Source organism: Methylobacterium organophilum, from assembly GCF_022179465.1.
GTDB lineage: Bacteria > Pseudomonadota > Alphaproteobacteria > Rhizobiales > Beijerinckiaceae > Methylobacterium > Methylobacterium organophilum.
The window spans coordinates 1-57,671 of sequence record NZ_BPQV01000008.1 but is presented as its reverse complement, the minus strand read 5'-3'; the positions used below and the strand labels follow the sequence as shown (position 1 = coordinate 57,671).

Here is a 57,671-nt window from a genome sequence, read left to right as displayed (position 1 = left end):
GCGCGAGGGAACCGCACCGCGCCTCGAACTTCGCCCTTCCGGCCTCCCACCCCTCAAAACCCCGCCCAGTCGCCAACCGGAACCGACTGTGCTAGGCGCGGCGGCGGCGTGAGCGCTCTGTGCCGGGCCGGGGATGGTCCGGCGGAACGGGGCCGCCGCGAATGACAGGTTTTGGAGCCGGGCCCGGCGCAACGCAGGCGGGCAGGGCTCCACGAGGGATCGGCGCCGGAGCGGCGCCCGAGGGACGATGGCCGAGAACAACGAGTTCTTCCGCGAGGTCGACGAGGATTATCGCCGCGACCAGATCGCCAAGGTCTGGAAGCGCTACAGCGGGCTGTTCATCGCCCTCGCCGTGCTCCTCGTCGCGGGCGTGGGCGGCTGGCGCTACTGGGAGCATGTCCAGCGCACGCGGGCGGAGGCTGCCTCCGAGCAGTTCGACAAGGCGGCCAAGCTCGCCCAGGGCGGCAACAGCGCCGAGGCCGGCAAGGCCTTCGCCGCGCTGGAGACGGAGGGGCCGAAGGGTTACGCCGTGCTCGCCCGCTTCCGCGCCGCCGCCGAGACCTCGAAGACCGATGCCGCCGGTGCCGCTGCGGCCTACGACAAGCTCGCCACCGATCCTGCGGTGGGCGACGGCCTGCAGGAGCTCGCCCGGCTGCGCGCCGCCCTGCTGCGGCTCGATGCGGCCGATCCGGCCCCGGCGCTGGCGAGCCTGCAGGGGCTCGCCGCCCCCACCGGCATCTTCCGCCACACCGCCCGCGAGATGCTGGGGCTGACCGCCCTGCGCAAGGGCGACTATGACGGCGCGGCCAAGTGGTTCGGGCAGATCGCCGAGGACGGCGAGACCCCGCAGGGCCTGCGCCAGCGCATCGAGGTCTACGAGGCCCTGGTGGCCGGCGGCCCGGTCACGCTCACCGCGGCCCAGCCCGAGGCCGCGGCGCCCCCGCCGATCACGCGGTAGGGGTCTTCCGCCACCGCCATCCCGTTCCATCGGGCGAAGGGCATTCCCCTTCGCCCGTTGATGCTTTTAAACCTGCTCTCTCCGGCGGCCCTTCGCGGGCGCCGGACGCCTCTTGACCGGAACTGACCCCATGGATCTGCCGACCGTCGCGATCGTCGGCCGCCCGAATGTCGGCAAGTCGACCCTGTTCAACCGCCTCGTCGGCCGCAAGCTCGCCCTGGTCGACGACCGGCCCGGCGTGACCCGGGACCGCCGCGAGGGCGACGTCGCCTTCGGCGGCCTCAAGTTCCGGGTGATCGACACCGCCGGCCTGGAGGAGGCGGATGCCGATTCGCTCACCGGCCGCATGCGCGCCCAGACCGAGGCGGCGATCCTCGAGGCGGATGTCGTCCTGTTCGTGATCGACGCCCGGGCCGGCCTGCTCCCCGCCGACCAGCCCTTCGCCGAACTGGTGCGCCGGGCCGGCTGCCCGGTGATCCTGATCGCCAACAAGGCGGAGGGCGGGGCCGGCATGGCCGGCGCCTACGAATCCTTCGCCCTCGGCCTCGGCGACCCGATCCCCTTCTCCGCCGAGCATGGCGAGGGCCTGGGCGAGTTGCACGACGCCCTGCGGGAGGCCCTGCCCGAGCCCGACGCGGAGGACGAGGATGCGGAGGAGGGCCCCGGCGGGCGCAGCCTGCGCGTCGCCATCGTCGGCCGGCCCAATGCCGGCAAGTCGACGCTGATCAACCGCATGCTCGGCGAGGACCGGCTTCTGGTCGGCCCGGAGGCGGGCATCACCCGCGATTCCATCTCCCTCGACTGGATCTGGCGCGGCCGCAAGATCAAGCTGCACGACACCGCCGGCATGCGCCGCCGCGCCCGCATCGACGACAAGCTGGAAAAGCTCGCGGTCTCGGACGGCCTGCGCGCCGTGCGCTTCGCCGAGGTGGTGGTGGTGCTCCTCGACGCGACCATTCCTTTCGAGAAGCAGGACCTCACCATCGTCGATCTCGTCGAGAGCGAGGGCCGCGCCCTGGTGATCGGCCTCAACAAGTGGGACCTCGTCGCCGACCAGCCCGGCCTCCTCAAGACCCTGCGGGAGGATTGCACCCGCCTGCTGCCGCAGGTGCGCGGCGTCGCCGTGGTGCCGCTCTCGGGGCTCGCCGGCGAGGGCATCGACCGGCTGATGCAGGCCGTGGTCGGGGCTTCCGAGGTGTGGGAGAAGCGCATGCCCACCGCCAAGATCAACGCCTGGCTCACCGATGCCGTGCAGCGCAACCCGCCGCCCGCCGTCTCGGGCCGGCGCATCAAGATCCGCTACGCGACCCAGGTGAAGAGCCGGCCGCCGCATTTCGCCCTGTTCGGCAACCAGCTCGACGCCTTGCCGAAATCCTACACCCGCTACCTCGTCAACGGCCTGCGCGAGACCTTCGACCTGCCCGGCACGCCGATCCGCCTGTCCCTGCGCACCACCAAGAACCCGTTCGACAAGGGCTAGGGCCCCACCCGCCGCAGCACGAAGGTGGTGCCGACATCCGGGTCGCGCCGCCAGGTGCCGTCCGGGGTCCGGACCAGGGCCAGGGCGTGGCCGCGGCGGGCCTTGAGCGTGAGGTGGCCGTCGGCGAAGTGCCAGGAGACCGGGTCGAAGGTCTTGATGCCGCGGTCCCGGCATTCGGGCATCAGCCGGGCCGGAGACGGATCGGCGCCGGGCTCCAGGGAGAGCCGGCAGGTGTCGCTCTCGGCGAAGCGGTCGAGGGCGTAGATCCCCGGGGTGAAGCCGGCCCGGGCCGGTGCCGGGGCGGGCGGTGCGGCGGCTTCGGCCGGCCTCAGGGCGTCGGCGGGCAGAACCGGCGCCGCGCCGGGGATGGTGCGGCTCGCCCCCGCCTCCGCTTCCGCCGGGGCCTGCGGTTCGCCCGCGGCCGGCTTCGGCGCCATCAGCGCGATCTGGAGGGGCACGAAATGGTAGCGGGTGCCGTCCTCGGCGCTGGCCGTGAGGCTGCGCTCGTCCGCGCTCTTCGAGAAGATCAGGAGCGGGCGCACATTGCTGTCGACGAGGCGGATCTTGCCGTCGCCGATCAGCCAGCCCGCCACCTTGCCGAGCAGGGGCAGCGCCCGCCGGCAGCCGGCAGGGAAGCGCACGGCGCGCCCGTTCGGCCCGCTTTCCAGGGAGAGGGTGAGCATGCAGCGCCGGCTGCCGCCCTCGTTGGCGAGGTCCCAGGTGCCTTCCGCCTCGCTCAAGGAATCGGGCAGCGTCCGCCCGAGGGCCGGGGCCTCGCCCTCCGGCAGGGCCATCCCGGTCCCCGGGGGCTCCTGCCCGCGGGCGGGGGCGGCGCTCAGCCAGGCGGCGCAGGCGAGGGCGCAGGCGGTGGCGGGGATCTTCATCGTGGCGTCCAGGGCGTCTCGGGCACGGGGGTGAGCGGCCCCTTGCCGTCGAACCAGGCGATCAGGTTGTCGACCTGAAGCCGCCCCATCGCCCGGCGCGTATGGACCGAGCCGGAGCCGACATGGGGCAGCAGCACCACATTCTCCAGCCCCAGCAGCGCCTCCGGCACATGCGGCTCCCCGGCGAAGACGTCGAGCCCGGCGGCGTGGATCGTGCCCGCCTGGAGCGCGGCGATCAGGGCCGGCTCGTCGACGAGGCTGCCGCGGGCCACGTTGACGACGATGCCCTCCGGCCCGAGCGCGGCCAGCACGGCGGCATCGACCAGCCCCCGGGTCTCCGGCCCGCCCGGGGCCACGATCATCAGGGTGTCGACGGCCTCGGCCATCCCGATCAGGCTGTCGTGATAGGCGTAGGGGATCTCCGGCCGCTTCCGGCGCCCGTGATAGGCGATCGCCACCCCGAAGCCCTCCAGCCGCTTGGCGATGGCGAGCCCGATCCGCCCGAGCCCGAGGATGCCGACCCGGCGCTCCCGCAGGGTCGCGGTCAGCGGATAGGATTTTTGGAGCCAGCGCCCGGCCCGCAGGTAGCGGTCGGCCTGGGGGATCTGGCGCACGGTGGCGAGCAGCAGCCCGAGGGCGAGGTCGGCCACCTCGTCGGAGAGCACGTCCGGCGTGTGGGTGACGATCACCCCGCGCCGGGCGGCCTCGGCCACGTCGATGGTCTCGTAGCCGACTCCGAAGCTCGACACGATCTCGAGCCGCGGCAGCCGGTCGAGCAGGGCGGCGTCGATCGGCGCATGCGCCGCCACCGCCATCCCGCGGATGTTCGGCCCGACCTCCCGCAGGAAGGCGTCCCGGTCCGCTGCCGCGTGCAGGGCGTGCAGCCGGAAGCGCGCCGCGAGCGCCTCCATCACGCTCGGCTGCAACGTCTTCAGGAGCAGGATCTCGGGTGTCTCTCGGCGCTCGCCCACGGCAACCGGGCTCCCTCACGGCCACGCAACCCCCCGGCCTTAGCGCCGCGCCCGGGGAGGGGCAATCGAGCGGAAGCGCCGGGGGCGCCTCCCACCGGCCGGCCTTCACGCCATCGCCCTATGGCACGGCGGCCGCGCGCGCCTTTCCTCGCCCTCGGGCGAGGGGAACCGCGCGAAGCGGGGTGGAGGGGGCGCAGCGCGGGCGATGCCGGACACCGCGCTGCCCTCTCCGTCCGCTTCGCGGCCATCTCTCCCAGGGGGGAGAGGAAAGATCCGCCGCAGACCGTGCCGATCGAGCCGGCACGCGATGAGAGGGGTGAACACGAGCGCCGCGGGCGGGGAGAAGGGGCCCCGGCGCGCCCCGCGCCGATCCCGGATCCCTGAAAACCCCCGCTCGACGCCGCCCCCCGGATCTGAAACCCTCCACCCCCCGGCGATCCCGCCGGCGGCCGCCTTTGGCCCGCACCCCACCGGCGAGAGGAAGACCCCGCATGCCTGTCCGGCCGAGCCTGATCGCGGCCTTGGGGCTGATGCCGGCCCTTGGGCTGATGCCGGCCTTGGCGGGGCCGGCTGCCGCGCAGACGCAGTTCGACCTGAACCAGCAGGCCGGCCAACGCTTCGCGAAGGCGGATGCGGCCCTCAACCGCACCTATGGCCGTCTCCTCGAAACACTCTCGCCGGCCGGCCAGGACGCGCTCCGCCAGGCCCAGCGCAGCTGGATCGCCTTCCGCGACCAGGAATGCACCTTCGAGACCTTCGGCACCCGCGACGGCTCCATCCACCCGATGGTGCTGGCCGAGTGCAAGACCCGCCTCACCGAGGCCCGCACCCGCCAACTCCAGGGCCAGCTGGATTGCCCGGAGGGGGATATGAGCTGTGGGGGGCAGTGAGGGGGAGCCAGCGGTGCGTCTAAAACCAACGCCTAACAGAGTGTTGTGCCGAGGCGGCATTTATATTATACGATCGATGTAAATAATAGTTTATTTTTTAAAAGATTTATATTGTATAATACAATCATTCAGTATTTAAGCGCTTTGATTTTATGAAAATCTGAATCTTTTCTCTAAATATCCATCAAATTTGAAGAATATCTTGCAATGTAAAAATTTGATGCAGATCAAATGAAAGTCTCATTGCTAACATAAGCGGACAATCGGACCGCTGCTGACCGAAATCTGGATAGGATCGGAACCAGACGTTTGATCATCACCGAATGAAGGTCTGGATCGCGCGACTTAGCGGACAGTGCGGTTATAGAAGCGCACGCCTGTCCGCGTTTTCAGAAATCCATCGAAGCCGAGAGCAGGAAGGTCCGTGGGGTGCCCTGGCTCAGGATGCCACGGCCGGTCGAGGCCCAATAGTTGTTGCCCGTCACGTTGACCACGTTCGCCCGCAGGGTCAGCGGCCGGTCCTGGAACGTGGTGGCATAGCGCAGCCCGACATCGAGCGTCGCCCAGTCGGGGATCTTCTGGTTATTGGCGAGGTCGTAGTACTGGGCGGCTGTGTAGATCACCCGTCCCGTCAGGGTCAGACCCGGGATGAGGCCCGGCGGCAGGTCGTACTCGCCGTAGAGGTTCACCTGCGCATCCGGCACGCCGACCGCGACCCGGCCGACATTGCGCGGATCCTGCGCCCGCACTTGCACGCCGTCGAGCAGGGTGACGCCGCCGAGCACGCGGATGCCGGGGAGCGGCTCGCCGAACACGGTCAGCTCGACGCCGCTGTTGCGTTGGCGCCCGTCGACCGAGAAGATCGCCGTGGTCGGGTTGAGGAAGCCGAAGGGTTGCTCGATCTCGAAGGCAGCGAAGCCGACGCCGACCGTGCCGAAATCGTATTTGGCGCCGACCTCCGTCTGACGGGACACTGCGGCGGGGAAGGCCTCGTTGGCGTTTCTCGCGGAAATCGGCGGAGCCGGTGAGGTCAGTCCCTCGATGTAGTTGGCGTAGAGCGAGAGCCGCTCCACCGGCTTCACCACGAGGCCGACACCCGGCGAGAACGCGCCGCTCTCGCTCGCTCCGGTGCGGAAGCCGGTGGTCTGATTGTAGGAATTCACGTCCAGGCTCTGCCAGCGCCCGCCGATCGTGAGCAGGATCCTGTCGTCGAGGATCGACAGGGTGTCGGCGATGGCGATGCTGCGGTTGATCCGGCTCGACGTGCGCGGCGTCGCGTTCGACAGGCCGATGGTCGAGCGCGGGGCCACGTAGACCGGATTATAGAGGTTCGACACGATGGTCGCGCCGACATTCTGCGCGGCCGGCTGGGCGAGATCCTGCCAGAAGCCGACGGCGGCGAGGCCGAAGCTGTGCTTGATCGGGCCGGTCTCGACCGTGCCGCGCAGGCCCGCCTCCGCCGTCTGGTTGACGATGTAGAACGGCAGGTAGCCGATCGGGTCGCGGTAATCGCCGCGCGTGTTGAAGATCGTCAGCACGCCGCCGAAATATTCCTGCCGGAAGTTCGAGCGGCCATAGGCGCCGTAGAGCGTCAGGTCCGGGGTCAGATCGTATTCGATCCGGGTGGCGAGCTGCTGGTTGGCGCTGTCGCGGTATTCCCAGGGCTGATGCTGGTTCAGGCTCAGGTCGGGCGCCCGGGGGATGCGGATTCCGGCGGCCACGTTGCGGTTGCGCAGGGGCGAGGTGAAATCCAGCTCCTGATAGCCGAGGTCGAGGCTCGCCCGCAGGCGCTCGCCGCGATAATCGAGGGCGAGCGCGGCGATGCCGAAGTGAAGGCTCTGGTTGTCGATCGGCGTGTTGCCGTTGTTGAAGGCGCCGTTGAAGCGGATGCCCCATTCCTTGGCATCCCCGAAGCGCCGGCTGAAATCCACGGCCTTGTAGATCGTCGCATCGGAGGCGTAGCCGAGGGTGACGCGGTTGAGCGGCTCGTCCCCGGCCCGCTTCGGGATCAGGTTGATGATGCCGCCGATATTCCCGAAGGGCGGCACGCCCGACAGCAGGGTCGAGGGGCCGCGCAGCACCTCGACGCGCTCGATCGGCTCGATGGCCGGATTGAAGGAATCGGCCACGCCGAACAGGCCGTTGAAGGCCATATCCTGTGCGAAGACCGGAAAGCCACGGATGAAGAAGCCGAGGATGCCGGAAAAGGCCGGCACGTTGGTTCGGATCGAAGGGTCGTTGTTGACCACGTCCTGAACGTTGCGGGCCTGCTGATCGCGGACCAGCTTCTCGGTGTAGCTGGTCGAGCTGAACGGCTGGTCGAAGACGTTGCGGTTGCCGAGAAGCCCGAGGCGCGAGCCGGAGGCGACCACGCCGCCGGGATAGGCGGGCGGGGGCGGTCCGACGACGGCTGTCGAGGCCATCGGCACAGGCCTCCCGTTGCCGCGCGCCTCCACGGAGAGTTCATCGAGCCGGACTTCCCCCTGCGCGATCGCTTGGGACACGATACCGACGATGATCAGCGGAGCAAGACAGAGGCTGACACGACGGTTTCCGTGGCTCGGCATGCAGACGTGATCCCAAGTTGTGTAGCGTTGCGAGCAGATCGGCACTCAACGCATCAGGCGGTCACCTCTATTCCGCATGTAGGCTTCCGTCACAATGAATTTGTTGCTTATATAAGACTCGAAATAATCCTGTTGCTGCAATGTAACATTATAAATCTAGAATAATTACAAGATAATGGGTCGGATATCTGCGGCGTCACCTTGAATGATGTGCCGTGCGTCACAGCTCGACGGCTGTGCAGGACATGCGTCATGGCGTCCGCTATCCGGAGTGGTGCGGACGCCCGCACGTTTCAGACGCAAGGTCTACACGGGGTCGAAAGCGGCGGTTTTGGTCGTGCGGTTCCAGGGGGCCTCCCGAGCCCGTCCAGACCTGAAAGGTTTGCAACGAGAGCGTCCGGTCGTGGGATGTGGCTGAGTCGATCGAGGAGAGACTATGGCTGCGAGGCGGACCCAGGCGGTTTCGCTGGCAATCCGCCGCGTTCGATCCCTGACCGCCCCGGATACCGTCTTCGTGGCGCCTGCCGCGCGATCCGTCTCCGAGCACGAGGTTCCCCGCGCTTGGTAACGCGTCCGACGGCCCTCAAAGGCCGCGAGCCTCCTCACCCCAACCCCCGCGCCCGGCCCCCTTCCGAAACCCCACCCGCGATATTATTAGAAGCGCTCCACGCAGATTTCGCCGGCAGCCCTGTCGTCGGGCTTCGGCCCGGGCGGATGATGCACCCGATGAAGATCCGAAGGCCATGACCGCGCCCCGCACCCTCTACGACAAGATCTGGGACGACCACGTCGTCGATGTTCAGCCGGACGGCTCCGCGCTCCTCTACATCGACCGCCACCTCGTGCACGAGGTGACCTCCCCCCAGGCCTTCGAGGGGCTTCGCGTGGCCGGGCGCAAGGTGCGCGCCCCGGGCAAGACGCTCGCCGTCGTCGACCACAACGTGCAGACCTCGGACCGCAGCAAGGGCATCGAGGATCCCGAGAGCCGCACCCAGCTCGAGGCGCTCGCCGAGAACGTGCGCGATTTCGGCATCGAGTTCTACGACGCGCTGGACCGCCGCCAGGGCATCGTCCACATCATCGGGCCGGAGCAGGGTTTTACCCTGCCGGGCCAGACCATCGTCTGCGGCGACAGCCACACCTCGACCCACGGTGCCTTCGGGGCGCTGGCCCACGGCATCGGCACATCCGAGGTCGAGCACGTGCTCGCCACGCAGACGCTGATCCAGCGCAAGGCCAGGAACATGCGCGTCACCGTCGACGGGGCCCTGCCCCCCGGCGTGACCGCCAAGGACATCATCCTGGCGATCATCGGCGAGATCGGCACCGCCGGCGGCACCGGCCACGTCATCGAATATGCCGGCGAGGCGATCCGCGCCCTCTCGATGGAGGGGCGCATGACGATCTGCAACATGTCGATCGAGGGCGGGGCGCGGGCCGGCATGGTCGCGCCGGACGCGACCACCTTCGCCTATGTGAAGGACCGGCCGAAGGCGCCCAAGGGCCCCGCCTTCGACGCCGCCCGGCGCTACTGGGAGAGCCTGGTGAGCGACGAGGGCGCGCATTTCGACCGGGAGATCCGGCTCGATGCGGCCAACCTGCCGCCCATCGTCTCCTGGGGCACCAGCCCGGAGGACGTGGTCTCGATTCAGGGCACCGTGCCGGATCCGGCGGCGATCGCCGACGAGAACAAGCGGCAGTCCAAGGAGAAGGCCCTGGCCTATATGGGCCTCACCCCCGGCACGAAGATGACCGACATCGCACTGGACCGGGTCTTCATCGGCTCCTGCACCAACGGGCGCATCGAGGATCTGCGCGCGGTTGCCAAGGTGGTCGAGGGCCGCAAGGTGCACGAGCGGGTCTCGGCCATGATCGTGCCCGGCTCCGGCCTGGTGAAGGCCCAGGCCGAGGCCGAGGGGCTCGACCGGATCCTGAAGGCGGCGGGCTTCGACTGGCGCGAGCCGGGCTGCTCGATGTGCCTCGGCATGAACCCGGACAAGTTGAAGCCGGGCGAGCGCTGCGCCTCCACCTCGAACCGCAATTTCGAGGGCCGCCAGGGCCCGCGCGGGCGCACCCACCTGGTCTCCCCGGCCATGGCGGCCGCGGCGGCGGTGGCCGGCCGCTTCGTCGATATCCGCGACTGGCGCGGCTGAGGCGGGTTTTCGGAGGCGCCGCGGCGTGGGCCGCGGCGCCTTCGGCCGGCCCGAAGCCCCGCGAGACGGCCTCGAAGCCCTCGCGGTTCGGCTTCGAGGCCTTCGGGGCGCGGCTCCGAAGCGTTTTCGAGGCGAAGGGGCGATTTCAGCGATTGACGCCCCGCCCGTTGCCCCCTAAACGAACCCCGTCGCCGACCGCAAAGGTCCGCGCGCCCAGGTGGCGGAATTGGTAGACGCGCTGGTTTCAGGTACCAGTCTCGCAAGAGGTGAAGGTTCGAGTCCTTTCCTGGGCACCATCAGCGGCCTCAAGCGCTGATCCGCAAAGACTTCAGACAGATTATCCGGCTAGAGCCCGCGCCTTCTCGATAGGAAGGTGTTGTCGCGTATCGTCCTGCAGGACGGTGCGGCCGATGTCGCTTGCCCCGAGACGGCCCGATTAGAACGGATCACCCCGCATCGCGCGCCCCTGTTGCGGAGCGGGCGGTTGGCCTTTTGCGGTGTGGCAGCCTGATATTGGGCCAGGCAATGCCCATTGTTTGGGCGAAAGCAAACTTGACAGTATTTTAGGCAGATTCTAGCTGTTTTTTACCAAATGGTAAAAAACGGGAATCGGGTTCGATGGCGCAGAAAGGTCTTGTGTCCCGGCGTTCGGTGCTGGCCTCCGGCTTGGCCCTCGGCGCCGGCTCCCTGGTTCCCGCCCGGGCGGCCACGCCCCTCAAGGTCGCGGGCATCCACGGCTCTCCGGTCGAGAATGCCTGGAACGCGGTGCTCCACAAGGCCCTGCAGGACGCCGCCCGGGAGGGCCTGATCGAGTACGTCTTCTCCGAGGGCGTCTCGGGTACCGACTATCCCCGCGCCATGCGCGAATATGCCGAGCAGGGGGCGCGGCTCGTCGTGGGCGAGACCTTCCCGGTCGAGAAGCTGGCGCGCGAGGTCGCCGCCGACTACCCCAAGACGGCCTTCGTGATGGGCTCCAGCGGCCAGCCCGCAGGGGACAATTTCGGCACCTTCGGCACCTGGAACTTCGACGGGGCCTACCTCGCCGGCATGCTGGCCGGGCGGATGACGAAGTCGAATATCGTGGGCTCGGTCGGCGCCATGCCGATCCCCGAGGTCAACATGCTGATCAACGCCTTCGCCGCCGGGGTGAAGGCGGTCAATCCGCAGGCCAAGCACCGGGTGACCTTCATCGGCACCTTCTTCGATCCGCCCAAGGCGCGCGAGGCCGGCCTCGCCCAGATCGATGCCGGGGCGGACATCCTGTTCGGCGAGCGCATCGGCACGGCGGATGCCGCCAAGGAGCGCGGCATCAAGGCGGTCGGATCGCTGATCGACTACACCCCGCGCTATCCGGGCACGGTCTTCGCCAACGCGCTCTGGAACTTCCGGCCGATCCTCGATGCCGCGCTGGCCGATGTCGCTGCCGGCAAGCCGGCGGGGCGCGACTACACGGCCTACGGGCTGATGAAGGAGGGCGGCAGCGACATTGCCTATGTGAAGGGCGTGGCGCCCGCCGAGGCGGAGGCGGCGATGGAGGAGCGGCGGTCGGCGATCAAGACCGGCGGCTTCGTGGTTCCGCAGGTGAAGACGGAGCCGAAGTAGGCGGCCATGCTCGCGGATGCGACCGCCCTCGCCGCCGCCCTCGCCGCGGGGCGCCTCACGGCCGGCACCGCGATGGAGGCGGCGATCGCGGCCGGGGCGGCGCAGGGCGCGCTCGGCGCGATCGTCTTCGAGGCCCCCGATCGCGGTCGGGCCCTGGCGGCCGCGATCGACGCCATGCCCGTCGATGCCGCGCCGCGGGCCACCATGCCCTTCGCCGGCGTCCCGACGCTGGCCAAGGACCTCGGCGGTCCCTTCGCCGGCCTGCCGGTGGCGGCGGGGTCGCGGGCGGTTCCGCGCTCCGACGCCAGCGCCGACAGCGTGCTCGCCGCCCGCTTCCGCGCGGCCGGCCTCTGCCCCTTCGGCCTGACCACCAGCCCGGAATTCGGCCTCTCCCTCGCCAGCGAGCCGGCCGCCGGGCCCGCCTGCCGCAATCCGCTCGCGCCGGAGCGCATGGCGGGCGGCTCCTCCGGCGGCGCGGCCGCGGCGGTGGCGGCCGGCATCGTCGCCATCGCCCATGCCACGGATGCCGGCGGCTCCATCCGCGTTCCGGCGGCTTGTTGCGGGCTCGTCGGCCTCAAGCCCGGCAGGGGCTCGATCCCGGGCGGTCCCGCCTATGGCAACCATGTCGGCGGCCTGGCGAGCGAGCTCGCCGTCTGCCGCTCGGTGCGGGACGCGGCCGCGATCTTCCATGCCCTTGCCGGCGAGACGCGGGGACCCTTCCCGCCGCCGGCCTTCGCCCCGGCGACGGCCGCCGCGCCCCTGCGCATCGGCCTCCTCACGGAAACGGGTGCTGCCCTGCCGACGAGCCCGGAGCGTTCGGAGGCCGTCGAGGCGGCGGGACGGGCGCTGGAGCGCCTCGGCCATCGCCTCGTTCCGCTCGATGCCGCCGCCATCGAGCGGCTGGCCCTGGACAGCGGGCGCATCTTCGCCGGCATCGTCGCCGTCAACCTGGCGGAGGTGGCGGCCCGGCTGCGCCTCGACCTGTCGAAGACGGAAGCGGTGACGCAGGCGGTGGCGGCGCGGGGCCAGGCGATGCGCGCCATGGAGATCTGGGCGCTGATGCGGGACATGGTCCTCGTCGGCCGCGATCTCTGGCAGGTCTTCGAGGGGATCGACGTGCTCCTCGCGCCGATGCTGGCGGAGGCGCCCCGGCCGCTCGGCAGCTTCCCGAGCGATCACGACGACATCGATCTGCATTTCCATCGTATGCTCACCTTCGCGCCTCTCGCGCCGCTCGCCAATGTCTCCGGCTTTCCCGCCCTGACCCTGGCCTTCGGCGCGGATCGCGACGGCCTGCCGCTGCCGGTGCAGCTCCTGGCGCCGATGGGCGGCGAGCCGCGGCTCTTGGAGCTCGCCGGCCTGCTCGAGGCGGAGGGGCGCTGGCGCCACCGCTTCCCCGTGGCGGGGCTCGAGCCGTGAGCGGTCCGGTCCTGGAGCTGCGCAACGTCAGCAAGCGCTTCGGCGCCCACCTCGCCAACGACGACATCTCCCTCACCCTGGCGAAGGGCGAGATCGTCGCGCTCCTCGGCGAGAACGGTGCCGGCAAGACCACGCTGATGAGCATCCTGTTCGGGCATTACACGCCCGATCGCGGCACGGTGCGGGTGATGGGCGCCGCGCTGCCGCCGGGCCGGCCGCGGGCGGCGATCCGCGCCGGGGTGGGCATGGTGCACCAGCACTTCTCGCTGGCGCCGAACCTCACCGTCCTCGAGAACGTCACGGCCGGCACGGAGCGGCTCTGGTCGCTGCGCGCCCGGACCGGGGCGGCCCGCGCCAAGCTCGCGGAGATCGCCGCCCGCTTCGGTCTCGAGGTCGATCCGGATGCGCGGGTGGGCGATCTGTCCGTCGGCGAGCAGCAGCGGGTCGAGATCCTGAAGGCGCTTTACGGCGACGCGCGGATCCTCGTCCTCGACGAGCCGACGGCGGTGCTCACCAATCCCGAAGCGGAGCGGCTGTTCGCGACCCTGAAGGCGATGGCCCGGCAGGGGCTCTCCCTGATCTTCATCTCGCACAAGCTCGACGAGGTGATGGCCACCGCCGACCGCATCGTCGTGCTGCGCGGCGGCAAGCGGGTCGCCGAGCGCGCCGTCGGCGCGACGAGCAAGGCGGAACTCGCCGCGCTGATGGTCGGCCGCGCCGTGACGCGTCCGCGCCGCGAGGCCTCGACCCCCGGCGAGACCGTGCTGGAGGCGGTGGGCATCACCCTGCGCCAGGGCGGTGTCGATCGCCTCAAGGCGGTGGATTTCAAGCTGCGGGCCGGCGAGGTGCTCGGCATCGTCGGCGTCTCGGGCAACGGCCAGGCGGATCTGGCGCGGCTCCTCGGCGGCACCGCGCGCCAGAGCGCCGGCTCCCTCCTCCTGTTCGGCCGCGAGGTCGAGCGGTTCGGCGTGGCGGAGGCGATCGCGGCGGGCATCGGCCGCATCCCCGAGGATCGCAACCGGGAGGGCGCGATCGGCGAGATGGCGCTCTGGGAGAACGCCGTGCTCGAACGCCTGCCGCATTTCTCGCGGCGTGGCCTCGTCGACCGCCGGGCCGGCATCGCCTTCGCCCAGCGCATCATCGAGGGGTTCGACGTGCGCGGCGGCAGGCCGACAAGCCGCATCCGCCTTCTCTCCGGCGGCAACATGCAGAAGCTGATCCTGGGGCGCAATCTCGTGGAGCATCCTCGCATCCTGGTCGCGGCCCAGCCGGCGCGCGGGCTCGACGAGGGCGCCGTGGCCGCCGTCCACGGGCACCTCCTGGCGGCGCGCCGGGCCGGCACGGCGGTCCTGCTGATCTCCGAGGACCTCGACGAGGTGCTGGCCCTGGCCGACCGGGTCCAGGCCATCGTCGGCGGGCGCCTGTCGCCCCCGGTCGCGGCGGAGGCCGTCGACCGCCAAAGGCTCGGGCTGATGATGGCCGGGGAATGGACGAAGGACGGAGTCTCCCATGCGGTTTGAGCGGCGCGCGCATCGCCCGGCCCTGCTCGTGCTGGCGACGCCGGTCATCGCCGTCCTCGCGGCGCTTGCCGTGGCCGGCCTGCTCATCGCGCTGGCCGGGGCGTCGGTCCCCGAGGCCTATCTGCGCATCCTCCAGGGCGCCTTCGGCTCCCGCCTCGCCACGACCGAGACCCTGACGCGGGCGACGCCCCTGATCCTGACGGGGCTCGCGGCCGCAGTCGCGTTCCGGGCCCGACTCTGGAACATCGGCGCGGAGGGCCAGCTCTATCTCGGCGCGATCGCCGTGGCGGCCGTGAGCGCCCATCTCGTCGGCGACTGGCCCCCCGCGGTCCAGATCCCGCTGCTCCTCGTCGTCGGGGCGGCGGCCGGGATGCTGCTCCTGCTGCTGCCGCTCTGGCTGCGCCTGCGCTTCTCCGTCGACGAGGTGGTGACGACGCTGCTCCTCAACTTCGTTGCCGTCCTCTTCGTCTCGATGCTGATCGACACGGTGCTCAAGGATCCCCTGGCCTTCGGCTGGCCGCAATCGGATTCGGTCGCGGACGCCGCGCGCCTGCCGAAGCTGCTGGATCGCTCGCGCCTTCACATCGGCCTCGCCATCGCGGTCCTGCTGGCCCTGGTCGTCCAGTTCGTCCAGGCCCGCACCACTTTCGGCCTGCGGGCGCGGGCGGCGGGCCTCAGCCCGGCGGGCGCGCGCTTCGCCGGGGTGCCGCTCGGGCGCACGCTGGTCCTGGTGGCGATGATGTCGGGCGGCCTGGCGGGGCTCGCCGGCGCGGTCGAGGTGATGGGCGTGAAGGGCTATGTCACGACCGATCTGTCGCCGGGCTACGGCTATTCCGGCATCGTGGTCGCCATGCTCGCCAATCTGCAACCGCTCGGCGCCGTGCTGGCGGCCCTGTTCATCGCGGCGATGTTCGTCGGGGCGGACGGCATGAGCCGCGGCATGGGCATTCCCACCTACATCGCCGACGTCACCGTGGCGCTCTCGCTCCTCGCCATGCTCGTGGCGCTCTTCTTCACGCAGTACCGCATCGCGCGATGATGGATCTCCTCGACATCCTCTCCTCGGCGGGATTGTGGGCGGCGGTCCTGCGCATCGCCACGCCCCTGATCTTCGGCACCCTCGGCGCGCTCCTCTGCGAGCGGGCGGGCGTCCTCAATCTCGGCATCGAGGGCATCATGACCTTCGGCGCCATGATCGGCTGGCTCGCGGTCTATCGCGGGGCCGACCTCTGGACGGGGCTGCTGGTCGCGGGGCTGGCGGGGGCGGCCTTCGGCCTGCTCCACGCGGTGCTCACCGTCACCCTCGGCCTGTCCCAGCACGTGGTGGGCCTCGGGGTGACGCTGTTCGCGTCGAGCTTCGGCTACTACGTCTTCCGGCTGATGGTGCCGGTGGCCGGCACCCCGCCGACGATCACGCCGTTCCAGCCGGTCGAGCTCCCGGGCCTGTCGACGCTGCCCCTGGTCGGCCCGTCCCTGTTCTCCCAGACGCCGCCGACCTATCTCGCCATCCTCCTCGCCCTGGTCCTGGCCTATATCCTTGCCCGCACGCCCCTCGGCCTCGCCCTGCGCCTGACGGGCGAGAACCCGCATGCGGCGGAGGCGCAGGGGATCGACCCGATTGTCCTGCGCTACGGCGCCGTCGTGGTGGGCAGCGCCCTGATGGGCCTGGGCGGCGCCTACCTGACGCTGTCGGCCTTCAACAGCTTCTTCCCGACCATGATGCAGGGCCGCGGCTGGATCTGCATCGCCCTGGTGGTCTTCGCCTCCTGGCGGCCGGGCCGCGCCCTTCTCGGCGCGCTGCTCTTCGCCTTCTTCGACGGCTTCCAGCTCCGGCTGCAGACGGTGCTGAACGGCGCCGTGCCGTATCAGCTCTTCCTGATGATCCCCTATCTCCTGTCCATCGCGGCGCTCGCCGCCATGGCGCGCAACGCCCGCGTGCCGCAGGCCCTGATGCAGCCCTATCGGCGCGGCGAGCGCTGATCCGCTTCCTCCGGAAAGAGCCCATGTTCGACCTGATCCTGCGCAACGCCACGCTTCCCGACGGCCGCCAGGGCATCGACATCGCCGTGAGGGGAGGGCGCATCGCCGCCCTGGCCCTGGCGATCGCGGCCGAGGCCGGCGAGGTGATCGACGTCGGCGGGCGCCTCGTCTCCCCGCCCTTCGTCGATCCGCATTTCCACATGGACGCGACGCTCTCCCTCGGCCTGCCGCGGATGAACGTCTCCGGCACGCTGCTCGAGGGCATTGCCCTCTGGGGCGAATTGCGGCCGCTCCTGACGAAGGAGGCCCTGGTCGAGCGGGCCCTGCGCTACTGCGACCTGGCGGTCTCGCAGGGGCTCCTCCACATCCGCAGCCACGTCGATACCTCCGATCCGCGCCTCGTCACGGCGGAAGCGCTCCTGGAGGTGCGCGAGCGGGTCCGTTCCTACATTGACCTCCAGCTCGTCGCCTTCCCGCAGGACGGCTATTACCGTGCGCCGGAGGGGCCGCGCTCCCTCGAACGCGCCCTCGACATGGGCCTCGACGTCGTCGGCGCCATCCCGCATTTCGAGCGCACCATGGCCGAGGGCGCCCGCTCGCTGGAGGCGATCTGCCGGATCGCGGCGGAGCGGGGCCTGCCGGTCGACGTGCATTGCGACGAGACCGACGATCCGCTCTCGCGCCATGTCGAGACCCTGGCCGCCGAGACCGTCCGCTTCGGGTTGCAGGGGCGGGTGACCGGCTCGCACCTCACCTCCATGCATTCCATGGACAATTACTACGTCTCGAAACTCATTCCCCTGATGGCCGAGGCGCGGATGCAGGTCATCGCCAATCCGCTCATCAACATCATGCTCCAGGGCCGGCACGACACCTATCCGAAGCGGCGCGGCCTGACGCGGGTGCGCGAACTGATGGACGCCGGCCTCACCGTCGCCCTCGGCCAGGACTGCACCATGGACCCCTGGTACGCGATGGGCTCGGCCGACATGCTCGAGGTCGCGCATATGGCGATCCATGTGGCGCAGATGGGCAGCGTCGCGGACAAGCACCGGATCTTCGAGGCCGTCACCACCCATTCCGCCCGCCTCATGGGGCTCGAAGGCTACGGCCTCGCGGTCGGCTGCCATGCCGATCTCGTCGTCCTGCAGGCGGCGGACGTGGTGGAGGCCCTGCGGCTGAAGCCGACGCGGCTCCTCGTCCTGCGGCGCGGCAAGGTCATCGCGAAAAACCCGCCGCGCATCACCGAGCTTTGCCTGCCGGACCGGCCGGCGCGGATCGACAGCGGTCGCGATTTTCTCCCGGCCGGATCGACCGTGCCAGAGGCCCGTTCCGGGATCTGAGACGGCTCTTCGCTCTGAACGGCGGAAGAACCTGCCGCGCCGGTCTGCGTCGGGGGCGGGTCCGGCCGTAGAGGACCGAGGCGCCGATAGGGTCGCCGCCGATGGCGGAGCCGTCGGCAGGCTTTCCCGGCCGAGAGAGCTTCTGCCGTTGCGGCAAGCGGGGACCCGATGGCCCTATCTCGGCGATCGGGCGATCCGAGCCAACCGGAAAGGCCCTGTGGTGGGCCGGCACGCAAAATCCGGCTCCGATCGAGAGAGGCCTCCACCGACGCTGTTGGCCCCGGTCTGTCCCGGGGCCCTGTGCGGCTGCGCCTTTCCGTAAGACCGGCGGGCGGGGGCAAGGGCCTTCGACGGCGGGCCAGGATCAGGAGAGCCTCTCTCCCGGAAGGGGGCTCGCGCCCGAACCACGCCGAGAGCTCGCTGACTGAAATGTAGATAACAGACAGATTAATCATATATATATAAATATTTACGGATGCTAGCAAGGTCTCAAAAATAAACAGATGTTATATTAGGAATACAATCTGAAAAGCCAGTGAAGTAATTCCATACATGTGACACGATTGCGTCAAGCGCAAATGTTATAACATATTTACTGTCATTATGGCAGGGTTATTTTTAATATTATATTATTGGTGTATGATTTGTTTTGATTTTTTATCAGGTGCCTTTTTGATTTTTGTAGTTGTTCCACCAAAATAGAAAGTTGGCGAAATGTGATAGAATTTTGGAGGTTTTGCAGTCGGAAGCTCCTCTGACTGCTTCCCATCCTTTGACGAGGGTAGGATGACCCTCGTCGCGCGTCTCGTTCACGCCCGCTTCCCTCGCACTGTGTCGGCATGACGCCGTCGGGAGCAGCCGCGGGATTGTCCGCCATCCATCGCCGCCACGCGCGGCCAGCCCTACCGTGAGAATGTCCGACACCCTCTTGTCCTCTGATCTCCTCCCTCCGAAGGCGGCCGCCTGGCAGGCGGCCCTCAGCGCCCTGCAGCCTTCATCGCCCTGCCCGAACTTGAGCGGCGAAGACTGGCGGCGGATCTCCGAATCCGCCCTCGATTTCATCGACCGCTTCGGGGCGGAGGCCGCCCACTACGGGTGGAGCGACGTCGAATTGTTCGGTGTGCATCCGGATCTGGGCACGATGCGGACCTGCTGGTGCGGCGCCCTGATGCTGCCCGACCGGCGCGTAACGGCCGTCAGCGAGGATCGGATCAGCTTCGATACGTCGACCTACTATCGCGACTTGCCCGGGCGGCCCCACGGCATCCCGATCTGGGAGTTCGCGGCGCGACGGAGCGCTCGCATCGAAGGCATGAAACGCACGTCATCCTAAGGGGGGCGAGGCGGCGACCGAGTCTAGATGGACGTCTTCGAGGAGAGGATTCGGCTGACGAGGGTGCCGTTCAGGAGCAGGAACCGGATCTGCGCCCGGCGTCGGGCGTAGGTTTGGGCGATCAGATCTTGCTCCGCCTTCACGAGATCGACTTGGCTGTCGAGCAGCTCGAAGACGGTCCGGCCGCCGTTCCTGAACTGCTCCAGGGAGAGATCCTGGACTTTGCGGGCCGCAGCCACCCGCGAGGCGAGCGTTCCGGACTTGTCCTGATCGGATGACGTGATGCGCGAGGCGCCCTGTGCGTCCTCGCGCAATTCGCGACGACGCTTGTCGAGCTTGAGGGTCGCGGCTTCGAGGCGGGCGGCGATCTGCTGGCGCAGGCTCGTATTCGCGCCGCCGTCCAGAATCGGCATCCGGATGGACAGGAGGACGTTCCCGTACATGCGGCGATCGATAGTCGTGTCCGGCTCGGTCATCTGCCGACCGACCCGCCAGCCGGCCTCGATGCCGACATTCGGCATCAGGCCGAGCTCGGCCGCGTGGAGCTGCTCCCGGAGCGACGAGATCTCGTACTGGATCGCGAGGATCTCGGGGTTCCGATCGAGCTGGCCGTCGTCCAGGGCCATCACGTCGTCCTTCAACCGGGGGGTCACCGTGTCGGCGATCCGATCGACGTCCATCGCCGTCAGGCGCCGGAACGCATCGGCCGCGTTGGTCCGGTCCGTCACGAGGTCGATCAGTGCCGTGCGGGCCGCATCAAGGCGTGTGGTCACCCGCTTGATGTCGGCGACCGTGGAGTTGCCGTTCGACTCGTTCGTCTTGATGATGTCGAGGATCGTCTCGTGCGCCTTGATGTTCCTCTTGGTAAGATGGATGTTCTCATCGATCTGCTCGACCTTCATCAGAAGATCGAGCATGTCGAACACCGTCTGCTCCGTCTTGGCGATGCGGGCCTTGGTGCTGCTGTCGTAGGAGAGGGCCGCCCTCTCGATGTTGCTCGCCGCCGCGCCGAAATCGTAGACGCTCTGCCGGATGCTGACGCCCGCCTCGCGCCGGATCGCGTTGCCGGCAGGGTGCGTCTCCCAGTTCCGCTGCGGCCCGACGGCCGTGGAGAGGTCGACCGAGGGCAGGAGGCTGGCGCGGGCGCCGTCGATGGCGGCGAAGGCCTCCTTCTCGCGGGCCGCGGCGATGCCGATGTCGGGGTTCTCCCGGATGAGCAGCCGGACGGTCTCGGGGACCGTCAGGCTTCCCTGTTTGGCCGGCTTCGGCCCCACCGCCGTGTCGCCGGCCTTTCCCTTGCCGGGGCGGCCGCTCCCGTCGGCCGCCGGCGAAGGCTCCGCGGTCTCGGACGGGGGCGGGAGGATCGTCGCCGTCGGGAATTCGCGGCAGAGATTCGAGGGAACGGGGTAGTCTTCCGTCCCGACGCACGGAGCGGCACGCTGGCTGACGCAGCCGGCGGTGGAGAGCGACAGCAGCGCGATCGCAAAAAGTCTTTTCGCGATGAGCCGCCTGCGACCGAACATTCCTGGACCCCGGTTGATCCGGGCATTTAACGGTTTCTTATCCTTAACATATAGTTAAATTTATCGTGTCGCTCCGCCAAGACTGAAGGTCGCCGGGTTCTATCCTGTGGTTCAAGTCTGAAAAATGAAATCGTAGGATGTAATATTGGCGGGGTCTTGTCCAAATTTCGGAACAGGGCTTCTACGAGCAGTTGCAAATGCTGAGGCAGCGCGTGGTGACTGACATAAGGGCCACGCTAGGCCGCCACGTTCTCGATCGGGCGGCGCATCGCGCGAGGGGACCGCTCGTCCGGGACCCTTCGGCCACGGGCGACGTGGCCCGGCCAGGCGATTCCGGACCTTGGGCCGCTCCTTCGATCAGCGGCGGAAGGCCATGTCGCGAACCTCCGCGAGGGGGGTCAGCAGATATTGCAGCACCGTGTGCCGCTTGGTGAGGATGTCGACATTCGCCATCATGCCGGGGATGATCGGGCGGTTGTCGCCGAGGCGGTTGGGCGCGTTCAGCCGGACCCGGAAATAGGGCGGCGTGTCCTTCTCCTTGATGATGTCGGGGGAGATGTCCACGACCTGCGCGTCGAGGGAGCCGTAGACGGAATATTCGTAGGCCGTGATCTTCACCACCGCCTTGGTGCCGGGCCAGATGTCGGCCCGGTCCTGCGGCGGGAGCTGCGCCTCGATGGCGATGGTGTCGCTGCGCGGGACGATCTCCATGATCGGAGCGCCCGCGGCGATGACGCCGCCCACGGTCGCGATCATCTGCTTGTTGACGGTTCCCGACACCGGCGCCCGGATGTCGGTGCGGACCGCACGCTCCTTCAGGGCGGCGACGGCCTCGATCAGCTGGCTGATCTCGACAAAGACCTTCGTCTTCTCCTCCACCGCGTCGGAGCGGAACTTCAGGAGGGCGGCATTGCGCTGGCGGGCCGCTTCGCTCAGTGCCGCCTCCGTCTGCGGGATGTCGTGCGCCAGATCCTCGATCCGGGTGTCGATCTGCTGGAGCGCGGTGAGCGCCTGGAGGAGCTCGTTCTTCGACACGGCCCCGAGGTCGCTCAGGCGCTGGAGGCTCTGCGCGCGCTGCGCGGAGAGCTCGCGCTCCCGCTGCAGGTTCGAGCGCCGGGCCTTCAGCCCCGCGAGGGCGAGCTCCTGCTGGCGGATCTTGTCCTCCAGGATGAAGATCTGCTCGCTATGGTCCCGCTGGCGCTGGCTGAAGAGCTCCCGCTCGCTGTCGAGGATGCGGTTCTCCGCGAGGTCGGTGGGAAAGGTGACCGCCGGCGCGCCCGCGAGCTCGGCCTCCAGGCGCGCCAGAGTCGCGCGCTTGGCGGCGAGCTGCGTCCGGGTCTGCTGGAGCGTCGTCTCCGACTGCACGTCGCGGATCCGCACCAGGACCTGATCCTTCTCGACGCGATCGCCCTCGCGCACCAGGATCTCCGAGACGATGCCGCCTTCGAGATGCTGCACGATCTGGTTCTGCGTGAAGGGCACGATCATGCCGGTGCTGCGCGTCACCGCATCGATCTGCGTCAGGCTCGCCCAGGCCAGCAGGGCGATCATCCCGGCGGCGAGACCTAGGAGGACGGTCCGGTGCGTCTCGCGCACGAGCTGGTCGCAGAGCGGCGGCTCCGGCGACTCGGCTCTCCATGCCGGCGCCCGAAACGCTTCGTCCGTCATCCTCACCATCCCCGTTATGCGATAGCTCCTTATGCTCCGGCTTTGTTAATCGACAGCTAAGCATGCCCGTTTACCAGTCTAGCCCGGACTAAGACTGCAAAGGCTCACATGGCGGCCGTACGAAGAAATCCGATGGACTGGTCGAGGGCCTTGCGCGCCGTCCGTCGTCCCCGATCTATACAACCGTCCGTTACGAGGGGCGAGCACCTCGTCGCCGCTTTCGACAAGCTGCCGTTGCAGGCCGGCGGCATGGCCATGGAAAGCCGTCCGCTCGCCGCCATCGATGCCGCCGTGCTCCCCTGCGTGGCGGTCCTGCGCGACGGGACGGGGATCGGCCTCCTGGCGCGCGAGGCCGATGGCACCTTCCGATGCCGTACCGCGGAGGGCGAGGAAACGCTCTCCGGCGACGCACTCGATCAGGCCTATTCCGGGACGGTGCTCGTGCCGGCCCGCGCGGAACCGGTCGAAGAGACGCCGGCCCTGCCCCCCGGGGACCCGGACCTCGTCCGGCGGATCGTGAAGGCGACCCTCGCCTCGCGGCTCTTCCCGCAGCTTCTCCTCGCCGCCGCTCTGGGAAACCTCTTCGTCCTCGCCCTCCCGCTCTACAGCATGGCGGTCTACGACCGGATCATTCCCCATCACGCGGTGGAGACCCTCTGGGCGATGACCGGGGGCATCGTGATCGTTCTCCTCGTCGATCTCTTCTGCCGGCGGATGCGCGGCCGGATCCAGGAGGCGATCGGGATCTCGACGAGCCTCGCGCTGCAGCAGGGCCTCTTCGGCCGCCTCATGAACGCCGAGCTCGCCCATGCCCAGCGGCGGTCGGGGATCGTGTCGAGCGCCTTCTCGGCGATCGAGGGAGCCTGCCTCGCCGCCCCGCCGCTCCTCGCCGGCCTCCTCGTCGATCTGCCCTTCGCGGTCGCCACCCTCTTCTACGTCGCCTTCCTCGCGGAATGGGTGGTGGTAGCCCCGGTCCTGACCATCCTCGCCGTCGTCGGCGTCAATGTCGGCGCCTATCTCGCCGGGCGCCGGGCGCACCATGCGAGCGCCCGCAGCCAGGTGCATCGCGCCGCGCTGATCGAGGAGAGCACCCGGGCCCTCGAGGCCGTCAAGGCGGCGGGCTTCGAGCGGGTGGCCTCGGCGCGCTGGGCGCGGCTCGCGGATTCCATGGGCTACCACGGGCATCTCGGCCGGAACGCCTCGGCCTTCGCCGGCCTCGCCGCGAGCACGCTCCTCCAGGGCAGCAACGTGCTCTCCCTCGTGATCGGCGTTTTCCTCATCAATTCCGGGCGCATGACCACCGGCGCCCTGGTGGCCTCGATCCTTCTGACGAGCCGCGTGATCTCGCCGGTCGCCGCTCTCGCCGCCAACCTCGTGCGCGCCTTCAGCCTGGGCGAATCCCTCAAGCATGCGACGGCCCTGGGCCACGTTCCGAGCGAGCAGGCCGGCGACGTGCTGCGGCCGAAGACGCCGATCGCCGGGGGGCTCCGGCTGACGGAGGTCTCCTTCCGCTACCCGAACGAGCCCAGGCCGGCGCTCGAGGGCATCAACCTGACGATCGCGCCGGGGGAGCGGGTCGGCATCATCGGCCGTATCGGTTCGGGCAAGAGCACCCTGGCCCACCTCATCCCGCGCCTCTATGCCCCGGATACCGGCCATGTCCTCGTCGACGAGCACGACATCCGCCAGTTCGATCCCCGCTGGCTGCGCCGGCAGGTCGCGTTCATGCCCCAGGACTGCGAGCTCTTCGACGGGACGATCCGCGAGAACATCGTGCGCGGCTTGCCCGAGGTGGACGAGACGGTCTTCCAGGCCGCGGTCCATGCGAGCACGGTGAAGGATCTCGTCGCCAATCATCCTTCGGGATACGGCATGGAGGTCGGCCCGCACGGGCGGCGGATGTCCGGCGGTGAGAGACAGGCCATCTGCCTCGCCCGTGCGCTGATGCGCGACGCGCCGGTCCTCGTCCTCGACGAGCCCACGGCGGCCATGGACAGCCAGTTCGAGGCGCGGATCATCGAGCGGCTCCGGCCGTTCCTCGCAGGCCGCACCGTGATCGTCGCCAGCCACCGGGCGCCCGTCCTGTCCCTCGTCGACCGCCTCGTCTGGCTGGAGAACGGCCGCATCGTCGCCGACGGCCCGACCCGCGAGGTCATGAGCCAGGTGGCGACACGGGCCGCGTGAGGGCGTCATGGCAAGCAAGCATCAGCAGGAGGATCCCTGGGCCGGCTTCGTGGACGTTCTCTCGAACATCCTGATGGTCGTGATCTTCCTCGTCGTCATCCTCGGTATGGCGATCTTCGCGCTCTCGCAGCAGATCACGAAGGTGGCGGTGGAGAACGCGGTCAAGGCCGAGCGCGAGAAGACCGAGGAGATCCAGCGGCCGACTGCGGGCGCCCCGGTCCCCCCTGCGCCGCCGCCGAGCGCCGAGGCCGCCCCGAAAGCCGAGCCGGCGCGGGCGGAGGCCGTTGCAGCCGCCCCGCCGTCGACCTCGCGCGGCCCGGTCCCGCCAGCGCAGCCGGGCGTCGAGGCGACCCCGAAGGCCGAACCGGCGCGGGTGGAGACCGCTGCCATCCCGCAATCGCCCCCGGCCGATGCCCCTGCCACGCCCCCCAGCGCCGAAGCCGACACGGGGGCCGCAGGCGCCTACGTCGCGGCCCAGGCCCGCCGGGTGCGGCAGGCGGACGAGATCGCGGGCGTCACCAATCTGTCGGTGCGCAGCGTCGCCACCGCGACGAAGGATATCGAGATCGCCTCCGAGGAACTCGCGCCCACGCCGGCCGCGCCGGTGGAGGTGAAGCGGTCTCAGGCGTTCTTGAGCCTCAAGTTCGGGCGGGGGCATTTCAAGATCGATCCCACCGCCTCGACGGAGCTTCAGGCCTTCCTCGGCGCCAACAGGAGCGTAACAGGCGGAACTCTGGAGATTCGTGCCTTCGCTCAATCAACGGTTGGTTCGATTAGCGAAGCAAGGCGCATTGCATACTACCGTGCGATGCAAACGCGGACTGAGCTCGTCAAGACCGGAGTCCCCGCGACGCGGATCGAAGTCAAGATCAGGGAGTCCATCTCCCCCGAGGAGATGGATGTCGTCAGAGTTTTTGCCAAGCCCTGAGCGGACGAAAACTGTCTGGATCTAGACTTTTAACGCCATGTTGACTCGGGGGCCCTAGAACGGCGGCTTCTCGCTCGCGCGCATGGGACAGATCGGTGGGAACGACGCATTCCGGTACCAGGCGTGGCTACGCTGTCCGCAACGAGGTCGCGAAGCAGGTCGGTATCGTCGCCGTCATCGTGGCCCTCGGCGTGTGGCAGCGCCACTTCGTTGCCCAGGCGGCGGCCGCGGACCTCTATATCTTCACGCTGCTCTTCAGTGCGGGCCTTTTCGGCATCTACAACGCCGTGTCGGGCACGCATAAGCTCGCGAACGAGTTCGTCGCCCTCGAAGCGATGAAGGAGATCTACGAGGACGCCCATTGGATGCTCAGGGCGCCCGACGAGGCGAAGCTCGCGCAGCTGCGCCGGATCCGCCACCCCGCCGTCCTCTACAACACGCCCTCGGTCCTCGCCACGGCCTACAACCTCATCGTGGAGGAGGTTCAACGCAACGGATCGTTCCGCATCCCGACCGGGACCATGCAGGTGCTCGTCTCCGACGTCGAGACGAAGCTCGACGACCGGCAGGGCATGAGCCACTATCTGGGTGCGCTCATGGTGCTCCTCGGGCTGCTCGGGACCTTCATCGGCCTGATGCACACCCTGGAATCGGTCGGCGGCATCCTGGGGAGCCTCGATCTCTCGGGCTCGGCCGGAGCGGGGGCGATCGCGGGCTTGATCGAGAGCCTCAAGCGCCCGCTCGAGGGCATGTCGACCGGCTTCGGCGCCTCGCTGTTCGGGCTGATCGGATCCCTGATCATCGGCTGCCTGAGCAAGGTCGACAGCAAGGCCGCCTTCCGGCTCAAGCACGAGTTCGAGACCTGGATCAGCAAGACCGTGCAGATCGAGGCGGCGGAGCAGGCCCGGAAGGACGATGCGCTCGCGAAAGTGCGGGTCGCCGCGTCCCAGTCGGAAGACTCCCAGGCCGCGGTCCGACCGATGGCGGAGCCGCATCTGCGCACCATTCTCCGGGTCGCCCGCTCCACCGTCGCCGCCACGGCACGGCTCACCGAGCAGACGACCTCGCTGACCGCGACCATGGCGGAATCGCACCGGGAGATCGCGCGGCAGCGCAGTCTGCTGGAGCGGATCGCGGAGGCCATGGAACAGGCGCGCGCCGAGCAGACGGAGCGGGACGCGCGGATCGAAGCGATCGGCAGCGGCTTCGCGGCGTCCCAGCGCCAGCTCACGGCGGCGATCACGCGGCTGAACGACATCACCGAAGCCTCCGCCCGGGCCAGCCAGCTGCGCCTCGACCTGCAGCGATCCGAGGATGGCCGCCTGCATGACGGCCTGAATCGCACCTCGGAGGGGCTGCGCCAGATCACCGAGAGGATCGCGGCTCTGGAAGCTTCGGTCGCCGGGCGGCTGTCCGGGACGCCCATCGGTCCGGACCGGTTCGCCGAGGTCGAATCCGTCACCGACGTCATCGCCGATCTCGACCGTCTGATCGCCTCGACGCCGCTCGATCCCGGCGACGTGCGACGCCTGCGCCGGTTGTCGGCCTATGCGGAGACGCGGTCGGTCCATCCCGGCTCGGCCGCGGTGCCCGCCGCCGGGGCTCTGCTCACGAACGCCCTGCGGAGGGAGACACGATGATCGCCACGGTGCCGAGCCTCTCCCGGGCCTTCGGGCGGTTCAGCGGTCGCGCGCGCCGGGTGCACGAGCGGTTTCCCTGCATGATCCGCGGGAAAATCCTGTTCGTCGAGCGTGGCTTCTCCATCGACGGGGTGGTGAACGAAGTCTCGGCGGGCGGCCTGCGCGTGCGCCCCGCGCTGACTTACCTCCTCCGCAGAAGAGGAGGAGACGACGTTCTGGTGGAGTTCGGACCCTTCAGTCTGGAAGCCGCTCTCATGAATACAACCGAATACGGTTACGGTCTGCGCCTCAAGTCGATCCTTGGGCGGGAAGACCTTGAGAATATTCTTGAGTTCTCGAAATCGGACGCCATGGCTTGAGCGGGTTCTCCCGCCACGTCCATGGGGTGGAGCGTGCTTTCGAAGGCCTGACGCGACATGGCAACTGAACCCTCCAACGGCAGCGGGCAGAGCGCGACGGCGGAGGCCCCGAAGGAGGGCCTGAGCCCCGCGAACGGCGCCGGCGTGCTGAGCGTCGGTCGGCCCGAGGGCGGGCAGACCCACATCGTCCCGACCGTCGAAGGGCAGCGCATCGCGCTGACCTTCCCCCTCGAAGGGGCGAAGGTCGAGATGCGGGACGTCGATCTCGTCATCACCTTCCCCGATGGCGCGTCCCTGGTGCTGCTCGAGTTCGGTCTGCGCCTTCTCAACGAGAGCGCGGCCTCGCTCACCGTCAACGGCGCGCCCCTCAATGCCCAGTCGCTGCTCGCGCTGGTGAGCAACTTCGTGGCGTCGGACGTTCCGATCGTCCCGAACATGAGCTCGCAGGAGGCGCCCAAGACCCTGTCCCAGAAGGAGGCGGGAAAGGAGCCGCCTCCGCCCCAGCCCCCCGCGTCGCCGGTCGTGGAGGTGAAGGCCGAGCCGCCCAAGCCCAAGAGCAACGACAACGTTCAAGCCGCCAACACCCACACCGGCGACTACGACACGCCTCCCGCTCCGCCGCTGCCGCCTGCGAAAGCCGCGCCTGCCAGCGACGCCACGCCCGGTTCCTCGTCGAAGAAGGTCGTCGAGAACACCCATACCGGCGACTACACGACGCCCCCGACCGCGTCGTCCGACGGGGACAAGACCGGCTCGGGCAACGGCACCACGGATCACGCCCATAACGGCACCAGCGATCACGCCAACAACGGCACCAGCGACTACACGAACACCGGCACCAGCGATCACGCCCATAACGGCACCAGCGAATACGCGAACACCGGCACGAGCAATTTCACCAACAACGGCACCAGCGACCATACCGGGACCGGCGATACCGACCACGTCGGCAACGGGACCGGGGTCGGAGCCGGGCAGTACGACATCCCGACGCCGAAGATCACGGCGGCGCTGTTCGGGATCGTCGGCGTCGCGACGAAGGCGCTCGCGGCCGGAGGTGAGGAGATCGGCGGCGCCCTGACCGTGGCGCCCGCCGACACGGACACGCATTACGCGGCCCAGTCGGCGACGGACACCATCACGGGAACCGCCTTCGCGGATGTCATCCACGCGGACGACCCGACCTATGCCGGGGTCGGGACGACCTCCCGCACGGTGCAGATCACGACCGCGATGCCCAACACGGATTGGGTCATCAAGGGCGTGCACGTCTCCGATCTGCCGGCGGGGGTGAGCCTCGTCGGGGTGACGGCGGTCAACGGCGTCTACACGCTCCCCTTCGATCCGGCGAACCCGTCGGCGACCACGCTCAACCTGCAATACACCCTGCCGGACGGCCTGACGCAGAAGGACGCCAACGGGTTCTACGGGTTCTTCAGTCTCAAGCTGGACTACGACATCGCGAGCGACAGCCTGCACACCGCGACCACCACCGCGGGCACCGTGCAGTTCGCCGTCCGCGACGTGACCGACGAGGCGAGCGCCGCCTACACGGATCCGGTGACCGGCCTCCCGGTCTACGTGCTCTGGGCGAACCCGCCCGGGACCGCCGTCGATGCGGGCCTCGGCGACGACACGGTGATCGCCGGGGCGGGGCCCGACACGCTGGACGGCGGCGCCGGGACGAACCTGCTCTCCTACGAGACGTCCAATGCGGGGGTCACGATCAACCTCGCGACCGGGGAGGCGGCCGGCGGATACGCCCGCGGCGACCGCTTCACCAACTTCCAATCCGTGGAGGGAAGCCGCTCCGCCGATCACCTGATCGGCGATGGCGGCGCCAACACGCTGATCGGCGGGGCCGGCGCGGACACCCTCGAAGGCGGCGGCGGCATCGACACGGCCGACTACGCCACCTCCGCCGCTGCCGTGACCGTCGATCTCGCAGCGGGTACGGGCTTGGGGGGCGACGCCGCAGGCGACGTCCTCGTCGGCATCACGAACCTCGTCGGCTCGGCCTTCGGCGACCTCCTGACCTCCGGGGCGGCGGGGAGCGGCCTCGCGGGCGGGGCGGGCGACGACACCCTGGTTTCGGGGCTCGGGCCGGACACGCTCGACGGCGGGGTCGGGATCGACACCGTCGACTATTCCGCCTCCACGGCGGCCGTCAGCGTCGATCTCGCCCTCGGCCTCGGCCGCGGCGGCAGCGCCCAGGGCGACCTCCTGACCTCGGTCGAGAACGTCATCGGCTCCGCCTTCGCGGATGCCCTCACGGCCTCCGCGAGCGGCAGCCTGCTGCAGGGCGGCGCCGGCGACGACACCCTCGCCGCGGGCGCCGGGCACGACACCCTCGACGGCGGCGCGGGCACGGACATCGCCGACTACGCAGCCTCGACCACGGGGGTCTCCGTCAACCTCGCGACGGGCCTCGGTGCCGGCGCCTATGCCGAGGGCGACACCCTCGTCTCCATCGAGGGCGTGATCGGGTCGGCCTTCGCCGACACGCTGACCGCCGGCGCGACGGGCAGCCTGCTCCAGGGTGGGGCAGGGGACGACACCCTCGTCTCGGGGGCGGGGGCCGACACCCTCGACGGCGGGGCCGACACGAACACCGCCGACTACTCCGCCTCCTCGGCCGCGGTCCGCGTCGATCTCGCCACGGGGGCGGTCGCCGGGGGCGCCGCCCAGGGGGATCTCCTCGTCAACATCCAGAACGCCGTCGGCTCCGCCTTCGCCGACCGTCTCGTCGCCGGGCAGGGCGGCAGCCGCCTCTCCGGCGGCGCGGGCGACGACACCCTCGTCGCCGGCCTCGGGGCCGACATCCTCGACGGCGGCACCGGCAGCGACACCGTCGACTACGCCGCCTCCGCCGACGCGGTCAGCGTCTCCCTCGCCCGGGGGACCGGCGCGGGCGGCAGCGCCCAGGGCGACCGGCTGATCGGGATCGAATCCGTGATCGGCTCGGCCGGTGCGGACATGCTCATCGGCGATGCGGCCGCCAACCTGCTCTCCGGCGGGGCGGGCAACGACACCCTCGTGGGCGGCGCGGGGGCCGATACCCTCGACGGTGGCGCCGGGCGCGACACCGCCGACTACTCCGCCTCGGCGGCCGGTGTCTCCGTCGATCTCTCGACGGGCATCGTCGGCGGCGGGGACGCGCAGGGCGACACCCTCGTCTCCATCGAGAACATCCTCGGATCGGCCTTCGCCGACCGGCTCGCGGCCGGGGTCCCCGGCAGCCTCCTCGTCGGCGGTGCGGGCGACGACACCCTCGTCGCGGGCCTCGGGGCCGACACCCTCGACGGCGGCAGCGGCCGGGACATCGCGGACTATTCCGCCTCCTCGGCTGGTGTCACGGTCGACCTCGCCGCCGGCTCCGCGAGCGGCGGGGATGCCGCGGGCGATACCCTCGTCTCCATCGAGAGCGTGGTCGGCTCGGCCTTCGCCGACCGGCTCACGGCCGGGACCACGGGCAGCCTCCTCTCCGGTGGCGCGGGCGACGACACTCTCGTCGCCGGCCTCGGGGCCGACACCCTCGACGGCGGCGCCGGACGCGATACGGTGGACTACTCCGCCGCCACCTCCGGCCTGATCGTCGATCTCGTCGCCGGAACGGCTTCGGGCGCCGCCGCCGCGGGCGATACGCTCATCTCGATCGAGAGCGTCGTCGGATCGGCCTTCGCCGACCGGTTCATCGCCGCCGCGGCAGGAAGCGCTCTGTATGGCGGGGCCGGCGACGACACCCTCGTGGCCGGCGCGGGGCTCGATACCCTCGACGGCGGCACGGGATCCGACACCGTCGACTACACCGCCTCCGCCTCCGGCGTGACGGTCGATCTCGCCGCCGGGCAGGGAATGGGCGGGTACGCCCAGGGCGATATCCTCGTCTCCATCGAGAGCGCGGTCGGCTCGGCCTTCGCCGACCGGCTCACGGCCGCAGCGGTGGGGAGCGCCCTGCACGGGGGCGCGGGCGACGACACCCTCGTCGCGGGCGTCGGGGCCGACCTCCTGGACGGCGGCGCCGGGACGGACATCGTCGATTATTCCGGATCGAGCGCCGGCATCAGCGTGAATCTCGCCACCGGCCTCGTCGGCGGCGGGAGCGCCGACGGCGACACGCTCCTCTCCATCGAGAGCGTGGTCGGATCCGCCTTCGCCGATCGGCTCGTGGCCGGGGCCACCGGCAGTCTCCTCGCCGGCGGGGCCGGCGACGACACCCTGGTGGCCGGGGGCGGCGCCGACACCCTCGACGGCGGCACCGGGTCGGATACCGTCGATTACTCCGCCTCCTCGGCCGGCGTCGCGGTCAACCTCGCCACCGGGCGCGGGGCCGGCGGGGATGCCCAGGGCGACGTCCTCTCGAACATCGAGACCGTGATCGGCTCGGCCTATGCCGACACCCTCACCGCATCGGCCGTCGGCGGCGCGCTGTATGCGGGGCTGGGGGACGACACCCTCGTTGCCGGGTCGGGCGCGGACAGCCTCGATGGCGGCGGCGGCACGGACACGGTCTCCTACGCGACCTCCACCGCGGGCGTGACCGTCGATCTCGCGCGGGCCACCGCCCAGGTTTCGGCTGGCGATGCGGCGGGCGACATTCTCGTCTCGATCGAGGGCGTGATCGGATCGGCCTATGCCGACCGGCTCATGGCCGCCGCCGGCGGCAGCACCCTGAAGGGGGGCGGCGGCAACGACACCCTGACGGCCGGGATCGGGGCGGATACGCTGGATGGCGGCGCCGGCAGCGACACCGTGGACTATTCGGCCTCCACCGGGGCGGTGCGCGTGGACCTCGCCACCGGGCAGGGCTCGGGGGGCTATGCCCAGGGCGATGTCCTCGCCTCCATCGAGAACGTGACGGGCTCCGCCTTCGCCGACCGCCTCATCGCCGCGGCGGCGGGCAGCGCGCTCCAGGGTGGAACGGGGGACGACACCCTCGTGGCCGGCATGGGGGCGGACAGCCTTGATGGCGGGGCCGGCAACGACACGGTGGACTATTCCGCCTCTACCGGGGCGGTGAGCGTGGACCTCGCCACCGGGCAGGGCTCGGGGGGCTACGCCCAGGGCGATCTCCTCACCGGCATCGAGAGCGTGGTGGGATCGGCCTTCGCCGACCGCCTCGCCGCGGCGGCGGCGGGCAGCGCGCTCCAGGGTGGAGCGGGGGAAGACACCCTCGTGGCCGGGTCGGGCGCGGACAGCCTCGATGGCGGCGCGGGCTCCGATACGGTCGATTATTCCGCCTCCACCGGGGCCGTCACCGTCGACCTCGACGCACGCACGGCCTCCGGCGGCTCCGCGCAGGGCGACAGCCTCGTCTCCATCGAGGGCGTGATCGGCTCGGCCTTCGCCGACACCCTGACCGCCGCGGCGGCGGGCAGCCGCCTCACGGGCGGGGCGGGGGACGACACCCTCGTCGCCGGGGCCGGGGCCGACATGCTGGACGGCGGCTCCGGCCAGGACACGGCCGATTACTCCGCCTCCGCGGCGGCGGTCGGCGTCAATCTGGCCACGGGCCAGGGAACAGGCGGCGCCGCGCAGGGCGACACCTTCGTCTCCATCGAGAGCGTGATCGGCTCGGCCTTCGCCGACACCCTCACCGCCGCGGCCACCGGCAGCGTGCTGCGGGCGGGTGCGGGCGACGATACCCTGGTGGCCGGCGCGAGCGCGGACACCCTCGACGGCGGCAGCGGGCGCGACACGGTCGACTATTCCGCCTCCAGCGCCGCGGTCGGCATCAACCTCGCCGCCGGCACCGCCTCCGGCGGCTTCGCGCAGGGCGACACCCTCGTCTCCATCGAGAACGCGGTCGGATCGGCCTATGACGACCTTTTGACCGCGGCGGCGGGGGGCAGCTCCCTCTCCGGCAGCGCGGGGAACGACACCCTCGTCGCGGGCGCCGGAATCGACAGCCTCGACGGCGGCAGCGGGTCCGACACCGTGGACTACTCCGCCTCCACGGCCGCGGTCGCGGTCAACCTGACGGCCACGAGCCAGAACAGCGCCTTGGGGACCGTCGCCGCCGGCGCCGGCCTCGGCGGCTATGCCGACGGGGACAGCTATCTCGGGGTGGAGAACGTCGTCGGCTCGGCCTTCGCCGATACGCTCTATGCCGGATCGACCGCGGGGCGTCTCCAGGGCGGCGCGGGGAACGACACCCTCGCGGCGGGGGCGGGCGCCGACACCCTCGACGGCGGCGCAGGCTCGGACACCGCGAGTTACGCTGCGTCGACGGCGGGCGTCTCCGTCAACCTCGCCACCGGGTTCGGCAGCGGCGGCTATGCCCAGGGAGACGTGCTCGTCTCCATCGAGACCGTGATCGGGTCCGCCTATGCCGACACGCTCACCGCATCGACCGGCGGCAGCACCCTGAAGGGCGGCGCGGGCAACGACACCCTGGTTGCCGGGGCCGGCGCGGACAGCCTCGACGGCGGCGCCGGGACGAACACCGTCGACTATTCCGCCTCCACTGCGGGCGTTACGGTCAACCTAACCACCGCGAGCCAGACCGGCGCCTTCGGCACCGTCGCTGCGGGCGCCGGCCTCGGGGGCCATGCCGCGGGCGACAGCTATGCCGGCCTCCAGAACGTCATCGGCTCCGCCTTCGCGGACACCCTCTATGCGGCGGCCGCGGGGGGAAGCCTCCAGGCTGGCGCGGGCAACGACACCCTGGTCGCCGGGGCGGGGGCAGACAGCCTCGACGGCGGCGCCGGGACGGATGTCGTCAGCTACGCCCTGTCGAACGCCGCCGTGACGGTGAACCTCGCCACCGGGGCCGCGGCGGGCGGCTACGCGGCCGGCGACGGCGTCCTGAACGTCGAGGGCCTCACGGGCTCCGCCTACAACGACACGCTGACCGGCAGCGCGGCGGCCAACACGATCCTCGGCGGCGCCGGCAACGACACCATCGAAGGCCTCGGCGGGGCGGACACCCTGGACGGCGGCACCGGCACGAACACCCTCTCCTATGCGAACTCCACGGCCGGCGTGACCGTGGACCTCAACCTGACCACCGCCCAGGTCTCCTCCGGCGACGCTTCGGGGGATGTCGTCGCCAACTTCCAAGCCGTCCTCGGGTCGGCCTATGACGACCGCTTGATCGCGCTCGTCGGCTCCGGAGGCGCCTCGGGCAGCCTCCTGAAAGGCGAAACCGGCAACGACACCCTGGTCTCGGGGGCCGGCAACGACACCCTCGACGGCGGCGTGGGCACGGACACCGCGGATTATTCGGCCTCGACCGCCGCGGTGACGGTGAGTCTCGGGGCCGGGACGGCCTCGGGGGGCTACGCGCAGGGCGATACCCTCACCCTGATCGAGAACCTCGTCGGTTCGGCCTACGCGGACACCCTCACCGGCGACGCCACCGCCAACCTCCTCTCCGGCGGCACCGGCAACGACACCCTGGCGGGTGGTGCGGGGGCGGACACCCTCGACGGCGGCGCCGGTACCGATACCGCCACCTACGCGGCTTCCTCCACCGGGGTGACCGTGAATCTCGCGACAAACCTCAATTCCGGCGGCGACGCTGCGGGCGACGTGCTGCTCAACGTCGAGGACCTCACGGGATCGTCCTTTGCCGACCGCCTGACCGGCGATTCCCACGCCAACTTTCTCTCCGGCGGCGCCGGCAACGACACTCTGGCGGGTGGTTCGGGTGCCGATACCCTCGACGGTGGCGCGGGCACGGATATTGCCGACTACTCCGCCTCCGCCACAGCCGTGACGGTTAGCCTCGCCGCGGGGACCGGCTCCGGCGGTGACGCGGCCGGGGACACGTTGATGTCCATCGAGGGCGTGATCGGCTCGGCCTTCGCCGACACCCTCGTCGCCGCGGCGGCGGGAAGCGCTCTCAGAGGCGGTGACGGCAACGACACCCTCAAGGGCGGCGCGGGGACGGACACCCTCGACGGCGGCGCCGGCATCGATACGGCAGACTACGCGGCTTCGAGCGCCGCGATCACGGTCAACCTCGCGACGGGAATCAATGTCGGCGGCGATGCGGACGGCGACACGATCCTCGACGTCGAGAACGTCGTCGGCTCGGCCTACGACGACAGTCTGATCGGTGACGGCAACGCCAATCTCCTCTCCGGCGGCGCCGGCAACGACACCCTGATCGGCGGCGGGGGCGCGGATACCCTCGACGGCGGTGCGGGCACCGACACCGCCGACTATGCCGCCTCCGGCCTCGCCGTCTCCGTGAACCTCTCCACCGGGATGGGATCGGGTGGCAATGCCGACGGCGACGTCCTTGTCTCGATCGAGAATATCGTCGGCTCGACCTATGCCGACGTTCTCACCGGCGACGCCAATGCCAACCTCCTCAAGGGTGGGGCGGGGGACGACACCCTCGCTGGCCTCGGCGGGGCGGATACCCTCGACGGCGGCACCGGGTCGAACACCGCGGACTACTCGGCCTCCGCAGCCGGGGTCGGCGTCAACCTCGCGGGCACCTTCTCGATCCAAGCCTTCAGCGTCACCGTCGCCGCGGGCACCGGCACCAAGGGCGACGCCCAGGGTGACACGCTCCTGAACATCCAGAACATCATCGGCTCGGCCTATGCCGACGTGCTCGCTGCGAACGAGAACGGAGGACGGCTCACGGGCGGGGCGGGGGACGACACCCTCATCGCCAAAGCGGGCGCGGACACCCTCGACGGTGGCACTGGCAGCGACTTGGCCGATTACAGCTATTCGACCGCCGCCGTGACCCTCAACCTCTCGACGGGCGCGGCGTCCGGCGGCTACGCCCGGGGCGACACGCTGATCTCGATCGAGCGGGTCATGGGCTCGTCCTATAACGACACGCTCACTGGCAACGCGACGGCGAACGACCTCTCGGGTGGTGCGGGCAACGACACGATCGAGGGGCTCGGCGGGGCGGACACCCTCGATGGCGGCGCCGGCATCGACACGGTCGCCTACACGAACGCGGCGGTAGGCGTCATCGTCGACCTGAACCTCACCACCGCACAGCTCTCGAATGGCGACGCGTCCGGCGATGTCCTGACGAATTTCGAGAACCTCACGGGTTCAGCCTACGATGACACGCTGACGGCGCTGGTCTCTGCCGCCGGCTCGGACGGCAGCGTCCTCTCCGGCGGTACCGGCAACGACACGCTGGTTTCGGGCGCGGGCAACGACACCCTCAACGGTGGCTCCGGATCGGACACCGCGTCCTATGCGGCCTCCACCGCAGGCGTCACCGTCGACCTCAATCTCGCGACGGCGCAGAATTCCCCCGGCCACGCCGCGGGCGATATCCTCACCGACATCGAGAACCTCATCGGCTCTGCCTTTGCCGACAGCCTGACGGCGCTCGCTGCCGGCAGCGCTCTTGCGGGCGGGGCGGGCAATGACACGCTGATCTCCGGTGCGGGTGCGGACACGATCGACGGTGGCGCGGACACCGATACGGTGTCGTACGCGAATTCTACCACCGGAGTGACGGTGGACCTGATGCTCGCCACCGCGCAGACCTCTACGGGCGATGCCAATGGCGACGTCCTCAGCAACGTCGAGAACATCATCGGCTCGGCCTACGACGACAGGCTTACCGCGATCCTCTCGGCGTCCGGCAGCGCCGGGAGTTTCCTCCAGGGTGGGGACGGGAACGACACCCTCGTCGCCGGTGCCGGGGCGGACACCCTCGACGGCGGCAACGGCACGAACACGGTCGACTACGCGCTGTCCACCGTCGGGGTGACGGTCAATGTCGGTTCTACCGCCGGCGCCTATGCCGCCGCGGGAACCGGGGCAAGCGGCTACGCCACGGGCGATACCTACACGAACATTCAGAATGTCGTCGGTTCGGCCTTCGCCGACTACGTCTATGTCAATGGATCGGGAGGCTTGATCGCCCTCGGCACCGGCAATGACACCGTCATCGCCGGTGCCGGGACCGATACGATCGATGGCGGTGCCGGCAGCGATACGGTCGACTATTCCTGGTCCAACGCCGCCGTGACGGTGAATCTCGCCGCTGGGACCGCCTCCGGAGGATATGCTGCGGGGGACCGCCTCTCGAACGTCGAGAGCCTCAGCGGCTCCAGTTACAACGACGTGCTGACTGGCGATGCCAACGCCAACGCCCTCAGTGGCGGAGCGGGCAGCGACACGATCGAAGGTGGCGCGGGCAACGATACCCTCGACGGAGGCGCCGGCAACGATACGCTCAGCTATGCGAGCGCAACGAGCGCCGTGCGGCTCCTGCCGAACTACGCATTGTCCTACAACACCGTTGGCGCTGGCATCGACGTCACGTCGAGCTTCGAGGTCATCGTCGGCTCGAATTACTCGGACATCATCAACCTTCAATACGGCGGCATCCAGGTCAACGCGGGGAGCGGCAACGACCTCATCTATGACAACGGCAACAATGGCCTGATCGACGGCGGGGCCGGCATCGACACGGTCACCTTCTCGGGCAGCTTCTGGGGCGGCGGCGTCACCGTCGATCTCGCCGTGGCTACCACCAACGCGACGCGGGCCTGGGGCGGATACGCCATGGGCGATTGGTTCACCGGCGTCGAGAACCTCGTCGGTTCGAGCACCGGCGACTATCTCGCCGGTGATTCCAGTACCAACGCCCTCGACGGCGGCGGCGGCAACGACGTCCTCAAGGGCGGTGCAGGCGACGACATCCTCTTCGGCGGAAGCGGCAACGACACGCTGATGGGCGGCGCGGGAGCGGACGCCCTGATCGGCGGCGCGGGCACGGATACGGCAAGCTGGGCCGGTTCCTCCTCCGGCGTGACCGCGAACCTCGCCACCGGCATCGCCTATGGCGGCGACGCCGGTACGCAAGGAGCGGCGACGGCCTACACCAATGCGAGCCTCGTCGCGGGTTGGGGCTTCTTGGAGGGCAGTGGCGCCACGGCAACGGCGATCAACACCGGTACCGCGATTGCGCTCAACGGCCAGACGAGCTGGACCGCCGGCCCGACGAACCACAGCTCGGCCCTCGATTTCAAGGGCCGCGGCTCCAACGATACGGCGACCATCGGCACGCTGTCGCTCGGCGACAGCTTCACCATCTCCACCTGGGTGAACTTCGACAATCCGACGAGCGGCGTACAAGAGGGCGTCTGGAAGATCGGCACCGCTAACAATCAGTGGCTGTTCCTACAGAAGCAATCCAACGGAAACCTCTACGCCGAAATCCGTGGCGATCTCGCTGGGGCGACGACCCTCGGACAGAGCATCGCGGGCGTTGCCGCCTCCTCGAGCTACATCGTCGCCGATCAGTGGATGAACGTCGCCGTGACCTATCAGGCGGGACGGCTTTCCCTCTACATCAACGGTGATCTGGCCTCGAATACGGACAGCGCGGTCATCCTCCCGACGGGCGGGACCTTCACCAGCAACTATCTCGGCCGCGACTCCAACGCCGCCAATCTCCTCGATGGCCAGGTCGATGACTTCGCGGTCTTCAACACGGCGCTGACCCAGTCGGAGATCAAGCAGCTTGCCACCCAGGCGAGCGGGCTCGAATCCGCCGGCCTCGTCACCGATACCCTCGCGCAGATCGAGAATCTCACCGGAACGGATTACGCCGATACGCTGACGGGCGATGGGGGCGCCAACGTCCTTGATGGCGGGGCGGGCGACGACACGCTCATCGGCGGGGCGGGCGACGACACGCTCGTCGGGGGAGCAGGCGCCGACATCCTCGACGGGGGCGCCGGAACGGACACGACATCCTACGTCACATCGGCCGCCGCGGTGACCGTGAACCTCGCCAACCAGACGGCAAGTGGCGGTGATGCCCAAGGCGACACCCTCACCTCCATCGAGAGCGTGACCGGCTCGACCTATCACGACACGCTGACGGCGACGGATACGGGCTCCACGCTCACGGGCGGCGCCGGCAATGACACCCTCACGGGCGGCGCCGGCAACGACACGATCAGGGGCGATGACGACCTCGGCAAGCTGACGACCTACGCGGTGGCCGTCGCGAACGGCCAGAACCTTCTCACCAACGGCAACTTCGAGGCTTATTCCACCGGCCGCTACACGAACGGCAACGTCGCGACGGGATCGGGCTACGTCGGTACCGGCTGGCAGACCGCGAACAACCAGATCCAGATCAGCGACAGCGTCTATCTCGCCAGCGGCTCCGCGGAGAACCAGTCGCTGCGCATGTTCATGGGTGGGACCACGGACGTCTGGCAGACGGTCTCGACCACCGCCGGCCGTACCTATCTCGTCCAGTTCGACCTCGGAAATCTCGCCAACTATTCCGCGCAGCTCAGTATCTTGGTCAACGGCACGAAGATCGACACGGTCGGAATCGGTGCCTTCCCGAACTCCTGGCAGACCTTCGATTACCTCTTCACCGGCACCGGCAGCGACAAGGTCGAGTTCAAGCTCGCTTCGTCAGACGGCGGCTCGATCATGCTCGACAACGCCGTCGTGATGGAGGCGGGCGGCAACGATTCCATCACCGGTGGTGGCGGCGACGACACGCTCGATGGCGGCTACGGTAACGATCGCATCGACGGCGGCGACGGCAATGACCGGGTCATCGGCGGGCTCGGCAACGACATGATCGTTGGCGGCATCGGCAACGACTTCATCAGCGGTGACGCGGACTCCTTTGGATCGATTGGCCTCGAGACCTTTGACACCGGGAACTCCAGCTGGATGACAGCTGGGGGAAGTGTCGTCCCGACCGTGCAACTCCTCGACGGCAACGCCGTCCTGGGCAACATTGCTGGAAGCGGCAACAACAGCACCTGGGCGCAGCAGATTTCGAGGAGCTACCAGCTCACGGATCCTTCCACTGCTACGACCACGATAAGTCTCGACGTCTACGTGCTCGATTCCGCCGATGGCGGAGAAGGCGTCCGGATTTATGCGAATGGTGCCGCGATTCTCACGGTGACAAACAGCACCGGCTGGTCGGGAAATTTGAGTCTCTCGAACCTCACGTTTCAGAGCGCTGCGGACGTAACCTACACGGCGAACCTGACCCAGGGAAACTATTCGTCGTATTGGAGCGGCAACGACAACAAGATCTCACTCACCATCACGCTGCCCACGCCCTCGAACGGTGTACTGACCCTCGGCTTCGGCGCCAATTTCAACGAAGCCAGCAACAATGAGAGCTTCGCCGTCGACAACATCAACGTTCCGGGCTCTGGCGTCATCGGCGATGCCACCGCGGGCGGGGACGACACCATCACGGGCGGCGCCGGAAACGACATCATCGACGGCGGTATGGGAACCGACACGGCCGTCTATTCCGGGAATCGCTCGGCCTATACTGTCACCTACGCCCTCTCGACGGTGACCTATACGATCGCGGGGCCCGACGGGACCGACACCGTCAAGAATGTCGAGAAGTTCCAGTTCGATGACGGGACGCTGACGGCAGCCCAGCTCATTGCCGGCATGGGCATCGCTGTCACTCAAAACACCATCGCCGAGGGCAGCGCCTCGGGGACCGCTGCTGCAACTCTCGCGTCGAGCGATGGGTCCTCCCAGACCTACACCATCACTGGTGGCGCCGACGCTTCCTTGTTCGTGCTCTCCGGCAACAATCTCGTGCTGGCGAGTGGTGCGAGCCTCTCCTACGCCGTCGCCGCCACGCGAATGGTGCAGGTGACGGCGACCGCTTCGGATGGGTCGACCCACGTCCAGGATGTCACGATCAACGTTTCCGATGTCGCGCCGACCGTGACCTCGGCGGCGACCCACACGATGAACGAAGGCCAGACGGCCGCCGCCACCGTCGCCGCCACCGATCCCAGCGGCCCCTCCGTAATCGGCTTCTCGATCAGCGGAGGCGCGGACGCCAACCTCTTTACCATCGACGCCTCGACCGGCGCCCTCAGCTTCAGGAACGCGCCAAGCTACACCAGTCCCTCCGACAAAGACCATGACAACATCTACGAGGTGACGGTCGCAGCCTCCGACAGTCGTCTCACCACCACGCAGGCGGTGCAGATCACCGTTGCGGATGTGGCGCCGACCATTACCTCGGCGGCAAGCCGCACGGTCAACGAGGGCCAGACCGGCGCTGGTGCCGTTACCGCTACCGACCCCGGCAGCACGGCGCTGACCTATTCCGTCAGTGGCACGGATGCGGGGCTGTTCGCCATCGATGCCTCGACCGGTGCCCTGACCTTCAAGGCCGCGCCGAGCTACACCAATCCTTCGGACAGCGACCACGACAACATCTACGAGGTGACGGTCGTGGCTTCCGACGGCCATCTCACCACCTCCCAGGCGGTGCAGATCACCGTTGCGGATGTGGCGCCGACCATCACCTCGGCGGCCAGCCGCACGGTTGCGGAGAATACGGCGGCTGCGGGCACGGTGACGGCCACGGATCCTGGCAGCACGGCGCTGACCTATTCCATCAGCGGCACGGATGCGGGGCTGTTCGCGATCGACGCCTCGACGGGCGCTCTCACCTTCAAGGCGTCACCCGACTACGAGCAGCCCTCCGACGCCGACCATGACAACATCTACAAGGTGACGGTTGCGGCCTCGGACGGCCATGCCAGCACCAGCCAGGCGCTCCAGATCACCGTCGACAACGTCAACGAGGCGCCGCATGTCACTGCGAACTCCACCTCGCCGAGCGTGGGCGAGGGACAGGCCGGCGCTTCGGTGACGCGTTTCACGGCCAGCGATCCCGATGCCGGCGACAGCGTTGCGGTCTCTCTCTCCGGCGCCTATGCCAGCCTCTTCGAGATTTCCGGCACCACCCTCGAACTCAAGTCCGGCGTCGCCCTCAACCACGCTGCCCGATCCTCCTACGCGCTGACGCTCACGGCCACCGACAGCCACGGCCTGACGGACAGTTACGGGATCACCGTGCAGGTTGCCCAGGAGAGCGATCAGGTCACGCTCACCGCGAGCGGAGCGGGCGAGACGCTCGATGCTTCCGGCCACGCCATGGGCACGGCGGACTTCCACAGTTCCGACGCCGCGGTCGACATCAATCTCGCCAACGGCTCGGCTTCAGGCGGATACGCCCAGGGGGACACCCTCACCGGCATCCAGCATCTCGTCGGCTCATCCCACGACGACCGGCTCACGGGCGGGACAGAGAACAACGACCTCTATGGCGGTGACGGCAACGACACGATCGCTGGCGGGGCCGGAATCAACTTCCTCTCCGGCGGCGCGGGCAACGACACCTTCGTCGCCGGCGGCGGCCTCGATGTCATCGACGGCGGCAGCGGGACGAATACCGTGGACTTCAGCCAATCCACCGCCGCCATCGTAGTCGACCTCTCGGCCCGCACCGCGAGCGGCGGCTACGCGGCCGGGGACACGCTCACCAACATCCAGAACGTCGTCGGCTCGACGCATGACGATGCGCTGACGGGTACGGGGGGAAGCATCCTATCCGGTGGAGACGGCAACGACACCCTCACGGGCGGCGGCGGAGGATTCCTCTCGGGTGGTGCAGGCAACGACGTCTTCTACGTCGATGGCTCAGGCTCCGACACGATCGACGGGGGTACGGGTTCCGACGCCGTGCACTTCGTCGGCAGCGGCAACATGGTCCTCACCGGCATCTCGGGGGTCGAGGAACTCGATTTCGGAGGCGGCAGCAGTGCAACCATCGATTCCACGATCCTGACGGACCTCGCCCCGGCGAGCAACGTCTTGACCATCAATCGCACCGGCAGCGATACGGTCACGCTCTCGGGGGCGACGGATACTCATTCGACGACCGTCGAGCACGGCATCACCTACGAGGTTTTCCAGATGATGGACGATCACAACACCCAGATCGACATCCATCTGCAGGTGGCCTGACGGGATCGGGGCGGCAGGCCGGGACTTATCCAGCGAGCAGCGGGCCATGGCGCGCCGCCCCTACCGGGTTCTGTTCCTCCACCAGAACTTCCCCGCCCAGTTCCGGCACGTCGCTCAGGCGCTGGACCGGCGGCCGGACGTCGAGGTTCTCGCCGTCACGCGCGAGGGCAACGCGCTGCCCCGGATCGTGCGCACGCTCGCCTACCCCCATCGCCCGGATCCTATTCTCTTCGAGCATCCGGTGGCCGAGCATTTCGCCAAGCGGACGGCCCGGGGGCTGGCCGTGGCGCGTTTCCTCGCTTCGCTCAAGGCCTCGGGCTACGAGCCCGATATCGTGGTCGGCCATGGCGGCTGGGGCGAGACCCTGTTCGTGCGCGACGTCTGGCCGAAGGTGCGGCTGATCCTGCACGCGGAGTTCTACTACGCGGCGGAGGGCAGCGACGTGGACTTCGATCCCGAATTCGCCCCCGCTCTCGACGGAGATCCCCTGGTGCGCGCCCGGGTCCGCGCTCGTAACGCCGCGATGACCCAGGCGCTCGTCGACGCCGATCTCGGCATCGCGCCCACCGCCTTCCAGGCCTCGACCTTTCCGCCTAGCCTGCGGGAGAAGATCCTGATTGCCCACGAGGGTATCGACACGGCCCTCGTGAGCCCCCGCCCGGACGCTACGCTCACCCTGACGATCCCGGCAGCCGGCCGGACCTTGACGCTGGGGCCCGGCGACGAGGTCGTGACCTTCGTCAACCGGACATTGGAGCCCTACCGGGGCTACCATGTCTTCATGCGGGCCCTGCCCGAGATCCTCGCGCGCCGGCCGCAGGCCCGGGCGGTTATCGTCGGTGATGCCGCTGGCGGCTACGGGCCGGCCCCCCCCAAGGGATCGACCTGGAAGGACGTCTTCCTCCGGGAGGTCGGGTCCCGGCTCGATCTCGCCCGCGTCCATTTCGTCGGCCGGCTGACCTACGAGGCCTATCTCGCGGTCCTCCGGATCGCCGCGCTCCACGTCTACGCCACCTATCCCTTCGTGCTCTCCTGGTCGATGCTCGAGGCGATGAGCGCGGGCGCCCTTGTCCTTGCCTCCGAGACCGCGCCGGTCCGGGAGGTCCTCCGCCATCGGGAGAACGGGCTCGTCTTCCCCTTCTTCGCGCCAGACGTGCTCGCCGAGCGCGCCATTGCCGCCCTCGCCGACCGGGCCGACAGCGACCGCCTGCGAACCGCTGGCCGCCAAAGCATCATCGAGACATTCGACTTGGTATCGATCTGCAATCCGCGGCTGGAACGAATAATCCTCGATTGATAAATCGAGCTTCATCAAGCTAACGACGCACAACGACTGGGTCGCGGGAAGCGGCCGGTTTTCCGATGCGTTCGAATTCGATCCGCGCCACGCTGGAACCGCGAAGATGTCCGCTGCGTGACGTGCTTGTGAATTCGGCACGGACCCGAGGCTGATGCGGATCGGAGCGCGTTGAGCACCCGGATCGAGCCGCCTGGGGGGGGCGGATCTGGAAGACGCGAGCGTTGTCGTTGCGGGCGAGATGGCGCCAGCGCACCTGTACCATCCCGGTCACAGAGCGGGATTGTCGCGCGGGCTTACAGCGCGGAAGGGCCTGATTGGAAAGTGGCGGAGACAGAGAGATTCGCCGCGGCAGGCCCTAGTCCATTACAAATAAAAGGCTTTTGCTCGCTCCAATCCGAGACTTCGTAGCAATGTTTCGGAGCACCCGTCAAATGGGGAGCAGGTTCGTCGATGCACGGTCACCTGCCGGCAAAGCTGTCGGCTTCCAGCGCACGAACCAGCAGTGCCGACAACTCGCGATGCCGTTGGCTGGTGCCGGCGCGAGCAGTGGAGCGGAGCCGCTTGGACTTGACCGCATTGCGTCTGTTGCGCGGCCCGGCAAACCCTTCCGTGCCACCAGGAGCGGTTGTAGCCCCGAGGGTAGCTGGACCGTTCGCCCTCCTGGGCTGCCGCCGGGGAGGGCGGTGTGCACAACGAAATTCCCAAAAGAGCAGTGGCAATTACCACCCTCATCCGTTTGGCAGACTCGAATTCCGCCCGCCGCCAAACTGTTTTTCTCCGATACTTGCCGAAGAGAGCCTACCCCAACTCGATTCGGGCGAACTCGTTCAGAATGTCGACCTGCTTCGCCGGAGTGAGCTCGTCGTACCGGCAGGAGCCAGCCAGGAGATCGACCATCCGGCGCTGGGCTTCTGCCGCGACCTCGACACTCAACGGCATCTCCTCGTAGTTCCAGATGTAGGTCCGGACTATCGCGGTAAGCAGCGCCGTCAGCGCCGCATGCCCGGAATGGGATTGTCCATGCTCGGCGAGCTTCTGGAGCAGAGTCACGAACGTGCGGACGCCGCCAGGCTGCTGCCGGAACCAAATCAGAATTTCGTCCATGTCGTTGCCCGTCGCCACGTATCGCGGACCCTCCGCAGCGTCCGCGTCCAGGTGCGCGGTATCCTCGTTCTGCATCGCTCAGAGACTCTGATGTTGGAACTAGAGGGAAGTTGCGGATTGCGCGCGGCCGCCATGCGCCGTGGACCACGCCACCGGGTCGGAGAGGAATTCCTCGATGATACCGCGGTCCTTGTTGGAGAGGCCGTCTCCGGCGACGCGCAGCACGTCCGTCCAGGTCGCCAGCGGATGCAGATCCACTCCTGCGCGCCGCAGACGGTCTTCCGCGCCGGGAAAAGCGTCGTGGTAGAAGATGGTCAGAGCATGCTCGACGACCGCCCCAGCGGCGCGCAGACCGCGGACGAAGGCCAGCTTGCTGGTGCCGTCCGTCGTCAGATCGTCCACGAGCAGGACACGTCGGTCTTCGACGCTGCCGCCTTCGACCTGCGCGTTGTGGCCGACGCCGAGGGGACGCTTGCGCACGTAGCCGAGACGGCATGCGAGGCGGTCCGCAAGGGTCGTGGCGAACGGGATGCCGGCAGTCTCGCCGCCGGCGACCATGTCGAACGCATCCGCAGAGAACCTGTCGCGGATGAAGTCGACGGCGATGGAGGAGATGTCCCGGCGCACGTCCGCCTCGGCCAGGAGCCGGCGGCAGTCGACGTAGACCGGACTGGCCCATCCTGCCGCGAGCACGAAGGGGCGTTTGTGGCCGACCTGTATCGCGCCGCTTGCGAGCAGGAGGCGTGCGACCGCCTCCCTGCGCTCCGTCTGCGTCATGGTTCGACCTCCGCGATGGTCCAGGGAAGCGGCTCGCCTCCCCTGAAGACGGCGACTGATGTGTCCGAGACTTCGACGGACGCGGCGAGGACGCTGGTCCGCCGCTCAAGCGCGATGGTTCCCGAGTTCGGATCGAGGCCGTGGAAGCGCGCACCGTTGAGGGAGGCGAAGGCCTCGAAGTTCCACAGCGCCCCTTCCTCGTCGAAGACCTGGACGTAGGTCTGCAGGGCGGTTGCTCCCACGAACACGCCCGCGCAGCCGCAGGAGGCCTCCTTCGCCTCCCGGACGTGCGGCGCCGTATCGGTGCCGATGAAGAAGCAGGCTTCCCCCGAGGTCGCCGCTTTGCGCAGGGCCAAGCGGTGGCGCTCGCGCTTGGCGACCGGCAGACAGTAGAGATGGGGCCGCAGGCCGCCCTGGAACAACGACGTCCGGTTGATCACGAGGTGGTGGGGCGTGATCGTCGCCGCGACCCGCGGCGCATGCGCCCGCACGAGATCCAGCGTCTCGGCTGTCGTCGCATGCTCCACGACCACCTTCAGGCCTGGATGCCGGGCCAGGAGCGGCCGCAGGCTCTCGTCCATGAAGACGCGCTCCCGGTCGAACACGTCCACGGAAGGATCGGTAGACTCTCCGTGGACGAGGAGAGGCATGCCGATCCGCTCCATGCGCTCGAGCACGGGCGCGAGGCCGGGGATGTCGGTGACCCCATGGTGCGCGTTCGTAGTGGCCCCCGCGGGGTAAAGCTTGGCGGCGAGCCAGACACCTTCGGCATGCCCCCGCTCGATCTCGCCGGGATCGGCAGCGTCGGTCAGGTAGCAGGTCATCAGGGGACGGAAGTCGGATCCGGGCGGCAGGGCGGCAAGGATCCGCGCGCGATAGACCTCGGCGGCCTCGACCGTGGTCACCGGCGGCACGAGATTGGGCATGATGATCCCGCGTGCGAACTGCGCGGCGGTGTAGGGCAGGACGGCCCTCAGCATTTCGCCGTCCCGCAGATGCACGTGCCAGTCGTCGGGGCGGCGGATGACGATCCGCTCCGGGTGCATCGCAGGGACGGCGTCGAAGAGGGCGTCCACGCTCATGCGCACATCCTGCGGATGCAGCCGCGCAGCACGGCGACGCCGGCCACGAAGTCGTCGAGGTCCATCGACTCGAGCGGGTTGTGCGAACCGTTCTCATTGCGGACGAAGATCATCCCGGTCGGGATCCCTGCATTCGCGAACACCGCCGCGTCGTGTCCGGCGCCGCTGGGCAGCGTCTCGTCGGGCAGTCCGAGTTCGCGGGCCGCCCGCTTCAGTTCTTCGATGAGACCGGCATCCATGACGGCGGGCGCCGACTCGACCCTGCGGTCGAACTCGAACGTGACACCGCGATCCTCTTCGATCATGCTGCATTCGGACCGGAACAGGTCGTAGAACGCTTCCAGCGTCTCCCGGTTCTGGCTGCGCGCCTCGAAGCTGAAGCGGATCAGGCCGGGGATGCGTGCGATCGCATGCTCGGCCGCATCGGTCCCGACGACGCCGCAGGTGACGACCAGATCCCGGCCGCGTTCGAGCAGAGTGCGCCAGTGCCGATCGAGGTGGGTGATCAGCTCCGAGGCCGCGAAGACCGCATCCTTACGGAGCCAGCGCGGAACGGCGCCGGAATGCCCCGGCGTGCCGTGGCAGGTGACGACGCGGTGGCGGACATTCCCGCGGATGCCGGTGACGATACCGACCGGCAACCCCCGCGCGGTCAGCACCGGGCCTTGTTCGATGTGCAGTTCGAGCCAAGCCGCCACGCCTGCCGGGTCGAGGAGCGGCTCGCCGCGTTCGACCCGATCGACGTCCACGCCGACCGCCCGCATGCAGGTTGCGAGCGTGGTTTCGCCCCTGCCGTCGGCCGTCGCGAGATCGGCGGGCGACAGTTCGCCGAAAAGGGCGTGCGATCCGAGATAGGCCTTGCCGAAGCGCGCGCTTTCCTCGCCGCGCAATCCGAAGAGCTTGATCGTCCGTCGCGGCCGGACGTTCTCCCGGCACATGCCGACGAGGACCGCGAGGCCTGCGACGACGCCCGCGGCACCGTCGAAGTTTCCGCCCTGAGGCACCGAATCGAGGTGCGAGCCGCAGGCCACGAACGGCAGCTCCGGCTCGGTTCCCTCCAGCGTGACGACAAGGTTGGCGCCCGCATCACGCGCGGTTTCGAGGCCGGCGCGGCGCGCGGCGGCGTCGACGATGTCCAGGGCTTCGGATTCCTTGGGGCTGTAGGCTTCCCGGGTAATGCCGACGCCGTCGCCGGTGGCAGCCCGCAAGGCGTCGAACAGCGTTTCGGCAAGCTGCCGGTCGGCGTCGGCCGACGCCGATCCGAGGGCGGAAGCGGTGGACGGTTTCATTGCGGCGCCACCCAGGCGAGATCCGGCTCGTCCGCCTCCTCGTTGACCACGGCGCCGATCAGGTCGGAGACGCGCGCGATCTCGCGGCGCTCGCAGAACCGCCCGAGACCGTCGATGATCGCCGTCATCGCACCCGGCTGGACGAACGTCGCGGTTCCCACTTGGACGGCGCTCGCTCCAGCCAGCAGATATTCGACCGCATCCTCGGTCGTCGAGATTCCGCCGCAGCCGATCACCGGGATGCGGACGGCCTGCGCGCATTGGAAGACATGGCGCAGCACGATGGGCTTGATCGCCGGACCGGACAGGCCGCCCATCACGTTGCCCAGGCACGGCCTGAACGTGTTCAGATCGATCGCCATCGCGAGGATGGTGTTGGCGACGACCACGGCGTCCGCCCCGGCGGCTTCGGCTGCCCGTGCGACATCGGGCAGTTCGCCGGTATTCGGCGTCAGCTTGGCCCAGATCGGCAGGGTGGTCGCCGACCTCATCTGCCGGATCACCGCCTCCGTGGAGGAGGCGCGCATGGCGAAGGCCTTGCCGTCCTCCTCGATGTTCGGACAGGAGATATTGGCCTCGATCGCACTGATGCCGGGCAATGTCAGCTCGGCCGCGAGACTGGCGAAGCCTTCCGCGGTCGGAGCCGAGATGCTGACGACGAGCGGCGTCCGGTAGCCGGCATAGGCCGGCATCGTATGCTCCAGGAAATAGGGTATCCCTTTGGACGGAATCCCGATGGCGTTGAGGAGGCTGCCGGGCCGCTCGGCGACCCGCGGCAGCGGATTGCCGGTCCTCAATTCCCGGGTGATCGTCTTGGTGACGAACGCGCCCAGCCGCTCGAAGTCGATGACCTTGCTCAAACCCTCGGCAAATGTCCCGGAGGCCGGCATGACGGGATTGGCAAGTTTCAAATTGCCAATCTGAACGGATAGATCGGTCAAGGCAGCGCCTCCTGGAGATCGAATACAGGCCCGTCCCAGCAAACACGCCGATGAATTATTTCTCCTCCGACATTGAAATCGCGGACACAGCAGTAGCAGAGGCCGATGCCGCAGGCCATCTGCTGTTCCATGGCGACTTGGCCGGGAATTCCAAATTCACGGGCGAGTCGCTGCTGAACGCGCATCAGCCGGCTCGATCCGCAGGTGAAGAAGGCGTCGCAGCGATCCTCCTTGATCAGCCCACGCAGGATCCTCTCGACATTGGCGGGCCCGCTGGTGCTTTCCGCGTCCGTCACACAGACGACGTCCGCACCGTGAGACCGGAACAGATCGACAGAGAGGAGCAACTCGGTTCGGCGTGCGCTGAACAGGGCGGTGACAGCGATTCCTTTTGCTTTCGCGGCCTGCGCGAGCGGCGCCAGGGTCGCGAGACCGGCGCCACGTCCCACGGCCACGATGTGCCGCCAGGAAGGGTCGAGGGTAAAGCCGACACCGAGGGGCCCCATGATGTCGAGGCGCTCACCGGCTTTCAGGGTTGCGAGACCACGCGTACCCGCACCGGTGACCTTGTAGAGGAACTCGACCTCGCCCTGAGCGGGATCGGCACCGTACAAGCTCATCGGTCTGCGGAGATAAGGCTGCTCGCCGAGCGGATGGGGGCAGAGCAGTTGGAAGAACTGTCCTGGCTGCGCAGCGGCTGCGATCTGGCCGCAGCGCACAACGAGGTGCCGATACTCCGCATTCACCGGATCGTTTCGGATGATGTCGGCAGGTTCGGCGACGATCGTAGGCGACCAGCATGTGCCGCCCATGATCCCCGGGAGCGGATGCATTGACGATTCGATAGGTGGGGCGATCTCGGTCATCGACTTGCTCGGAGTTCGCAGCGGAAGGCCGGCCTGTCGGCAGCGCTTCGATCAAAGGGCGCAGCGCAGCCCTTTCGAAGGATCCGCGGCAGGGGGAGGACGCACCGACGCGCCCAATGATTGTGACAGGGCGCCGTATAAATACAAGGACATTTCTTTTTTTTTAGACGCGGCGGGCGCGGCGAGTCATCCGTTTGTCCGTCGCGCACAGCCGTCCTGGCGAACCCGCCTCTGGCGCACTTTTCGACGAAACGGAGCCGGTTCGTCGAACGAAAGCGTGATGGTACGAACCTGGAGACGTGACCCAACCCAATCTGGGCGGGCACGGCTCCCAGTCTCGCTCACAGAACTCCCGCTGCGCTGTCGCTATCAGAGACAGAACGCCCGGTGATCAAGGGTTTTGTAAGCTGCGCGAGAGCCGCTTTTTCTCCCGCGGAAGCAGCACCACTTCCGCGGAAAATGCTCTAGAAGGCGTGAATGATGAAGCCAGCCTGGATGTTCTTGGACTCGGCTCCGATGCGGTACCTCTGGTCCTCTCCGAACTTGTTTCTCCAATACTGGAAGCCGATAAAGGCCTCAAGGCGGTTCGGCTGGTTATAGAAGTATTTCCCAAGATCGAAAAGGAGATTCGAGCGCGACAACCACTCCGTCTCTGTCGCTTGTCCGAAACCGTTGCGCCCCTTCGGCAAAACGATGTTGCTGAACCCGGCAAGACGAAGCGGCAAGCCGGTGAATGCCAGCGGAATATTATAGCTGATCTCGAACTCTGGGACGAGATTGAACTCCACGCTACGCATGGGTTCTACGACGATGCCATTGCGGTTGAACTCTTTGTAGGCATGCACTGCCACGTTGATGAAGCCTGCCGGCACGTCGAGGGCAAACACCAAGCCGGTCACTCCAACGCGCTTGCGTGGCCCAAAGGCGGTATCCTTTCCATTCAGATCGAAACCGTAGGACAATGAAAAGTCTTTGATCAGGCCAGGTACAGCGAAGGTTTTCGGCGCGGTGAATGCGTTTCCGCTCAGCGATCCGCGGTAGACGGCATAGACCTCTGTCGCCCCGACGCCGGTCTGGATACGATTGTTCGGAAAGGCAAATCCGGTCGGATCCTGCGATCCGGACTTGATGACATCGATATTCACAAAGTTGGTGCCGTAGCCGAAGTTGTCCGCGTGCGTGAAGAAGGTGATATTCTTCGGCACACCTCTGCCCTCGCGCGGATCGCCTTTCACGGCGCGGAGGCCGGGCTCGCGGGAATCGTCGAGGAAGCGGTAGCCGGCCGTCGTATCCGAGAAGACGAAGAAGGACGGCGCCGGTGCGTCGGGTGTGTGGACGGGGGCGGGCGCATCTGCCGCTTGAGCCGCTACGATCGCTGCGAGACCGAAGCCGGCTCCAAGAATCATCCGCTTCATGGATATATCGTGCCCCTCATAAGGGAATTGGACTTGGGAGTGCTGTTTATTCAGGGGGAAATACTGTCGGAGCCGGTGCGCGGCTTGGCTCAACCGCACCGGTTCGTCCAAGGGAGCGGCCTTCGATCCCGCAGGCGGCCCGCCGCACCGGGTCGATCGCGCGTCCCGCGGGATCGACCGCTCCGGTTCGACGTCAGGTCAGCTCGACACCCCGCCGCTCAGGGATGAGGAAGAGGAGAGCGAAGATGTCGAGCACGTACAGCAGCGACAGGAGGCTGATCGCGGTGTTGAAACCGTATGCTGTCGCAATCGCGCCGACCGCCACGGGACCCAGGCCGCCAACGGCGCGTCCGAGGTTGAAGAGGACGTTCTGCGCCGTCGCCCGGGCAGCGGTGGGATAGAGTTCGCTGATGAGCGCCCCGTAGCCTCCGAGCATGCCGTTCACGAAGAAGCCCATGACCGCTCCGGCAACGAGAAGGGCGGCCGCGTCGGTCAGTCGCGAGTAGAGAACGACCATCACGGCGGCGCCGATCATGTAGGTCAGGAAGGCGGGGCGCCGGCCAATCCGGTCGGCCACGTGTCCGAAGACGAAGATGCCGGTGGCCATGCCGGCAATCGTCACGCTCGTCCAAGTCGCCGATTGAGCGAGGCCATAGCCAAACCGGGTCGAGAGGTAGTTCGGCAACCAGATCATCACGCCGAAATAGCCGAAGTTCTGCACTGAGCAGAGAATGACCATTCCCAGGCTCAGCTTGGTTGTCTCGGCATCCTTGACCAGTAGCTTCAGCGGCAGGCGCGGCGCGGCCTGACGATGCTGGCGATCAACGAAGACATCCGGCTCATGAAGCGAGTGCCGAATGAAGTAGGCGATGACCGCAGGCAGGACGCCGATCGCGAACATGCCTCGCCAGCCGATGTGCGGCAGAAGAAGGGGCGTCACGAGGGCGGCGCTCAGGACGCCGAACTGCCAGCCGAGGCCGACGTAGGATGAGGCTCTCGCGCGCTTGGAGGCCGGCCACGTTTCGGCCACGAGGGCCATGCCGATCCCGAATTCGCCGCCGAGTCCGAGGCCTGCGATCGTGCGGTACGCGAGAAGATCCCAATAGCCCTGCGCTAGGGCGCAGAGGCCGGTGAAGACGGCGAACAGGATGATCGTCCAGGTGAGGACCTTCACACGGCCGATGCGATCCGAAAGCATGCCGAACAGAAGGCCGCCCATGACGGAGCCGACCAGCGTCGCCGTCACCAGGGATGCGCCTTCCGACTGGCTGAGGCCGAGATCGGCGGCGATCACCTTGAGCATGAAGCCGAGGATCAGAAGATCGAAGCCGTCCATCGCATAGCCGAGGGCCGAGCCGACCAGGGCCTTGCGGGCGGTTGTGTCGACGTTCTCCGGCAGTAGCCCGGGCGTGGATACAGCCTCTTCGGCTGGCAAGGTGCGTGTCATCTGATGCTCCCTGCCCGGTGCCTGCGGAGGTTCCGACGCCGCATCGGCTCGCGCGGCTGTGCCGCGCCGACCACTTTTCCCGGGCTGTATGGCGGTTCCGATCCAGCGGAGACGTCGTCCGCCGGTCCGTTTTTGAGTGTCACGGACGAGTATATATTTCAAGACAGATCTATAAATGTGGATGCACGCGAGGTGGTCAGCCCACCTATTTTTATTGCACCGCAACAGTGAGATATGCGCACAAGTCGGATCTCTGCTGCCGATTTCCGCAAATAGGGCCTGAGCCATGCGTAAATTACATGCGCGCTTGATGGACATGCAGGAAATTTGTGCAACAAGGCTGCGTCGCGGCGGGTGCCATGCGACGGCTCATCGACCTTGCCTGTTCAACCCCTGAAGTCTATTTTTCGAGACACCTGGGCAAGGCGAGGCACCTGGGCAAGGATGGATGGCGACTGTGTTCGAAGAGATCGGAAGGCGCCTACGTGCTTATCGCATCGGTAGCGGCCGCACTGCCGAGGAGCTGGCCAGGGATCTCGGAGTGTCCCGCGCACTCGTCTACAAGATCGAAGCCGGTGAGGTGATCAAAATCGAAACGCTTGATCGCCTTTCGACCGTGCTGGGCACGTCGATGGCATCCCTTTTGGGAGTCGGTGTTGAGTACTATTCCAGTGCGCTCGGATATTTTGAGCGCATGCGTCAGGTCGAAGAAGAGTCCGATCAAGTCATAGCCCATTTTCCGCCGATTTCTTACCTGTTATCATCCGATCAATACAAAGATCATTTGCGGAAGATGTTGGTCGAATCGCTCGGCCCTGAGGGTCCGAGTGAAAAGCAGTCCGATGAAATCGACGCGGTGATAGCGGTTCTGAACGAGCGCAAGGCCGCGCGGAGGACGAGGCATTTTAGTGTCGTCAACTTCGTGACGGTTCCGGAAATCGAACGTTTCCTCCGCCTCGGCGTCGTGGGGCGCTTCGATCTGCCGGAGGACGAACTGGCGCGTCGCCGGATCGCGGCTCGATTGGAAATTGAGCATCTTCTGCGCCTCATCGAGAGCGAGCCCATGGGGGTGCAGATCGCTTTGATCGAGGAAACGTTGCCGAACGTCACCTTCCAGCTCTTCAAAGGCAGCCGCCGCACGATGGTCGGCCTCAGTCCGTTCCGCCTCGGCGGCGAGCTTCCGAACATCCGCACCGGCGTCGCGACCTTGACCGCCGACGAGGAACCGGTCCGTCTCTATGAGTCCCTGACCGCCGATCTCTGGCAAAGAGCTCACAAGGGGTCGGATGCCGTTGCGCTCCTGCGGACGGTTCTCGATCGATCCGGGGAACCGGATTCCGTCCGCCTGCAGCGCGCCTCGTGAACGGGGACGAGGCCGACCTCGAACGGCGGCTCCACGTCGACAGAACACGCAATCTGCTCATGGACGGTCGGGGTCGGTCCTTCCGTCCGGACACGCGGTGCTGGAGTGAAGCGGGTTCCGGGCACGACGGCGAGTGCGTCGATGCCGTGGCGGCGGTCCGCTGGCTGCAGCGAGACAGCGGCTCGCCGCTGCGCTGGCCGGTGGCGGTAGTGGGAACGCGAGCCGCCACCGATGCCCAGAGGTCCGCGGCGGAGGTCGTGGGGATGGGCTTGGCCAGTGCCGGACTGACGGTCCTGTGCGGCGGCCGGGAGGGCGTGATGGAGGCCGTCTGCCGCGGCGTGGCGAGGGCGGGCGGTGTGAGCGTCGGGCTCCTGCCCGACGGGGATGTTTCGGGGGCCAACGACTTCGTGACGATTCCGCTCGCCACCGGTATCGGCGTCGCACGCAACGCTCTCATCGCCCGGGCGGCCTTCGCCATGATCGCCGTCGGGGGAGGCAACGGCACCTTGTCGGAGATCGCCTTCGCCCTTCAGTTCGGGAGACCGGTCTTCACTCTGGGGGGCGCCCCCGAGCCCGACGGCGTCCGCCGCTGTACGGACGCGGCCGATGCGGTGGAAGGCATCTGTCTGCAGATCCTGGGTCTGGCTCCCGCCTAGAGCGTTTTCTGCGGAAGCGGCTGCCGGTTCCGCGAAAGAAAATGCGTCACTATCAAATAGATAGAGCATTTTCGTGATCCAGGAATCATGGAAAAATGCTCTACGAGACGATCGGTTCAGCTCTGACCAAACTCTGAAATTCCCCCGTGAGCGGCGGACCATTTGGCCGGCTCGTTCAGAAAGCTTTCGACTTCGTCGAGCACGGCGCCCTCGAAATGCCCGCTATCCTTCGCGACGGCGAGGACGTCCCACCACGTGGTCAGGTAGTGGAGGTGGACACCCAGCTCGTCCATCAACTCGCGGCTTTTCGGAAAGATGTCGTAGTAGAAGAATACGAAACAGTGATCGACGTCCGCCCCGGAATTCCGGAGAGCCTGACAGAAGTTCACCTTGCTGCGTCCGTCCGTTGCGAGATCCTCGACAAGCAGAGTCTTGGCGCCCACAATCACCTCGCCCTCGATCTGCGCATTCCGGCCAAACCCTTTGGCCTTCTTGCGCACGTACTGCATCGGCAACATCAGGCGGTCGGCAATCCACGCGGCGAAGGGAATACCGGCAGTCTCGCCGCCCGCGATGTTCGTAATCGACTCGTAGCCGATGTCGCGCACGATCGTTGCCGCGGCGAAGTCGATCAAGGTAGACCGCAGGCGCGGATAGGAGATGATCTTGCGGCAGTCGATATAGACCGGGCTCGCCCAGCCAGACGTGAAGATGAACGGCTTGCTCTCGTAGAAATTCACGGCCCTGATTTCCAGAAGCATCTTCGCGGCTTCGCGAGCGATCAGGCTCCGGTCGATGGGCAGGAAGGACATGGCCATGCGCGTGTTCTCAACGTTGACGGATACGCCTCCCGCATTCGCACTGGAGGCTAGAGGCCCGATCTCCTGGCGAAGTTCCTTCCTGCCGACGGCAGACCGCGTCAACCCGCAAACGGATCCAAATCGCGCCGAAGCACAGATCTTCGCCCGATCCGGAGGTCTGGACATCCTATGGTTCCCGCGAGCGGATGCGCCTTTCCTCGCGCCGCTTCAAAGCCGAGGGAAGCTAGGCGAGCTTCATCTGCGCCATGCGGTCCAGGAGCGCGAGCCGCTCCGCGGCCGGACGCCCTTCCAACCGCTCCATTTCTTTCACGTAGCCGAGCATGGTCGCGAATATCGAACTTCCCGTTTCGGCATCGCATGGACTCTCCTCGTAGAGGCTCACGATCCTGCCCGCGAGGTGCCGCAAGACGAAGACGAAGGCCGGATGCGCCGCGGCCAACCTTTCGTCGGAGCGAAGACGTTGCAGCAGGGCTTTGTATGTATTCACGCCGTCGTGCTGGCGCTCCAGCCAATCCAGAAGATCGTACATCTTTCGACATGTTCCCGATAAGGTCTGCGGGTAGGTCCGTGTCGCGGGAGGACGGCATCCTGCGATCGGACCCGGAGGGGATCCGGAACTGGAGGCCGACCGCGGGCTTCAGATCTCCCGACGCCTGCGGATCGCACCACGCGCCGGCTGCCTGTGCACCGTCGTACCCAGGTCTCTTCCGGACCGCGGCACGGCAATGGCGGCGCTCCATGCCTCAATCATCACATATCTGTCCGCAGCGGAAGAGCTCGTCGTGCACGCCGCCACGACATCGCATCGCCCGAGGCATAGCCGCTCGAGGATGCCGGAAGCTGCATTGCCGCCGTGCGACCTCGGCATCCCGACGACCGTCGACCGTTCGAGAGGCCGGCACACGGCCTCTTGAGGCGGACCGCCGCCATTCTCCGGCGGCGATCGATTTGGCGGTTCCGCTGCGCCGCGGAGGGGGGCAATTGGACGACGGCCCGCCGTCCTCGGCCAACATCTGCGTGGCCGACCCTCCGAGCGAGGTTCCGCCGGATCGATCTGCGGCGGGCGCTATGCCGGTCGCCGCGGGTCGGCTTGCGGCGGCCGATGCGCAGAGTCCGGCCACGCCCTCCACCGCCAGCGGCTCCGTCTGTGTTTCGGCCTGCAACTTTGACCCCGTGAGGCTGGGGATCGGCGTCCAATTCTGCCCCCCTAGGGCGCGGACTCATTAAGCTCGCAGCCAGACCCGCAGGGCTGCGAGCTTGACGCTGGCGAGGAAGTTGTCTGGGTCCTTGTCGTAGCGTGTGGCAACAGCTCGGAAGTGTTTGATCTTGCTGAAGAAGCGCTCGACAAGATTACGGTACTTGTACAGGAACGGGCTGAAGGCCAGCACCTGCTTGCGATTGGGCATCGGCTTCACATTCGCCCACGCA

Annotated in this window: 34 protein-coding genes, 1 tRNA gene and 1 pseudogene; 20 read left to right on the top strand and 16 right to left on the bottom strand. The window is 68.0% G+C overall.

Annotated elements, in window-relative coordinates:
• Positions 1-247 precede the first annotated feature (247 nt).
• Both MFF21_RS14280 and der read left to right on the top strand, forming a co-directional pair.
• Positions 248-958, top strand: coding sequence for a tetratricopeptide repeat protein (locus MFF21_RS14280; RefSeq protein ID WP_238311797.1), 711 nt, complete (start codon positions 248-250; stop codon positions 956-958).
• Between the two features lie 130 nt (positions 959-1,088).
• A complete protein-coding gene (der, locus tag MFF21_RS14275) occupies positions 1,089-2,438 on the top strand; it encodes a ribosome biogenesis GTPase Der (protein WP_238311796.1) in 1,350 nt (449 codons plus the stop codon).
• Here der and MFF21_RS14270 read toward each other — a convergent pair.
• Positions 2,435-3,322, bottom strand: a complete 888-nt coding sequence (locus MFF21_RS14270; protein WP_238311795.1) for an AprI/Inh family metalloprotease inhibitor — start codon at positions 3,320-3,322, stop codon at positions 2,435-2,437. The genes der and MFF21_RS14270 overlap by 4 nt on opposite strands.
• Complete coding sequence (locus tag MFF21_RS14265) at positions 3,319-4,233, bottom strand: 2-hydroxyacid dehydrogenase (protein ID WP_238311969.1); 915 nt, start codon at positions 4,231-4,233, stop codon at positions 3,319-3,321. Before MFF21_RS14265 ends, MFF21_RS14270 begins: the two co-directional genes overlap by 4 nt.
• A 551-nt stretch (positions 4,234-4,784) precedes the next feature.
• Here MFF21_RS14265 and MFF21_RS14260 point away from each other — a divergent pair.
• On the top strand, positions 4,785-5,183 hold the full coding sequence (locus MFF21_RS14260; RefSeq protein ID WP_238311794.1) for a lysozyme inhibitor LprI family protein: 399 nt from the start codon (positions 4,785-4,787) through the stop codon (positions 5,181-5,183).
• Between the two features lie 389 nt (positions 5,184-5,572).
• Here MFF21_RS14260 and MFF21_RS14255 read toward each other — a convergent pair whose 3' ends face one another.
• Positions 5,573-7,606, bottom strand: a complete 2,034-nt coding sequence (locus MFF21_RS14255) for a TonB-dependent receptor (RefSeq protein ID WP_238311793.1) — start codon at positions 7,604-7,606, stop codon at positions 5,573-5,575.
• Between the two features lie 887 nt (positions 7,607-8,493).
• Here MFF21_RS14255 and leuC point away from each other — a divergent pair.
• The 9 genes from leuC to MFF21_RS14210 all read left to right on the top strand — a co-directional run bounded on the left by leuC (position 8,494) and on the right by MFF21_RS14210 (position 19,100).
• Entirely contained in the window at positions 8,494-9,903 is a 1,410-nt protein-coding gene (leuC, locus tag MFF21_RS14250) for a 3-isopropylmalate dehydratase large subunit (protein WP_238311792.1), read from the top strand.
• 211 nt (positions 9,904-10,114) lie between these two features.
• Positions 10,115-10,199, top strand: a tRNA-Leu gene (locus MFF21_RS14245).
• A gap of 322 nt (positions 10,200-10,521) precedes the next feature.
• On the top strand, positions 10,522-11,505 hold the full coding sequence (locus tag MFF21_RS14240) for a BMP family protein (RefSeq protein ID WP_238311791.1): 984 nt from the start codon (positions 10,522-10,524) through the stop codon (positions 11,503-11,505).
• 6 nt (positions 11,506-11,511) lie between these two features.
• Entirely contained in the window at positions 11,512-12,924 is a 1,413-nt protein-coding gene (locus MFF21_RS14235) for an amidase (protein WP_238311790.1), read from the top strand.
• Positions 12,921-14,444, top strand: a complete 1,524-nt coding sequence (locus tag MFF21_RS14230) for an ABC transporter ATP-binding protein (RefSeq protein WP_238311789.1) — start codon at positions 12,921-12,923, stop codon at positions 14,442-14,444. Before MFF21_RS14235 ends, MFF21_RS14230 begins: the two co-directional genes overlap by 4 nt.
• Entirely contained in the window at positions 14,434-15,483 is a 1,050-nt protein-coding gene (locus MFF21_RS14225; protein ID WP_238311788.1) for an ABC transporter permease, read from the top strand. The genes MFF21_RS14230 and MFF21_RS14225 overlap by 11 nt, the downstream gene beginning before the upstream one ends.
• Positions 15,480-16,424, top strand: coding sequence for an ABC transporter permease (locus MFF21_RS14220; protein ID WP_238311787.1), 945 nt, complete (start codon positions 15,480-15,482; stop codon positions 16,422-16,424). Before MFF21_RS14225 ends, MFF21_RS14220 begins: the two co-directional genes overlap by 4 nt.
• 23 nt (positions 16,425-16,447) lie before the next feature.
• Positions 16,448-17,767 (top strand): amidohydrolase family protein, encoded by a 1,320-nt coding sequence (locus tag MFF21_RS14215; protein WP_238311786.1) that lies wholly within the window; start codon positions 16,448-16,450, stop codon positions 17,765-17,767.
• Between the two features lie 913 nt (positions 17,768-18,680).
• Entirely contained in the window at positions 18,681-19,100 is a 420-nt protein-coding gene (locus MFF21_RS14210; protein WP_238311785.1) for a hypothetical protein, read from the top strand.
• A 23-nt stretch (positions 19,101-19,123) separates the two neighbouring features.
• On the opposite strand, the gene MFF21_RS14205 is transcribed toward MFF21_RS14210, so the two are convergent.
• Both MFF21_RS14205 and MFF21_RS14200 read right to left on the bottom strand, forming a co-directional pair.
• Positions 19,124-20,623 (bottom strand): TolC family protein, encoded by a 1,500-nt coding sequence (locus tag MFF21_RS14205; RefSeq protein WP_238311784.1) that lies wholly within the window; start codon positions 20,621-20,623, stop codon positions 19,124-19,126.
• Positions 20,624-20,980: 357 nt separating this feature from the next.
• A complete protein-coding gene (locus tag MFF21_RS14200; protein WP_238311783.1) occupies positions 20,981-22,291 on the bottom strand; it encodes an HlyD family type I secretion periplasmic adaptor subunit in 1,311 nt (436 codons plus the stop codon).
• 255 nt (positions 22,292-22,546) lie between these two features.
• Between MFF21_RS14200 and MFF21_RS14195 the strand changes: the two genes are divergently transcribed.
• From MFF21_RS14195 to MFF21_RS14170, 6 genes are all read left to right on the top strand, one after another.
• Positions 22,547-24,475, top strand: a complete 1,929-nt coding sequence (locus tag MFF21_RS14195; protein ID WP_238311782.1) for a peptidase domain-containing ABC transporter — start codon at positions 22,547-22,549, stop codon at positions 24,473-24,475.
• 7 nt (positions 24,476-24,482) lie between these two features.
• Positions 24,483-25,403 (top strand): OmpA family protein, encoded by a 921-nt coding sequence (locus MFF21_RS14190; RefSeq protein WP_238311781.1) that lies wholly within the window; start codon positions 24,483-24,485, stop codon positions 25,401-25,403.
• Between the two features lie 95 nt (positions 25,404-25,498).
• Positions 25,499-27,043, top strand: a complete 1,545-nt coding sequence (locus tag MFF21_RS14185) for a hypothetical protein (RefSeq protein WP_238311780.1) — start codon at positions 25,499-25,501, stop codon at positions 27,041-27,043.
• Positions 27,040-27,402 carry a hypothetical protein gene (locus MFF21_RS14180; protein ID WP_238311779.1) on the top strand — a complete coding sequence of 121 codons (363 nt, stop codon included), beginning with the start codon at positions 27,040-27,042 and terminating at the stop codon, positions 27,400-27,402. Before MFF21_RS14185 ends, MFF21_RS14180 begins: the two co-directional genes overlap by 4 nt.
• Before the next feature lie 57 nt (positions 27,403-27,459).
• Complete coding sequence (locus MFF21_RS14175; RefSeq protein ID WP_238311778.1) at positions 27,460-43,182, top strand: DUF642 domain-containing protein; 15,723 nt, start codon at positions 27,460-27,462, stop codon at positions 43,180-43,182.
• 46 nt (positions 43,183-43,228) lie between these two features.
• On the top strand, positions 43,229-44,479 hold the full coding sequence (locus tag MFF21_RS14170) for a glycosyltransferase (RefSeq protein ID WP_238311777.1): 1,251 nt from the start codon (positions 43,229-43,231) through the stop codon (positions 44,477-44,479).
• A gap of 801 nt (positions 44,480-45,280) precedes the next feature.
• Here the strand turns inward: MFF21_RS14170 and MFF21_RS14165 are convergent.
• From MFF21_RS14165 to MFF21_RS14130, 8 genes are all read right to left on the bottom strand, one after another.
• Positions 45,281-45,661, bottom strand: coding sequence for a hypothetical protein (locus MFF21_RS14165; RefSeq protein WP_238311776.1), 381 nt, complete (start codon positions 45,659-45,661; stop codon positions 45,281-45,283).
• A 24-nt stretch (positions 45,662-45,685) separates the two neighbouring features.
• Complete coding sequence (locus tag MFF21_RS14160; RefSeq protein ID WP_238311775.1) at positions 45,686-46,363, bottom strand: orotate phosphoribosyltransferase; 678 nt, start codon at positions 46,361-46,363, stop codon at positions 45,686-45,688.
• Positions 46,360-47,445: a dihydroorotase gene (gene pyrC, locus MFF21_RS14155; RefSeq protein ID WP_238311774.1), complete on the bottom strand. Its 1,086-nt coding sequence runs from the start codon at positions 47,443-47,445 to the stop codon at positions 46,360-46,362. Before pyrC ends, MFF21_RS14160 begins: the two co-directional genes overlap by 4 nt.
• Entirely contained in the window at positions 47,442-48,734 is a 1,293-nt protein-coding gene (locus MFF21_RS14150) for a Zn-dependent hydrolase (protein WP_238311773.1), read from the bottom strand. The genes pyrC and MFF21_RS14150 overlap by 4 nt, the downstream gene beginning before the upstream one ends.
• Positions 48,731-49,675 carry a dihydroorotate dehydrogenase gene (locus MFF21_RS14145; RefSeq protein WP_238311772.1) on the bottom strand — a complete coding sequence of 315 codons (945 nt, stop codon included), beginning with the start codon at positions 49,673-49,675 and terminating at the stop codon, positions 48,731-48,733. The genes MFF21_RS14150 and MFF21_RS14145 overlap by 4 nt, the downstream gene beginning before the upstream one ends.
• Complete coding sequence (locus tag MFF21_RS14140; protein ID WP_238311771.1) at positions 49,672-50,541, bottom strand: dihydroorotate dehydrogenase electron transfer subunit; 870 nt, start codon at positions 50,539-50,541, stop codon at positions 49,672-49,674. Before MFF21_RS14140 ends, MFF21_RS14145 begins: the two co-directional genes overlap by 4 nt.
• Positions 50,542-51,005: 464 nt before the next feature.
• Positions 51,006-51,956, bottom strand: a complete 951-nt coding sequence (locus MFF21_RS14135; RefSeq protein ID WP_238311770.1) for a hypothetical protein — start codon at positions 51,954-51,956, stop codon at positions 51,006-51,008.
• Between the two features lie 193 nt (positions 51,957-52,149).
• Positions 52,150-53,403, bottom strand: a complete 1,254-nt coding sequence (locus MFF21_RS14130; protein ID WP_238311769.1) for an MFS transporter — start codon at positions 53,401-53,403, stop codon at positions 52,150-52,152.
• 448 nt (positions 53,404-53,851) lie between these two features.
• Here MFF21_RS14130 and MFF21_RS14125 point away from each other — a divergent pair, with 448 nt between their 5' ends.
• Together MFF21_RS14125 and MFF21_RS14120 are read left to right on the top strand one after the other, a co-directional pair.
• Positions 53,852-54,766 (top strand): helix-turn-helix domain-containing protein, encoded by a 915-nt coding sequence (locus MFF21_RS14125; protein ID WP_238311768.1) that lies wholly within the window; start codon positions 53,852-53,854, stop codon positions 54,764-54,766.
• 59 nt (positions 54,767-54,825) lie between these two features.
• Positions 54,826-55,422, top strand: coding sequence for an SLOG cluster 4 domain-containing protein (locus tag MFF21_RS14120; protein ID WP_238311967.1), 597 nt, complete (start codon positions 54,826-54,828; stop codon positions 55,420-55,422).
• A gap of 116 nt (positions 55,423-55,538) precedes the next feature.
• On the opposite strand, the gene MFF21_RS14115 is transcribed toward MFF21_RS14120, so the two are convergent.
• The 3 genes and pseudogenes from MFF21_RS14115 to MFF21_RS14105 all read right to left on the bottom strand — a co-directional run.
• A complete protein-coding gene (locus MFF21_RS14115) occupies positions 55,539-56,240 on the bottom strand; it encodes an orotate phosphoribosyltransferase (RefSeq protein WP_238311767.1) in 702 nt (233 codons plus the stop codon).
• Between the two features lie 226 nt (positions 56,241-56,466).
• A complete protein-coding gene (locus MFF21_RS14110) occupies positions 56,467-56,772 on the bottom strand; it encodes a hypothetical protein (protein WP_238311766.1) in 306 nt (101 codons plus the stop codon).
• A 694-nt stretch (positions 56,773-57,466) separates the two neighbouring features.
• Positions 57,467-57,671 (bottom strand): annotated as a pseudogene (locus MFF21_RS14105) (IS5/IS1182 family transposase); the annotation flags it as partial.

Bases quoted from the DNA above. Each gene is read 5' to 3' on its own strand.
- MFF21_RS14280 (WP_238311797.1), top strand. From the start codon at position 248: ATGGCCGAGAACAACGAGTTCTTCCGCGAGGTCGACGAGGATTATCGC.
- der (WP_238311796.1), top strand. From the start codon at position 1,089: ATGGATCTGCCGACCGTCGCGATCGTCGGCCGCCCGAATGTCGGCAAG.
- MFF21_RS14270 (WP_238311795.1), bottom strand. From the start codon at position 3,322: ATGAAGATCCCCGCCACCGCCTGCGCCCTCGCCTGCGCCGCCTGGCTG.
- MFF21_RS14265 (WP_238311969.1), bottom strand. From the start codon at position 4,233: ATGGAGGCGCTCGCGGCGCGCTTCCGGCTGCACGCCCTGCACGCGGCA.
- MFF21_RS14260 (WP_238311794.1), top strand. From the start codon at position 4,785: ATGCCTGTCCGGCCGAGCCTGATCGCGGCCTTGGGGCTGATGCCGGCC.
- MFF21_RS14255 (WP_238311793.1), bottom strand. From the start codon at position 7,606: ATGGCCTCGACAGCCGTCGTCGGACCGCCCCCGCCCGCCTATCCCGGC.
- leuC (WP_238311792.1), top strand. From the start codon at position 8,494: ATGACCGCGCCCCGCACCCTCTACGACAAGATCTGGGACGACCACGTC.
- MFF21_RS14240 (WP_238311791.1), top strand. From the start codon at position 10,522: ATGGCGCAGAAAGGTCTTGTGTCCCGGCGTTCGGTGCTGGCCTCCGGC.
- MFF21_RS14235 (WP_238311790.1), top strand. From the start codon at position 11,512: ATGCTCGCGGATGCGACCGCCCTCGCCGCCGCCCTCGCCGCGGGGCGC.
- MFF21_RS14225 (WP_238311788.1), top strand. From the start codon at position 14,434: ATGCGGTTTGAGCGGCGCGCGCATCGCCCGGCCCTGCTCGTGCTGGCG.
- MFF21_RS14220 (WP_238311787.1), top strand. From the start codon at position 15,480: ATGATGGATCTCCTCGACATCCTCTCCTCGGCGGGATTGTGGGCGGCG.
- MFF21_RS14215 (WP_238311786.1), top strand. From the start codon at position 16,448: ATGTTCGACCTGATCCTGCGCAACGCCACGCTTCCCGACGGCCGCCAG.
- MFF21_RS14210 (WP_238311785.1), top strand. From the start codon at position 18,681: ATGTCCGACACCCTCTTGTCCTCTGATCTCCTCCCTCCGAAGGCGGCC.
- MFF21_RS14205 (WP_238311784.1), bottom strand. From the start codon at position 20,623: ATGTTCGGTCGCAGGCGGCTCATCGCGAAAAGACTTTTTGCGATCGCG.
- MFF21_RS14200 (WP_238311783.1), bottom strand. From the start codon at position 22,291: ATGACGGACGAAGCGTTTCGGGCGCCGGCATGGAGAGCCGAGTCGCCG.
- MFF21_RS14195 (WP_238311782.1), top strand. From the start codon at position 22,547: ATGGAAAGCCGTCCGCTCGCCGCCATCGATGCCGCCGTGCTCCCCTGC.
- MFF21_RS14190 (WP_238311781.1), top strand. From the start codon at position 24,483: ATGGCAAGCAAGCATCAGCAGGAGGATCCCTGGGCCGGCTTCGTGGAC.
- MFF21_RS14180 (WP_238311779.1), top strand. From the start codon at position 27,040: ATGATCGCCACGGTGCCGAGCCTCTCCCGGGCCTTCGGGCGGTTCAGC.
- MFF21_RS14175 (WP_238311778.1), top strand. From the start codon at position 27,460: ATGGCAACTGAACCCTCCAACGGCAGCGGGCAGAGCGCGACGGCGGAG.
- MFF21_RS14170 (WP_238311777.1), top strand. From the start codon at position 43,229: ATGGCGCGCCGCCCCTACCGGGTTCTGTTCCTCCACCAGAACTTCCCC.
- MFF21_RS14165 (WP_238311776.1), bottom strand. From the start codon at position 45,661: ATGCAGAACGAGGATACCGCGCACCTGGACGCGGACGCTGCGGAGGGT.
- MFF21_RS14160 (WP_238311775.1), bottom strand. From the start codon at position 46,363: ATGACGCAGACGGAGCGCAGGGAGGCGGTCGCACGCCTCCTGCTCGCA.
- pyrC (WP_238311774.1), bottom strand. From the start codon at position 47,445: ATGAGCGTGGACGCCCTCTTCGACGCCGTCCCTGCGATGCACCCGGAG.
- MFF21_RS14150 (WP_238311773.1), bottom strand. From the start codon at position 48,734: ATGAAACCGTCCACCGCTTCCGCCCTCGGATCGGCGTCGGCCGACGCC.
- MFF21_RS14140 (WP_238311771.1), bottom strand. From the start codon at position 50,541: ATGACCGAGATCGCCCCACCTATCGAATCGTCAATGCATCCGCTCCCG.
- MFF21_RS14135 (WP_238311770.1), bottom strand. From the start codon at position 51,956: ATGAAGCGGATGATTCTTGGAGCCGGCTTCGGTCTCGCAGCGATCGTA.
- MFF21_RS14130 (WP_238311769.1), bottom strand. From the start codon at position 53,403: ATGACACGCACCTTGCCAGCCGAAGAGGCTGTATCCACGCCCGGGCTA.
- MFF21_RS14125 (WP_238311768.1), top strand. From the start codon at position 53,852: ATGGCGACTGTGTTCGAAGAGATCGGAAGGCGCCTACGTGCTTATCGC.
- MFF21_RS14120 (WP_238311967.1), top strand. From the start codon at position 54,826: ATGGACGGTCGGGGTCGGTCCTTCCGTCCGGACACGCGGTGCTGGAGT.
- MFF21_RS14115 (WP_238311767.1), bottom strand. From the start codon at position 56,240: ATGGCCATGTCCTTCCTGCCCATCGACCGGAGCCTGATCGCTCGCGAA.
- MFF21_RS14110 (WP_238311766.1), bottom strand. From the start codon at position 56,772: ATGTACGATCTTCTGGATTGGCTGGAGCGCCAGCACGACGGCGTGAAT.